Origin of the sequence: Rothia endophytica (assembly GCF_928381505.1) — a bacterium.
Lineage (GTDB): Bacteria > Actinomycetota > Actinomycetes > Actinomycetales > Micrococcaceae > Rothia > Rothia endophytica_A.
The window spans coordinates 1-57,671 of record NZ_CAKMSJ010000008.1; the positions used below are offsets into that span (position 1 = coordinate 1).

55 protein-coding genes and 1 tRNA gene (1 of these 56 running past the window's edge) are annotated in these 57,671 nt (G+C 57.4%); 41 read left to right on the top strand and 15 right to left on the bottom strand.

All coding sequences use genetic code 11. The features are described 5' to 3' along the window. Both L6990_RS09305 and L6990_RS09310 read right to left on the bottom strand, forming a co-directional pair. A partial coding sequence (locus tag L6990_RS09305) for a hypothetical protein (RefSeq protein ID WP_237203847.1) occupies nt 1–1,323 on the bottom strand: 1,323 nt, incomplete at its 3' end. A 95-nt stretch (nt 1,324–1,418) separates the two neighbouring features. Next, complete coding sequence (locus L6990_RS09310; protein ID WP_237203848.1) at nt 1,419–2,528, bottom strand: mannose-1-phosphate guanylyltransferase; 1,110 nt, start codon at nt 2,526–2,528, stop codon at nt 1,419–1,421. Nucleotides 2,529–2,841: 313 nt separating this feature from the next. Between L6990_RS09310 and sdhC the strand changes: the two genes are divergently transcribed. The 27 genes from sdhC to ilvA all read left to right on the top strand — a co-directional run bounded on the left by sdhC (nt 2,842) and on the right by ilvA (nt 31,983). Beyond that, nucleotides 2,842–3,222: a succinate dehydrogenase, cytochrome b556 subunit gene (sdhC, locus tag L6990_RS09315; RefSeq protein WP_237203849.1), complete on the top strand. Its 381-nt coding sequence runs from the start codon at nt 2,842–2,844 to the stop codon at nt 3,220–3,222. A gap of 3 nt (nt 3,223–3,225) precedes the next feature. Then, nucleotides 3,226–3,711: a succinate dehydrogenase, hydrophobic membrane anchor protein gene (gene sdhD, locus L6990_RS09320; protein WP_237203850.1), complete on the top strand. Its 486-nt coding sequence runs from the start codon at nt 3,226–3,228 to the stop codon at nt 3,709–3,711. Between the two features lie 41 nt (nt 3,712–3,752). After that, nucleotides 3,753–5,516: a succinate dehydrogenase flavoprotein subunit gene (gene sdhA / locus L6990_RS09325; protein ID WP_237203851.1), complete on the top strand. Its 1,764-nt coding sequence runs from the start codon at nt 3,753–3,755 to the stop codon at nt 5,514–5,516. Nucleotide 5,517: 1 nt separating this feature from the next. Continuing rightward, nucleotides 5,518–6,303, top strand: a complete 786-nt coding sequence (locus L6990_RS09330; protein ID WP_237203852.1) for a succinate dehydrogenase iron-sulfur subunit — start codon at nt 5,518–5,520, stop codon at nt 6,301–6,303. 170 nt (nt 6,304–6,473) lie between these two features. Continuing rightward, nucleotides 6,474–7,688, top strand: coding sequence for an amidohydrolase (locus L6990_RS09335; protein ID WP_237203853.1), 1,215 nt, complete (start codon nt 6,474–6,476; stop codon nt 7,686–7,688). 309 nt (nt 7,689–7,997) lie between these two features. Then, entirely contained in the window at nt 7,998–9,095 is a 1,098-nt protein-coding gene (locus L6990_RS09340) for a BMP family lipoprotein (protein ID WP_237203854.1), read from the top strand. A gap of 189 nt (nt 9,096–9,284) precedes the next feature. Continuing rightward, nucleotides 9,285–10,892 carry an ABC transporter ATP-binding protein gene (locus L6990_RS09345; RefSeq protein WP_237203855.1) on the top strand — a complete coding sequence of 536 codons (1,608 nt, stop codon included), beginning with the start codon at nt 9,285–9,287 and terminating at the stop codon, nt 10,890–10,892. Further along, nucleotides 10,882–12,189, top strand: coding sequence for an ABC transporter permease (locus tag L6990_RS09350; protein WP_237203856.1), 1,308 nt, complete (start codon nt 10,882–10,884; stop codon nt 12,187–12,189). The genes L6990_RS09345 and L6990_RS09350 overlap by 11 nt, the downstream gene beginning before the upstream one ends. Next, the gene (locus tag L6990_RS09355; protein WP_237203857.1) at nt 12,186–13,478 is read left to right on the top strand and encodes an ABC transporter permease; all 1,293 of its coding nucleotides are present in this window, start codon (nt 12,186–12,188) and stop codon (nt 13,476–13,478) included. Before L6990_RS09350 ends, L6990_RS09355 begins: the two co-directional genes overlap by 4 nt. Nucleotides 13,479–13,540: 62 nt before the next feature. Next, nucleotides 13,541–13,927, top strand: a complete 387-nt coding sequence (locus L6990_RS09360) for a cytidine deaminase (RefSeq protein WP_237203953.1) — start codon at nt 13,541–13,543, stop codon at nt 13,925–13,927. A gap of 111 nt (nt 13,928–14,038) precedes the next feature. Then, nucleotides 14,039–15,337 (top strand): thymidine phosphorylase, encoded by a 1,299-nt coding sequence (locus L6990_RS09365; RefSeq protein ID WP_237203858.1) that lies wholly within the window; start codon nt 14,039–14,041, stop codon nt 15,335–15,337. A 36-nt stretch (nt 15,338–15,373) separates the two neighbouring features. Next, nucleotides 15,374–17,116 carry a hypothetical protein gene (locus L6990_RS09370; RefSeq protein ID WP_237203860.1) on the top strand — a complete coding sequence of 581 codons (1,743 nt, stop codon included), beginning with the start codon at nt 15,374–15,376 and terminating at the stop codon, nt 17,114–17,116. 125 nt (nt 17,117–17,241) lie between these two features. Further along, a complete protein-coding gene (locus tag L6990_RS09375; RefSeq protein ID WP_237203861.1) occupies nt 17,242–18,456 on the top strand; it encodes an adenosine deaminase in 1,215 nt (404 codons plus the stop codon). Nucleotide 18,457: 1 nt separating this feature from the next. Further along, a complete protein-coding gene (gene mazG, locus L6990_RS09380; RefSeq protein WP_237203862.1) occupies nt 18,458–19,120 on the top strand; it encodes a nucleoside triphosphate pyrophosphohydrolase in 663 nt (220 codons plus the stop codon). 357 nt (nt 19,121–19,477) lie between these two features. Further along, on the top strand, nt 19,478–20,758 hold the full coding sequence (gene eno / locus L6990_RS09385) for a phosphopyruvate hydratase (protein WP_237203863.1): 1,281 nt from the start codon (nt 19,478–19,480) through the stop codon (nt 20,756–20,758). Nucleotides 20,759–21,068: 310 nt separating this feature from the next. Beyond that, nucleotides 21,069–21,236 (top strand): hypothetical protein, encoded by a 168-nt coding sequence (locus L6990_RS09390; RefSeq protein WP_237203864.1) that lies wholly within the window; start codon nt 21,069–21,071, stop codon nt 21,234–21,236. Nucleotides 21,237–21,275: 39 nt separating this feature from the next. Further along, nucleotides 21,276–21,554, top strand: coding sequence for a hypothetical protein (locus L6990_RS09395; RefSeq protein ID WP_237203865.1), 279 nt, complete (start codon nt 21,276–21,278; stop codon nt 21,552–21,554). A 253-nt stretch (nt 21,555–21,807) separates the two neighbouring features. Next, a complete protein-coding gene (locus tag L6990_RS09400) occupies nt 21,808–22,518 on the top strand; it encodes an FtsB family cell division protein (protein WP_237203866.1) in 711 nt (236 codons plus the stop codon). 78 nt (nt 22,519–22,596) lie between these two features. Beyond that, nucleotides 22,597–23,181 (top strand): DUF501 domain-containing protein, encoded by a 585-nt coding sequence (locus L6990_RS09405; RefSeq protein ID WP_237203867.1) that lies wholly within the window; start codon nt 22,597–22,599, stop codon nt 23,179–23,181. A 10-nt stretch (nt 23,182–23,191) separates the two neighbouring features. Beyond that, nucleotides 23,192–24,139, top strand: coding sequence for a Ppx/GppA phosphatase family protein (locus L6990_RS09410; protein ID WP_237203868.1), 948 nt, complete (start codon nt 23,192–23,194; stop codon nt 24,137–24,139). Nucleotides 24,140–24,198: 59 nt separating this feature from the next. Continuing rightward, a complete protein-coding gene (locus tag L6990_RS09415) occupies nt 24,199–25,593 on the top strand; it encodes a S8 family serine peptidase (RefSeq protein ID WP_237203869.1) in 1,395 nt (464 codons plus the stop codon). A 215-nt stretch (nt 25,594–25,808) separates the two neighbouring features. Beyond that, on the top strand, nt 25,809–27,194 hold the full coding sequence (locus tag L6990_RS09420; RefSeq protein WP_237203870.1) for an NAD(P)/FAD-dependent oxidoreductase: 1,386 nt from the start codon (nt 25,809–25,811) through the stop codon (nt 27,192–27,194). 54 nt (nt 27,195–27,248) lie between these two features. Further along, nucleotides 27,249–27,325, top strand: a tRNA-Leu gene (locus L6990_RS09425). An 82-nt stretch (nt 27,326–27,407) separates the two neighbouring features. Further along, complete coding sequence (locus L6990_RS09430) at nt 27,408–28,289, top strand: HAD hydrolase family protein (RefSeq protein ID WP_237203871.1); 882 nt, start codon at nt 27,408–27,410, stop codon at nt 28,287–28,289. Nucleotides 28,290–28,403: 114 nt separating this feature from the next. Continuing rightward, entirely contained in the window at nt 28,404–29,300 is an 897-nt protein-coding gene (locus tag L6990_RS09435) for a Bax inhibitor-1/YccA family protein (RefSeq protein ID WP_237203872.1), read from the top strand. A gap of 132 nt (nt 29,301–29,432) precedes the next feature. Beyond that, entirely contained in the window at nt 29,433–30,710 is a 1,278-nt protein-coding gene (locus L6990_RS09440; RefSeq protein WP_237203873.1) for an AI-2E family transporter, read from the top strand. Nucleotides 30,711–30,741: 31 nt separating this feature from the next. Further along, entirely contained in the window at nt 30,742–31,983 is a 1,242-nt protein-coding gene (gene ilvA, locus L6990_RS09445) for a threonine ammonia-lyase (RefSeq protein ID WP_237203874.1), read from the top strand. An 89-nt stretch (nt 31,984–32,072) separates the two neighbouring features. On the opposite strand, the gene greA is transcribed toward ilvA, so the two are convergent. Both greA and L6990_RS09455 read right to left on the bottom strand, forming a co-directional pair. Beyond that, nucleotides 32,073–32,573: a transcription elongation factor GreA gene (greA, locus tag L6990_RS09450; protein ID WP_237203875.1), complete on the bottom strand. Its 501-nt coding sequence runs from the start codon at nt 32,571–32,573 to the stop codon at nt 32,073–32,075. A gap of 155 nt (nt 32,574–32,728) precedes the next feature. Beyond that, nucleotides 32,729–33,154 carry a DUF4307 domain-containing protein gene (locus L6990_RS09455; protein ID WP_237203876.1) on the bottom strand — a complete coding sequence of 142 codons (426 nt, stop codon included), beginning with the start codon at nt 33,152–33,154 and terminating at the stop codon, nt 32,729–32,731. Between the two features lie 134 nt (nt 33,155–33,288). Between L6990_RS09455 and mca the strand changes: the two genes are divergently transcribed. After that, the gene (mca, locus tag L6990_RS09460) at nt 33,289–34,248 is read left to right on the top strand and encodes a mycothiol conjugate amidase Mca (protein WP_237203954.1); all 960 of its coding nucleotides are present in this window, start codon (nt 33,289–33,291) and stop codon (nt 34,246–34,248) included. A gap of 86 nt (nt 34,249–34,334) precedes the next feature. Beyond that, nucleotides 34,335–34,676, top strand: coding sequence for a hypothetical protein (locus L6990_RS09465; RefSeq protein WP_237203877.1), 342 nt, complete (start codon nt 34,335–34,337; stop codon nt 34,674–34,676). Between the two features lie 77 nt (nt 34,677–34,753). On the opposite strand, the gene trhA is transcribed toward L6990_RS09465, so the two are convergent. After that, entirely contained in the window at nt 34,754–35,503 is a 750-nt protein-coding gene (trhA, locus tag L6990_RS09470) for a PAQR family membrane homeostasis protein TrhA (RefSeq protein ID WP_237203878.1), read from the bottom strand. A 152-nt stretch (nt 35,504–35,655) separates the two neighbouring features. Between trhA and L6990_RS09475 the strand changes: the two genes are divergently transcribed. The 3 genes from L6990_RS09475 to L6990_RS09485 are packed head-to-tail and all read left to right on the top strand — an operon-like array spanning nt 35,656 to nt 37,463. Further along, nucleotides 35,656–36,417 carry an isoprenyl transferase gene (locus L6990_RS09475; RefSeq protein ID WP_237203879.1) on the top strand — a complete coding sequence of 254 codons (762 nt, stop codon included), beginning with the start codon at nt 35,656–35,658 and terminating at the stop codon, nt 36,415–36,417. 6 nt (nt 36,418–36,423) lie between these two features. After that, a complete protein-coding gene (locus L6990_RS09480; RefSeq protein WP_237203880.1) occupies nt 36,424–36,954 on the top strand; it encodes a prepilin peptidase in 531 nt (176 codons plus the stop codon). A gap of 26 nt (nt 36,955–36,980) precedes the next feature. After that, nucleotides 36,981–37,463, top strand: coding sequence for an NUDIX hydrolase (locus L6990_RS09485; RefSeq protein WP_237203881.1), 483 nt, complete (start codon nt 36,981–36,983; stop codon nt 37,461–37,463). A 176-nt stretch (nt 37,464–37,639) separates the two neighbouring features. Here L6990_RS09485 and L6990_RS09490 read toward each other — a convergent pair whose 3' ends face one another. From L6990_RS09490 to L6990_RS09500, 3 genes are all read right to left on the bottom strand, one after another. Further along, a complete protein-coding gene (locus L6990_RS09490; RefSeq protein ID WP_237203882.1) occupies nt 37,640–39,046 on the bottom strand; it encodes a class II fumarate hydratase in 1,407 nt (468 codons plus the stop codon). Nucleotides 39,047–39,123: 77 nt separating this feature from the next. Further along, on the bottom strand, nt 39,124–39,747 hold the full coding sequence (locus L6990_RS09495) for a carbonic anhydrase (protein WP_237203883.1): 624 nt from the start codon (nt 39,745–39,747) through the stop codon (nt 39,124–39,126). A gap of 83 nt (nt 39,748–39,830) precedes the next feature. Next, nucleotides 39,831–40,532 (bottom strand): DUF4245 domain-containing protein, encoded by a 702-nt coding sequence (locus L6990_RS09500; protein WP_237203884.1) that lies wholly within the window; start codon nt 40,530–40,532, stop codon nt 39,831–39,833. Nucleotides 40,533–40,733: 201 nt separating this feature from the next. Between L6990_RS09500 and glpX the strand changes: the two genes are divergently transcribed. Then, the gene (gene glpX, locus L6990_RS09505; RefSeq protein WP_237203885.1) at nt 40,734–41,729 is read left to right on the top strand and encodes a class II fructose-bisphosphatase; all 996 of its coding nucleotides are present in this window, start codon (nt 40,734–40,736) and stop codon (nt 41,727–41,729) included. Nucleotides 41,730–41,785: 56 nt separating this feature from the next. On the opposite strand, the gene L6990_RS09510 is transcribed toward glpX, so the two are convergent. From L6990_RS09510 to L6990_RS09525, 4 genes are all read right to left on the bottom strand, one after another. Continuing rightward, nucleotides 41,786–42,805, bottom strand: coding sequence for a lipid II:glycine glycyltransferase FemX (locus L6990_RS09510; protein WP_237203886.1), 1,020 nt, complete (start codon nt 42,803–42,805; stop codon nt 41,786–41,788). Nucleotides 42,806–42,822: 17 nt separating this feature from the next. After that, entirely contained in the window at nt 42,823–44,397 is a 1,575-nt protein-coding gene (locus tag L6990_RS09515; RefSeq protein WP_237203887.1) for an LCP family protein, read from the bottom strand. Between the two features lie 155 nt (nt 44,398–44,552). Continuing rightward, entirely contained in the window at nt 44,553–45,182 is a 630-nt protein-coding gene (gene purE / locus L6990_RS09520; RefSeq protein WP_237203888.1) for a 5-(carboxyamino)imidazole ribonucleotide mutase, read from the bottom strand. A gap of 22 nt (nt 45,183–45,204) precedes the next feature. Further along, nucleotides 45,205–46,323, bottom strand: a complete 1,119-nt coding sequence (locus L6990_RS09525) for a 5-(carboxyamino)imidazole ribonucleotide synthase (protein WP_440480499.1) — start codon at nt 46,321–46,323, stop codon at nt 45,205–45,207. 277 nt (nt 46,324–46,600) lie between these two features. Here L6990_RS09525 and L6990_RS09530 point away from each other — a divergent pair, with 277 nt between their 5' ends. Then, nucleotides 46,601–47,185 carry a GtrA family protein gene (locus L6990_RS09530; protein ID WP_237203890.1) on the top strand — a complete coding sequence of 195 codons (585 nt, stop codon included), beginning with the start codon at nt 46,601–46,603 and terminating at the stop codon, nt 47,183–47,185. Here the strand turns inward: L6990_RS09530 and L6990_RS09535 are convergent. Then, nucleotides 47,182–47,928, bottom strand: a complete 747-nt coding sequence (locus tag L6990_RS09535; protein WP_237203891.1) for a TIGR03089 family protein — start codon at nt 47,926–47,928, stop codon at nt 47,182–47,184. The genes L6990_RS09530 and L6990_RS09535 overlap by 4 nt on opposite strands. Nucleotides 47,929–48,275: 347 nt before the next feature. On the opposite strand from L6990_RS09535, the gene L6990_RS11935 reads away from it, so the two are divergent. The 4 genes from L6990_RS11935 to L6990_RS09555 all read left to right on the top strand — a co-directional run bounded on the left by L6990_RS11935 (nt 48,276) and on the right by L6990_RS09555 (nt 51,717). Next, entirely contained in the window at nt 48,276–48,749 is a 474-nt protein-coding gene (locus L6990_RS11935; RefSeq protein ID WP_272879282.1) for a WhiB family transcriptional regulator, read from the top strand. 18 nt (nt 48,750–48,767) lie between these two features. After that, nucleotides 48,768–49,034 carry a DUF3499 family protein gene (locus tag L6990_RS09545; RefSeq protein WP_237203892.1) on the top strand — a complete coding sequence of 89 codons (267 nt, stop codon included), beginning with the start codon at nt 48,768–48,770 and terminating at the stop codon, nt 49,032–49,034. Between the two features lie 227 nt (nt 49,035–49,261). Continuing rightward, nucleotides 49,262–50,512, top strand: coding sequence for a L,D-transpeptidase (locus L6990_RS09550; RefSeq protein WP_237203893.1), 1,251 nt, complete (start codon nt 49,262–49,264; stop codon nt 50,510–50,512). A 107-nt stretch (nt 50,513–50,619) separates the two neighbouring features. Then, nucleotides 50,620–51,717: a TIGR01906 family membrane protein gene (locus L6990_RS09555; RefSeq protein WP_237203894.1), complete on the top strand. Its 1,098-nt coding sequence runs from the start codon at nt 50,620–50,622 to the stop codon at nt 51,715–51,717. Nucleotides 51,718–51,807: 90 nt separating this feature from the next. Here the strand turns inward: L6990_RS09555 and L6990_RS09560 are convergent, their stop codons facing one another. Next, complete coding sequence (locus tag L6990_RS09560; protein WP_237203895.1) at nt 51,808–53,424, bottom strand: dolichyl-phosphate-mannose--protein mannosyltransferase; 1,617 nt, start codon at nt 53,422–53,424, stop codon at nt 51,808–51,810. 175 nt (nt 53,425–53,599) lie between these two features. Here L6990_RS09560 and L6990_RS09565 point away from each other — a divergent pair, with 175 nt between their 5' ends. From L6990_RS09565 to L6990_RS09575, 3 genes are all read left to right on the top strand, one after another. Further along, on the top strand, nt 53,600–54,574 hold the full coding sequence (locus L6990_RS09565) for a DUF368 domain-containing protein (protein ID WP_237203896.1): 975 nt from the start codon (nt 53,600–53,602) through the stop codon (nt 54,572–54,574). A gap of 69 nt (nt 54,575–54,643) precedes the next feature. Continuing rightward, nucleotides 54,644–55,534, top strand: a complete 891-nt coding sequence (rsmI, locus tag L6990_RS09570) for a 16S rRNA (cytidine(1402)-2'-O)-methyltransferase (RefSeq protein ID WP_237203897.1) — start codon at nt 54,644–54,646, stop codon at nt 55,532–55,534. Nucleotides 55,535–55,618: 84 nt separating this feature from the next. Beyond that, on the top strand, nt 55,619–56,698 hold the full coding sequence (locus tag L6990_RS09575; RefSeq protein WP_440480500.1) for a TatD family hydrolase: 1,080 nt from the start codon (nt 55,619–55,621) through the stop codon (nt 56,696–56,698). Here the strand turns inward: L6990_RS09575 and L6990_RS09580 are convergent. After that, nucleotides 56,668–57,671, bottom strand: partial view of a glycosyltransferase 87 family protein gene (locus L6990_RS09580; RefSeq protein WP_237203899.1) — the 3' portion only. It continues 247 nt past the right edge of the window; the window shows 1,004 of its 1,251 coding nt (coding positions 248–1,251); the start codon falls outside the window, past its right edge; the stop codon is at nt 56,668–56,670. The two genes, L6990_RS09575 and L6990_RS09580, sit on opposite strands and share 31 nt — an antisense overlap.

The following is a 57,671-nucleotide window of genomic DNA, read 5'->3' on the forward strand; positions in this document are numbered from 1 at the left end:
CTCTACCTCTGCTGAGGTTTCTGACCTTGCGCTGCGGGAGATGCCGTTAATTTCGTTGGGCACCTCAGGCAGGTCAACTGATTCAAAGACTTCAGCTTCGCCCTGACCAATTTTTGCTAGCGAAATGACATGTAGCTTCTTGCTGGCAGGGTCGGTGACATAGGCGGTTTGGCCGTCCACCCAGATGGCGGGGCGGGGGTCCTGCCACACGGTGGATTCCTCCCAGGAGTCCATAACATCAACAGAGCCCAGCTCAGCGCCGTCCTCAGCGTAGAAGCGCAACTTGCCGTCGGTGGTGAGCAGCAAATGTTCGCCCTGCTCACCGCGGGCTAGAGAACGGAAGGTGTAAGAAACGCCCTCAGGTAGCGCTACCTTGGTGCGGGTTTCAGCCTCGGTGTCAATGACAGAGAACTGCTCGGGGCGTTCAAGCTCGGCCTCTTTATCGGTCTTGTAGTCAGCCAAAACAAAGTGGGAGGCCTTAGAGCCTGCCTGGTTTCCTGAACGGGAGTAGGGGTCCTCTGGGTTGCTGACCTTGGTGAAAGCGCCATCTTTATAAATGAGGGCGCCGTCCTGGCACCCCACGGTGATGACATCATCCGCAGCCACTGCCTCGCCGTGAATGCCTGGGCATTCTTTGTTTTCTACGATGGTCTTGCCTTCAGCATCGACCACAGCTGCACCGCTGCGCTCTTCTTCGTTGCCCACGGCTACCAGGTAGCGGTCATTGTCCAGGGGAATCGCTAGGCCGTGGTGGGGCTCAGGGAGGGTCACCGTGGTTGTTTCGAGCGTGGAGGCAGTGCGCTGGTCTTCGCCGGTCAGGTCAGCTGGGTTATAGACATCGAAGGTGCCGGTTTTATCGGCAAACATCGCGCTTTTGCCGTGATCTACGATGACGTGGCCGGTACCCTCGGCTGCAAAGCTCAGTGATGTGAGGGTGGGAGCGGTGGTGTAGTAGTGGTCGTGGTCCCCGTGCTCCTGCGTCCAGGCGCCCATGTCCAGCATGGTGTAGGAGTTGCCATCTGCGACCACCATATGGCGGTTGTCCCCGGCAGGGTTGAGCCTCAAGAAACCTTCTTTTTCAATGGTTTCGAGCACCTCAAAGGTCTTGCCATCCAGGACCATGACCCCGCCATCATAGGTGAGTGCTAAGCGGGATGAGGGGGCTGATGCTTCTTTGATATCAGCCTGGGTTGCGGTGCTAGAGGTTGCTGGTGAGCTGGTAGCTGGGGCGCTGGAGGGGGAGGCCGAACTGCAGCCTGCCAGCGCAAGAGCGGCAATGCAGGTGACGGCAGATAGGGTTAATCGGTGTTTCGGTGTAAGCATGAAAACAGCATAACTTAAATGAGAACTATTTGCATAAGAGGGTCAAAAAGAACGGGAGCCCACCGAGGTGGCTCCCGTTCCAGTGTTGTTTTAGCCTAAAGCAGGTTGTTCAGACCCTGTTCCTTGAGCTTAGCAACGGTGTTTTTCACGCTCTGCGCGTCATCCCTCACGGTGACCAAGAGCGCATCTGCGGTATCAACAATCACCACGTCAGAAATACCAATGACCGAAATTTTACGGTGGGTGTTATTGACGATAATTCCGGTGGAATCCTCGGTAATGACATTGTTTTTATCGCCCAGAACAAAGAGATCATCGCCGGTTTTCTTGATGTTCAGGCGGGCAACCGCGTCAAAGTCACCAACATCGTCCCAGCTAAAGGAGCCGGGAACCATGGCGACATCACCTGCTGCTGCGGCGGGTTCAGCCACAGCATAGTCAATGGCGGTCTTAGGTAGGGTGTCCCAAAGTCTATTCATGGTGGCGTCGCGTTCTGGGGTGTCCCAGGCGCGAGCAATCTGCATGATCCCTTCATAAAGCTCCGGCTCATTAGCTTCGATATGCTTCAACATGAGCTGGGCTGGGGCTACGAACATGCCTGCATTCCAGGTGTAATCACCGGTTGCAAGATAAGCGCTTGCGGTCTGGGCGTCCGGCTTTTCTACGAACTCCTCGACGGCGAGAGCGTTGGGGGCATCCTTGACACCCAAGCTCTTGCTGGCCTTGATATAACCAAAAGCGGTGGAGGGTTCGGTTGGTGCGATACCGATGGTGACCACCTTGCCGGTGGCAGCGGCAGCAACAGCTTCACGAACTACCGCCTGGAAGTCTTCAACCGGATCAATCACATGGTCTGCAGCAAAGGAGCCGATAATTGCTTCAGGGTCCCGCTGGTAGAGAATTGCGCTGGCAAGGCCAATAGCTGCGGCAGAATCCCTGGGTGATGGTTCGAGGACGAGGTCTGAGCCCCGGAGTTCACGCAGCTGCTGGGTGACAGCATTAGCGTGAGCCTCGCCGGTAATTACCATGACTCCGTCGGCTGCAAGATCAACCAGTCGATCATAGGTAGCACGGAGCAGGGAAGAGCCTGTTCCGGTCAGGTCAAGAAGGAATTTAGGTTCTACCGCACGAGATAGGGGCCAGAGGCGTGAGCCCACTCCGCCGGCCGGAATGAGGGGGTAGAACCGTTCAAGTGGTGTTCTCATCGTGTCTAAGTGTACCGATAAAGAACGTCATATTGCTGAAATGTTAGAGAGGTGTACGCCCACCCTTGCCGGGCGTGTAGCCATGAACCCCGTGGGATACCCTGCGGTATCGCGCAGAAAAAGGCAATAAAGTCATTAAAAATTGCCCTAATTTCCGGTCAATGAGCTAAGAATCTGACTGACACAATGTCATTATCACTCCTAAAAACCTGCTAACCTAACTGTTGAGTAGAACACACACTAGGTTGTTGTGCGGGTAGCTCGCGCAGGCAGATTAGAGCTGCTTCAACCGCATTACACAGGAGGTTATTCAGTGCCGAATACATCCAAGGGCACGCTGTACCGTGGCCGCGAAGGTATGTGGTCATGGGTTGCCCACCGCATTACCGGTATTGCTATTTTCTTTTTCTTGCTGGTCCACGTCCTTGATACCGCGGTAGTCCGTGTATCTCCGGAGGCCTACAACGCCGTTATGAGCGTCTACAAGAACCCCATTATGGGTGCCGGTGAAGCTGTATTAGTTGCAGCTATCGTTTATCACGCTTTTAACGGTATCCGTATCATCCTCATTGACTTCTGGAAGAACGGTGCCCGCAACCAGAAGGGCTTGCTGTGGGGAGTGCTCGTTCTCTGGGCAGTCGTCATGATTCCTTTCATTATCCGTCACGCAATGCTCGTACTTGGGGGTCACTAGGCCATGGCAACACCGCTGAAAACTAAGATTTCTGTTCCCCGTAGCCGTGATAACAGCATTTCGGGCGTTAAGTACAACCGTTCATCCTCCAAGCGCAACAATTTTGAGATGGCAGCCTGGCTCTACATGCGTATCTCCGGTGTGCTACTGGTCGTACTGATTTTCGGTCACCTCTTTGTCAACCTCATGATGGGCGAAGGCGTACACCGCATTGACTTCGGCTTCGTGGGCGGTAAGCTCGCCAACCCCTTCTGGCAGGTTTGGGATCTGCTGTTGCTCTGGCTAGCTATGCTTCACGGCACCAACGGTATGCGCGTCATCATCGATGACTATGCAGAGAAGGACGGCGTACGTTTCGTTCTTAAGGTTGCGCTCTTCCTCGCCTCAGCCTTCGTCATTCTTCTGGGCACCCTGGTCATCTTTACCTTAGACCCCTGCCCCGCTGGTGCTGATCCCGAGCTTCTTGCGTCCTTCTGCACCGCCCCCTAAGTTTTCTAAGAACGAGACACTGAAGAAAGAAGCATTGACTAATGCAGGTACATAAGTACGATGTCGTGATTATTGGTGCCGGTGGCGCCGGCATGCGCGCAGCAATTGAAGCTGGTCAGCGCGTCCGCACCGCTGTTCTCACCAAGCTTTACCCCACCCGCTCCCACACCGGTGCAGCCCAGGGCGGCATGTGTGCAGCCCTTGCCAACGTCGAAGAAGACAACTGGGAATGGCACACCTTTGACACCATCAAGGGCGGGGACTACCTCGTTGACCAGGATTCAGCAGAGGTTATGGCTAAGGAAGCCATCGAAGCTGTGCTGGATCTTGAAAAGATGGGTCTGCCCTTCAACCGAACCCCTGAAGGCCGCATCGACCAGCGACGCTTTGGCGGTCACACCCGTGACCACGGTAAAGCGCCCGTGCGCCGCGCCTGCTACGCAGCAGACCGCACCGGCCACATGATTCTGCAGACCCTGTACCAGAACTGCGTTAAGCACAACGTTGAGTTCTACAACGAGTACTATGTGCTTGATCTGGTCATGGTTGAAGATGAGGACGGCGTCCGCCGCCCTGCAGGCGTGGTCTCTTATGACCTGGCAACCGGTGACGTCCACGTTTTCCAGGCCAAGTCCATCATCTTTGCCTCAGGTGGCTGTGGCAAGATCTTCAAGACCACTTCCAACGCCCACACCCTCACCGGTGACGGCATGGCGATTGCTCTGCGCAACGGCATTCCCCTGGAAGATATGGAGTTCGTGCAGTTCCACCCGACCGGTTTGGCTGGTCTGGGCATCCTGGTCTCTGAGGCAGCCCGCGGTGAAGGTGGCATTCTGCGTAACTCAGACGGTGAACGCTTTATGGAACGCTACGCGCCGACCATTAAAGACCTGGCACCCCGCGATATCGTTGCCCGCTCTATGGCGAACGAAGTGCGTGAAGGCCGCGGCTGTGGCCCCAACAAGGACTACGTCCTGCTGGACCTCACCCACCTGGAACCCTCACACATCGATGAGAAGCTACCGGACATCACCGAGTTCGCACGCACCTACCTGGGCGTTGAACCCTACACCGAGCCCGTGCCCGTGTTCCCCACCGCTCACTACGCAATGGGTGGTATCCCCACCAACATCAAGGCTGAAGTTCACGCTAACTCAGAGGACATCATCCCCGGTCTCTACGCTGCCGGTGAGGTAGCTTGTGTGTCTGTACACGGTTCAAACCGCCTGGGCACCAACTCCCTGCTGGACATCAACGTTTTCGGTAAGCGCGCCGGTATGTACGCTGCTGAATACGCCGCAAGCGCCGACTTCCTGCCCGTCCCCGACGATGCAGCCGACGAAACCCTGGCATTGCTCAACCAGATCCGCAACGGTGAAGGCACCGAAAAGGTAGGCCAGCTCCGTAAGGAACTGCAGGACGTTATGGACGCCGACATGCAGGTATTCCGCACCGAAGAGACCATCCACAACGCCGTCAACAAGATTGTTGAACTCGAAGAGCGCTACAAGAACATCCAGATCCAGGACAAGGGCAAGCGCTTCAACCTGGACCTGCTTGAAGGCGTTGAACTGGGCTTCCTCCTGGAACTTGCCAAGGTCATGTCGGTCGCTGCCCTGCACCGTAAGGAATCCCGCGGCGGTCACTTCCGCGAGGATTACCCCGACCGCGACGATGCTAACTTCATGAAGCACTCAATGGTCTACCGCGATGAGACCACCGAGATGGAAGGCATCAAGGGTCTGCGTTTCGACACCAAGCCCGTGACCTTCACCCGCTACGAACCGATGGAGCGTAAGTACTAAAATGGCTGATTTTGAAGCACGTGAACCAGAATCAAAGGTTCAGCTAGCATCTGAAACCGGTGGCGCGGACGCAATCCCCACCTTTGACATCACCGTTCAGGTACGCCGCTACGACCCGGAACTGTCGGCAGAAGCGCACTGGGACGAATTCCAGCTCACCATGTACGGCACCGACCGTGTACTGGATGCCCTGCACAAGATTAAGTGGGAGATTGACGGTTCGCTGTCTTTCCGCCGCTCCTGTGCACACGGTATCTGTGGCTCGGACGCCATGCGCATCAACGGCCGCAACCGCCTAGCCTGCAAGACCCTGCTCAAGGACCTTGACCTGGCTAAGCCGATTACCGTTGAGCCCATCAAAGGTCTGCCCTGCGAGAAGGACCTCATTGTCGATATGGAGCCCTTCTTCCAGGCCTACCGTGAGGTCATGCCCTTCTTGGTCAATGACACCCACGAGCCTGAGCGTGAGCGCTACCAGTCCCAGGAAGACCGCGCTCGCTTTGATGACACCACCAAGTGCATCCTCTGCGCAGCCTGCACCTCCTCCTGCCCCGTCTTCTGGACCGACGGCCAGTACTTCGGCCCGGCAGCTATCGTCAACGCCCACCGCTTCATCTTCGATTCACGCGATGACGCCGGCGATATGCGACTGGAAATCCTCAACGACAAAGAAGGCGTCTGGCGCTGCCGTACCACCTTCAACTGCACCGAGGCTTGCCCCCGCGGTATTGAAATCACCAAGGCTATCGCCGAGGTCAAGCAGGCAATTCTTGCCCGCTCACTCTAGCCTCTAGAGAACCTACAGGACGCCGCCGCGCCCCACCTGCCACCAGGGCAGGGGAGCGCGGCGGCGTCCTGCGTCTGGTGGAGAAGTGTCACAGAAGCGTCATAGAGCGGGCGGGGCTTCACGAGCGGTCTCACTTCGCAGGATCGCGGGGCAGCGGTTATCTTAGATGTATGTCTTCTTCAGCAGCGACCACCCTTGATGTGAACTCCCCAATCTTTGGGCAGCGCCTTCGCACGCTCACCCCGGAGCTCATCCGCTTCCGCCGTGAGGTACATGCCAACCCCGAGTTGTCCTACCTGGAGAAGAAAACCACCGAGCGCATCTTTAGCGCTCTGACTGAGGCCGGGTTGAAGCCTAAGCACCTCAAGGGCACGGGTTGCTACGTTGATGTGGGGGAGGGACCTTTTGCGGCGGCCTTCCGCGCCGACATCGACGCGCTGCCCATTCAAGAAGAAACCGATTTACCCTACGCCTCCACGGTCAACGGGGTCATGCACGCCTGCGGGCACGACATCCACCAGACCGTCATGCTGGGCGTTGCCATCGCCCTGCACCGCCTGCACAAGGAAAACCCGCTGGGCGCCAGCATTCGTATTATTTTCCAGCCGGCTGAGGAACAGCTGCCCGGTGGCGCTGTCGATGTGCTGGCTCAGGGCATCCTTGAGGGCATGCCCCGCGCCTTTGCGCTCCACTGTGAGCCCAAGGTGGATGTGGGCAAAATTGGCACCCGTATCGGGGCGATTACCAGTGCGTCTGACACCATCAAAATCAGCCTTAAGGGCAGGGGCGGTCATACCTCACGCCCGCACCTGACCGAAGACATCGTTTATGCTCTGAGTCAGATCGCTATCAATGTGCCAGCTGTGCTCTCTCGTAAGACCGACGTGCGCAGCGGGGTTCTGGTGGTCTGGGGCCAGATTGAAGCGGGGGTTGCCCCCAATGCCATCCCCTCAACCGCCTTTTTGGCAGGTACCATGCGCTGCCTGGATGCGGATGTGTGGAAGCAGGCGGGTTCAATTCTTGACGAAGTGGTTGAACAGATCGCTGCCCCCTACAACGTCGAGGTGGAGCTGGAGCACTTCCGCGGCGTCCCGCCGGCGGTTAATACTGAAGACGAGGTTGCTATGCTCGAAAACGCAGCCCGCGCGGAGCTGGGGGAGGACGCAGTGGTGCTGGTTGAGCAGTCCATGGGCGGCGAAGATTTCGCCTGGATGCTGCAAGAAGTGCCCGGTGCCCTCATTCGTTTGGGTACCCGTGTGCCCGGAGGCTACACCTTTGATCTGCACCGCGGGGACTATGCCCCCGATGAACGTGCCATTGAAGCTGGGGTGCGCGTCATGGCAGCCACAGCCCTCCGCGCTATCCGCGCTGAGCTGGCCCGTTAGAGGGGTACCCTCCCTAGAGAAACGTTGCAGCGCCAAGGAAGAGAATATTTTAAAAAACCTTGAACTGGCTCGTCTCTGTTCCCAAAATCCGGCTGCTCCCGCTGTGATTAGCGTAAATAATAGGGCAGTCACTCAGGAGCACCTAGAAGTGTAGCGTGGTTCACTTATTTGCTGGGCGCCCGGAGATGAATAGAAACTTAAATCACACTAAGATGTGTTGTGTTACGCAAAATATTCTCTGGGGCGGGTTAAAACACCGGCGCAAGGTTGCGCAGGGCACGCTTTCAGGGCCGTACGAAAAGGACCCTCATGGCTTTCTCACGCAAGCATATTGCATCAACCGGTTCACTGCTGGGTATCTCCGCCCTCCTACTTGCAGGTTGTGGAGCAGCTCCCGAAGAATCATCATCAGCATCCGGTGAGTCCACCGACTACCTTGGCTGCATCGTTTCAGACTTCGGTGGTTTCCAGGACAAGTCCTTCAACCAGAACTCCTACGCTGGCGTAAAGCACGCTAAGACCGAGTTCGGTATCAACATGAAGGAAGCTCAGTCCACCGCTGAGACCGACTACGCACCCAACCTCAACGAGATGGTTCAGGCCGGTTGTAACCTCACCGTTACCGTAGGCTTCGGTCTGGCTGATACCACCAAGGAAATCGCAGAAGCTAACCCCGATCTGCACTTCACCATCGTGGATGATAACTCCATCGAGCTGGATAACGTGCGCCCCATTGTCTTTGACACCGCTCAGGCTGCTTTCCAGGCTGGTTACGTTGCTGCAGCACAGTCAAAGACCGGCAAGGTAGCTACCTACGGTGGTATGGAATTCCCCACCGTTACTATCTTCATGGATGGTTTCGCGCAGGGTGTTGAGTACTACAACGAGCAGAAGAACGCAGACGTTGAGGTTCTTGGCTGGAACAGCGACAGCCAGAGCGGTACCTTCACCGGTGACTTCGAGGATGCTACCAAGGGTAAGACCAACACTCAGAACTTCCTCGACCAGGGCGCTGACGTCATCATGCCCGTTGCTGGCCCCGTAGGTTCTGGCACCCTTGAAGCTGTCAAGGAATACAACGCATCAAACCCCGATTCACCGGCATCTGTTGTATGGGTTGACGCTGATGGCTTCGAGACCAACGCTGACTACCAGGACATCATCCTGACCTCTGTCATGAAGAAGATGGATGACGCTATCACCGAGACTATCAAGGCTGACATGGACGGTAACTTCACCTCCGAGGCTTACATCGGTACCTTGGAGAATGATGGCGTGGGCCTGGCTCCCTTCCACAACTTTGATTCTGAGGTAACTGACGAAACCAAGGCTGAACTGAACCAGATCAAGGAAGATATTATCTCCGGTACTATCAAGGTTGAAACCGCTGGCTCACCCACCGCATAACTCCTAGCGGCTGAGCCATAGTAAAGGCGGCTCACACTTCCCCTAGGGTAGTGTGAGCCGCTTGTTTGCCACCCTGGTTCTTTCCTCGGCAAGAGACCAGTTAGACTAAAGCACGACGTATACGCGAAGCCACTCCAGTTTGCCGCTGGGTCAGGGGCTGTCGCCGGTTCTTACACAGAAAGCCACTCGATGAAACTCGAACTGCGCAAGGTCACCAAACGGTTTGGTGATTTTACCGCTAACGACAGCATTGACCTGACCGTCACCCCTGGCACGGTTCACTGTCTCCTGGGGGAAAACGGGGCGGGTAAATCTACTCTGATGAACGTCATCTATGGTCTCTACCGCCCTACTGAGGGTCAGATGTTCATTGATGATCAGCCGGTGGAATTCTCCGGGCCTTCGGATGCAATGGCAGCCGGTATCGGTATGGTGCACCAGCACTTTATGCTGGTTCCCGTGTTCACGGTGGCAGAGAATGTAGCCCTGGGCGCTGAATCGATCAAGGGCGCCACCCTTGATCTTGAGTCAACCCGCAAGAAAATCCGTGAAATCTCTGACCGCTACGGCTTCCAGGTAGACCCGGACGCCGTGGTTGAGAATTTGCCGGTGGGTGTTCAGCAGCGCGTTGAGATCATCAAGGCGCTGGTGCGCGATGCTGAAATCCTCATTCTGGACGAGCCCACCGCCGTCCTTACCCCTGCTGAAACTGATCAGCTGTTGGGCATCATGGATCAGCTGCGCAAGGACGGTAAATCCCTGCTCTTCATCTCGCACAAGCTGCGTGAGGTGCGCGAAATTTCTGATGATATTACCGTGATTCGCCGCGGTAAGGTGGTTGGTCACGCCCAGCCCACCATGTCAACCACTGAGCTGGCTTCCATGATGGTGGGCAAGAACGTTCAGCTAACCGTTGATAAGGACGCGGCCCAGCTCAGCGACAAGGTCTTTGAGGTTAAAAACCTGACCCTGATGGCTGATAACGGTGTGCCCCTGCTCAAAGACGTCAGCTTTGAGGTGCGCGGCGGTGAGATTCTTGCCGTGGCCGGTGTGCAGGGTAACGGGCAGACTGAACTGGCAGAAAGCATTATTGGCCTTCACCCCAAGGCAACAGGCTCTCTGAGCCTCAACGGCACCGAGCTGCTGGGGATGAGCACCAAGCAGGTGTTGCGCTCCGGTGTTGGCTTTGTGCCTGAAGACCGGAGCAAGGACGGTCTTATCGGCTCCTTCTCGATTTCTGAGAACCTCGTGCTCGACCTGTTCGACACTCCTGAGTTTTCTTCAGCCGGTACTCTCAACCGTTCAAAGATTTCAGCGAACGCTGATCGCGCTGGCACCGAATTCGACATCAGAATGGGCTCTAAGGAGCACACAGCATCCACCCTCTCCGGCGGCAACCAGCAGAAAATTGTTGTAGCGCGCGAGCTGAGCCGGGATTTGCAACTCTTTGTGGGCTCCCAGCTCACCCGCGGTGTGGATGTTGGTTCAATTGAGTTTATTCACAAACGCATTGTGCAAGAACGCGATAAGGGCGTGCCCGTCCTCATCGTTTCTACCGAACTGGATGAGGTCTACGGCCTTGCCGACCGCATCGCCGTCTTCTTCCACGGTGAGCTGATGGGCATCGTCCCACCGACCACCCCGAGATCTGTGCTGGGTCAGATGATGGCAGGTGCCACCTACGAGGAGGCGCTGGCAGCTGATACCGAGCACTCAGAGGCATCGAGTGTCTCTGCGGCTAAAACCCAGGTAACCGAGTCTGCTCCGTGGGCAGAAGGAGAAGAGAATGAGCGATAAGCAGCCCGCTGCCCAGCAGGTAGACCCTGCTCTGGCAGCCGACATCAACGCACCGACTCCTCCTCAGGACGTCCCCTCGCAGCTGGTGGAAACCCAGAAGCCCTCCCTCTTCGCCCGGATTGCGGGCGGCAACATCGGCCTCTCTATCGGTGCAGCGCTGGCTGCCTTCATTGTGGGCGGCCTGCTGATTGCTGTAACAGACCCAGCGACCCAGACAGCATCAAAGTACTTCTTTGCGCGCCCGCTGGACACCCTTGCCGCCGGGTGGAGCGCTGCGTATGACTCCTACGTAGCACTCTTGCAGGGTTCAATCTTCAACCCCAACGGCAGAAACTTCACCCAGCAGATTCGCCCGCTGACAGAAACCCTGACCGTTGCAACACCGCTCATCTTTGCTGGTCTGGCCGTAGCGCTGTCCTTCCGGGCAGGTCTCTTTAACATCGGTGCCCAGGGCCAGATTATTCTAGGTGCCATCATCTCAGGGTGGGTAGCCCTGAACGCGGGCCTCCCCGTCATCGTCATGGTTCCCCTCATTCTGCTGGGCGGTATCGTCGGTGGTGCTATCTGGGGTGGCATCATTGGTGTCCTCAAGGCTCGCACTGGCGCGCACGAGGTCATCCTCTCCATCATGATGAACTACATCGCTGCCAACCTTTTGGTCTACCTACTCAAAACTCCGTTGCTGCAGCGCGAAGGTAGTTCTAACCCCATCTCAGAGAAGCTGGGCGAGAACGCCCTGTTCCCGCTTCTGCTGGGCCCGCAGTTCCGTCTGCACGCAGGTTTCTTGGCGGCGCTCCTTGCAGTAGCTTTTGTCTGGTGGTTGCTGAATCGCTCCACCGTCGGCTTCCGTCTGCGCGCGGTGGGCGCTAACCCCAACGCCGCCCGCACCGCCGGTATCTCAGTGGCATCAGGCTACATCGTGGTGATGGCTCTATCGGGTGCGCTGGCAGGTCTCGCTGGCGCAGCCCAGGTAGCTGGAACCGAAAAGGTGCTCTCCACCGGTATCGCGGCGTCCCTCGGCTTTGATGCCATTACCGTGGCGCTGCTGGGCCGCTCCAAGCCTGTGGGCACATTCTTCGCCGCCCTTCTCTACGGAGCCTTCCGCGCCGGTGGTGTGTCAATGCAGGTCAGCACCGGCACCGACATTGACATCGTCTTGGTGCTCCAGGCTCTGATCGTTCTCTTTATCGCCGCACCTCCGCTGGTGCGTGCAATCTTCCGTCTGCCCGACCCCACCGGGGCACCGCGCACCAAAAAGAAGAAGTCCGCATCTAAGGCAGTGGAGGCAGCAGCATGAGCGTCGTAGCTACTCAAAACACTAAGGTCTCAGCTGAGACCGAAACCGGTGTTGTGAAGAACTGGAAAAACCCGGTTATTTACACGATCCTGGCTCTGCTTTCGGTCTTCTTGATCGGAGTCCGTGCCCCTGAGAAGACCATTAGCCTCGGTATTTCTGACGGCGTACGCTGGTTCCAGGCCGAACCTCTGCAGATTAACCCCCAGGTTTACGGCTGGGTTGCTGTAGCGGTCATGCTGGCCCTAGCCGCCTACGCTCTGGTAACAACCAACGCTGGTAAGCTACTAGGCCGCTGGGTAGCCCCCCTCTTCTGGCTTACTTTTGTCACCGGTCTGCTGGTTTGGGCCATTGGTTCAACGACTAAGCCCTCCCTGTCACTGGTCTCACTGCTGACCGGTGCGGTAGCACTGTCGATCCCCATGATTTTTGGTTCCATGGGTGGTCTGCTCTGCGAGCGCTCAGGTATCGTCAACATTGCTATCGAGGGGCAGTTGCTCTTCGGCGCTTTTTCGGCGGTGCTGGTAGGCTCCATCACCGGTAGCCCCTGGGCAGGTTTGCTGGCTGCTATGGCAGGTGGCGTGCTGGTTTCGGCTATCCTGGCCCTCTTCTCCATCAAGTACCTGGTGGATCAGGTCATCGTGGGTGTGGTGGTCAACGTGCTGGTCTCGGGTCTCACCGGCTTCCTTTTTGCACGCGTCCTGCAGCCCAACGCACCCACCCTTAACTCTGCGCCCAAGCTGCCCGGCTTCGAAATCCCCGTCCTGTCACAGATCCCTGTCATCGGACCGGTCCTGTTCAACCAGAATGTTCTGGTCTACCTCATGTACTTCGTTGTAGGGCTGATTTGGTTCGCGCTCAACAAGACCAAGTGGGGTCTGCGTACCCGCGCGGTAGGTGAACACCCCAAGGCAGCTGACACTCTGGGCGTTAACGTCAACCGCCTGCGTCTGATGAACGTACTGCTGGCCGGTGCTGTAGCCGGTATGGGTGGAGCCTTCTTCACCCTGGTTTCGGTGTCAGCCTTCAACTCTGACATGACAGCGGGTCAGGGCTACATCGCGCTGGCCGCACTCATCTTTGGACGCTGGACTCCGGTGGGTGCCCTCAGTGCAGCCCTGCTCTTTGGTTTCTCACTCAACCTGCAGTTCGTGCTCTCCATTTTGGGTACCCAGGTACCCACCGAGCTGCTGGCTATGCTGCCCTACCTAGTCACCATCTTTGCGGTGGCAGGTCTGGTGGGCCGTTCACGTGGCCCGGCAGCTGTGGGCACGCCCTACGTCAAGGAATAGCGACCAGCTAATGGCTACTGCACGATAGAGTGCGGTAGCCATTGCTGTCTAAGGAAGGCATGATGACTTCAATTAACTGGGATGAACTAACAGAGGTGGCACGCCGCGCCTTGGCAACCTCCTACGCTCCCTACTCCAACTACCCGGTGGGTGCTGCTGCACTGACCGAGGACGGCCGCATCGTCTCTGGCGCCAATATCGAGAACGCCTCCTTGGGCATAACCCTCTGTGCCGAGTGTTCGCTGATCTCTGATTTATTTCGCACCGGCGGCGGTAAGCTGATTGCCTTTGCCTGCGTGGACGGGGCAGGGGAGCCACTCATGCCCTGCGGGCGTTGCCGTCAGCTGCTCTATGAACACAGCGCCGCGGGAATGATGATTAAGTCTGCCGGTGGAATCATGACCATCGAGCAGATGCTCCCCGATGCTTTTGGCCCCGAACGGCTCTAAAACAGTAGACGGCTGCTTTAAACGGGCAGGCACTAGCTTCAACTGGCATACTGGAAGATAGACAAGACACAAAGAGGTGGGGCGAATGGCCCTGTTAACGAGAGGACGCGCGTGAGTAACGAGGCTTTTGACGCTGTAGATGTCATCCGTACCAAGAGGGACGGCGGGCAGCTATCCAATGATCAGATTGACTGGGTCATTGATGCCTACACCCGAGGTGTAGTAGCTGATGAGCAGATGAGTGCCCTTGCTATGGCGATTTTCCTCAACGGCATGAGCCGGGCTGAAATTGCTCGCTGGACTGATGCCATGATTCGTTCGGGTGAGCGCATGGATTTCTCGTCCATCATTGGCTTGGGCAAGAAGATTGCTACCGCTGATAAGCACTCCACCGGTGGTGTGGGAGATAAAATTACCCTTCCTTTGGCACCCTTGGTGGCGGTCTACGGGGTTGCGGTGCCGCAGCTATCTGGCCGCGGGCTGGGCCATACCGGCGGCACCCTCGATAAGCTAGAGGCCATCCCCGGCTGGCAGGCTAATATCTCTAACGAGCGAACCATCGATATTCTGGGTTCTGTCGGTGCAATCATTTCTGCCGCCGGCTCGGGGCTAGCGCCGGCTGATAAGAAGCTCTACGCGCTGAGGGACACCACCAGCACCGTTGAAACTATCCCGCTCATCGCCTCCTCCATCATGAGCAAGAAAATTGCTGAAGGCACCGGGTCTCTGGTGCTCGACGTCAAGGTCGGCTCGGGCGCTTTCATGAAGGACATTAAGCAGGCCCGCGAACTCGCTGAAGTTATGGTGGGGCTGGGGCAGGACGCCGGCGTCACCACCAGCGCGCTGCTCACCAACATGGACACCCCCCTGGGCCTGACCGTTGGTAACGCCTGCGAGGTTGAAGAGTCAGTTGAGGTTCTCGCCGGTGGCGGCCCAGCGGACGTCGTTGAACTGACCCTGGAACTAGCGCGGGTCATGCTGAAGAATTCCGGTGTAGATGCCGACCCCGCAGAAGCTCTCAAAGACGGGCGCGCCATGGACAAGTGGCGTCAGATGATTTCAGCCCAGGGTGGTGACCCTGACGCTGCTCTGCCGGTTGCTCGTGAAAGCCACACTGTACTTGCTCCGCAGAGCGGCACCCTGACCCGCTTGGACGCGCTCTCGGTGGGTGTGGCGTCCTGGCGTCTTGGCGCTGGCCGAGCCCGCAAAGAGGACGCCGTGCAGCTAGCTGCGGGCATCAAGCTACATGCAAAACCCGGGGATACTGTGACTGAGGGGCAGCCCTTGATGACCCTCATGACCGACACCCCTGAACGGTTTGACCGTGCCCTGCAGTCTCTTGAGAATGCCTGGGATATTAACGGCCAACCGTCAGAAACCTCCATCATCCTCGATCGTATTAACGCCTAGCGCGCAACTCCCTAGCCAGAAAAGAGAAAACAAGCCATGGGTCTCTTCAGCCGTAAAAAAGATCAGCAGCGGGCAGCTGTGACCGCGCCCCGCGATGTTCTAGCCCCCGCCCTCATTACCCCTTCGGAAGAACCTGCCCAGGCAGCCGACCAACAGGCAGAAATGGGCAGTGCCTTGCGCACTCTGGCCCAGAAGATGCGAGCCATAGCTGATGGACAGGTTACCCTCAACCTGGTTCAGCAGGGTAATGATATGAGCTACACCTTCTATCAGCGTGGAAACGAGCTAGAAAAAGGTAGCGTGCTACCCGGTGGCGACTGGTTTACTGAGGTCGCCGATCTTTACGTTGAAGAGGAAAAGGGCGAGCGCGGAGCCTTCACGCGTGCCCTCATTATGGTGAGCCCCGCTGCTGCCGGGGAGGAGCAGGTGCAGGCCTCTTTCATCAATGCTGAAAAGGGTAGCAGCCACAACCTGAACTACGCCCTAACCGCTGATAAGCCTGTAGCGCCCTCTGAGCAGGCTAAGGCTGAGCCGGTTGAGGCTGAACAGGAGTCAACCGAAGCCAAACACCTCGAGACAGCAATCGCGGCGTCCCAACCTGACCCTGAGGACGGTCTGATTGCAAGCAACCCGGTGGAGCGTGTATCAGCTCGCCTTGCAGCATCGACCGAGGCCGATGAGAGCGAAGATGGGCAGGCGAGCACTCATAAGGCTCAGTTCCTGGCTCCCTCAGCTACTTCTGAAGATACTTCTGATGCCACCGTCGAGAGCGTAACTTCTGAAGACCCTAACGAGGGCACCGCAGCTGAGGTTGGGGGTGCACTTTCGAGCCAAGAGACCGAGGTTGCCGCTGAGCTCACTGAAACTCCTGTCTCAGCCGAAACTGAAACTGTGAATGATGGGAGCTATCAAGAGCAGAACCTTGAGCAGGATGCACAGCCTACTGAAACAGAGGGGGCTGAAGAGTTCACCGCTGCCTCTGAAACCGCGGTAGATCGTGCCGATAGGGACGAGACCCTAGAGAACACCGAGAATCATGAGCCTGCTGCGGAAGCTTCTGCAGACTCCCTCGATGAGGAAGAGAACGCAGCGGCAGCTCCCGTTCTACCCCTGGGCGGTCCCAGCGACCTGCCCATCCACCTCGATGATGACGCTTTTGATACCCACGATGAGCAGACCGTGGCAGCTCCGGCAGCTGTCTCCCGCCCTGCCCTGGCATCGGCACCGCTTGATGCACCCAGCGCGGGCGCTAATGTGGACGTCGCTCCCTCCTTTGCCGCCCAGAGCTACACCAAGCCCTCAGAAACCACCTTGGCTGAGGGCAACCTGGTGCTGACCGAAGCAGAGGTCGTCTCCCGCTTCGCACCTGCCTACGATGCACTCTTCGGTGAGAACGGCACAGCGCTAGATGTCTCCACCGTGCTGATCCGGGTGCGCTCTCTGGGCTCCTACTACGACGCTCTGACCCACGTGCGCCGCAACGGCTTCTGGGAACAGGTACGCACCTTTGACCTGGTGCCCGAGGAAACCTTGGCTATCTTGCAGCTCAAGGCTGACTCCTACAAGGAAGGAAGCGGCTCGCCCCTGGCCATCAATATCCGCTTCACCCCCGGAGTGCCCGCAGCGGTCAGCTTCGACTACACCGACGAGGAAGCCTTCATCAGCTACCCTGAGCGCCTGCCCGCCCAGCAGTACGTTGAAGAGCTGCGCATGTTCCCCCGTACCGGCGCTAACATCCCGGCACATATGAACGACGCGCTGGCGTCCTGGACCTTCTAAACCCACTGTAGGTCACCGCCCGGTCACTGCCTGCTAGCTAGTATCCGCAAGCTAGTCATGCAGAGACCGGGCGGTTTCTGTACACTGGCACCAAACCTACGACACCGAGGACAAAAGAGAAAACCGTGACGCAAGCACCTACCTGGATCCAAAAACTGCCCAAGATTAGCCTGCACGATCACCTGGACGGTGGGGTGCAGACAGAAACGCTGATTAAGCACGCTGCGGAGGTCGGTCACGAACTACCTGCTACAGACCCCAAAGAGCTAGCCGCCTGGTTCCGCGAAGCAGCTGACTCACGCTCACTAGAACGCTACTTGGAAACCTTCGAACACACGGTGGCGGCCATGCAGACTGCCGAGCACCTGCGTAAGGTTGCCCGCGAGCACGTGGTGACCCTGGCAGCAGACGGCGTTATCTACGGGGAAGTTCGCTGGGCACCGGAGCTCCACACCGGCCGCGGGCTGAGCCTACAAGAAGCGGTAGAAGCTGTTGCAGACGGGCTCATGGACGGCATGGAGTACATTGGCACCCTGGGCGGCCGTATCCTGGTTAACCAGATTCTCTGCGCCATGCGCCAGAACGACCGGGCTCTAGAAATTGCCCAGCTCGCCGTAGCCAACCGCCAGATGGGTATTGTCGGCTTTGACCTGGCAGGCCCAGAAGCCGGTCACCCCGCCAGCCTCTTCACCGAAGCCCTGGACTACGCCGCCGCCCACTTCATGCCCGTGACCCTGCACGCCGGTGAAGCCGATGGCCTAGAATCTATCCGCTCAGCCCTCGTAGATGGCCGCGCCCGCCGCCTGGGCCACGGCGTCCGCATCACCGAAGACATCACCGCACGCACCGTTGCCGAGATTGACCCCGAGGGCACGCTCATGCCCGGCGCTGACCGCGACGCCACCGTGCTGCAACTGGGCCCCGTGGCTGAATGGGTGAAGAACCAGCGCATCGTCCTAGAATGCTGCCCCTGCTCCAACCTACAAACCGATGCAGCTCAGAAAATTGACCTGGTGGGCACCGGCGCCGCGTTTGACCCGGCACGCACCCACGAAGAGCACCCGCTGGCCCTGCTCTTCTCAGCCGGCTTCGCCGTCACCGTCAACCCGGATAACCGCCTGATGAGCTCCACCAGCATCACCCGAGAATTCGTTGAACTCTCCCGCAGCGCTGGCTTTGGCATCCCCGAATTCTTCGAAATGACGCTCAACGCCATCAACGGGGCTTTCTGCACCTTCGACGAAAAGCAGGCCCTTATGCAAAGCGTCCAGAGTGCCTACGCCCAAATCTCCCAGGAACTCCAGCAGGCAGAGCAATCCCCAGCAGAGCAGGAGGGCTAGAATGACCCAGCTTGAGAACGCAGGCAGCCAATTCCAACGCCTGGTCACCATCATGGACACCCTTCGCAGCCCCGGCGGCTGCCCCTGGGACGGCGAACAAACCCACGAATCCCTGCTACGCTACCTGGTAGAAGAAGCCTACGAAGTGGTAGAAGCAATCGAGGCTCCCAAGGGAATCGACCGCGCTCTGCTGAAAGAAGAGCTGGGGGACGTCCTCCTGCAGGTGGTCTTCCACTCCCGCGTAGCCCAGGAAACCCCGGCAGAACAGGGCGGCTTTGACATCGTGCAGGTACTCACCGCCCTCAACGACAAGCTAGAACGCCGCCACCCCCACGTCTTCGGCGATGAAGAAGCGGTAACAGGCGATGACGTGCTGACCCGCTGGGACGAACTCAAAAAGAAGGAAAAGCCCGAACGCACCGGCCCCCTGGACGGAATCCCGCCCCACTTACCTGCACTAGCCCTTGCAGAAAAAACTCTGTCCAAAGCCTCCAAAGCTGGCCTGCTCGACCTTGAAGAAACAGCAAGCGATAGCAGTTTCACCACCGAAGATGAACTGGGGGAGCACCTGCTGTCCTTAGTCGCCGCCGCCAAAAGCCGGGGGCTGGACGCCGAACGCGCCCTGCGCACGGCGACCCGCCACCTCATCACCCAACACAGCTAGAGGCAGGGGGGGAAAAAAGCCGGCGCACCGATACAGGACGCAGGCAGGCGCGCGTTCACCGACTGACCCTCTTGAGCTCGCGCCGGGGCGCTCGCTCAATTCACGCCAGCCCCGAGCCAGTCGGCTGCTGGCGCGCCTACCTTCATCCCCTCGTACAATGTGGGTAAGCGTGGGTAAAGAGCCACTAAACCCTCTGCAGACCGCCGAAATATTAGTGGGAATTAGTGAATTTCTGTTTGCTTATGTGGGTTTTTTGGTAGACTGAGGGTATAACCGTGCTTCGGAGCTCACCGCCCGCCGGTGGGGCTCGAAGCGCAGATTAGCCATTTTCATTTCTATCCTTCAAGGAGCATATTCATGGCTTTGATTACCGCAGTTCACGCTCGTCAGATTCTAGACTCACGCGGCAACCCCACCGTTGAGGTTGAGGTTCTGCTCGAAGACGGCGCTTTTGGCCGCGCAGCAGTCCCCTCAGGTGCATCCACCGGTGAGTGGGAAGCAGTAGAGCGTCGCGATGACGATAAGGCTGTTTACCTGGGCAAGGGCGTTCTCGGTGCTGTTTCTGCAGTAATCGACGAAATCTCTGAAGAAGTTATCGGTATCGACGCTTCAGATCAGCGCGCTGTTGATGCAGCCATGATTGCTCTTGACGGCACCGACAACAAGGGCAAGCTGGGCGCTAACGCTATCTTGGGTCTGTCTATGGCAGTTGCTAAGGCAGCTGCTGAGTCAGCTGACCTGCCCCTCTACAAGTACCTGGGCGGCCCCAACGCTCACGTCCTGCCCGTTCCCATGATGAACATCCTCAACGGTGGCTCACACGCTGACTCCAACGTTGACATCCAGGAGTTCATGATTGCTCCCATCGGTTTTGACACCTTCTCAGCTGCTCTGCAGGCTGGCGTTGAGGTCTACCACGCACTGAAGAGCGTTCTGCACTCACGCGAACTCTCCACCGGTCTGGGCGACGAGGGTGGCTTCGCGCCCAACCTGGACTCCAACGCAGCTGCGCTTGACCTGATTATCGAGGCTATCGAGAAGGCTGGCTACAAGCCCGGCGAGGAAATCGCACTGGCTCTGGACGTCGCTTCCTCCGAGTTCTACAACGACGGCGCATACGACTTTGAGGGTCAGAAGCGTTCAGCTGATGAGATGTCAAAGTACTACGCTGACCTGGTCGCTAAGTACCCCCTCGTTTCCATCGAGGATCCCCTGGACGAGAACGACTGGGACGGCTACAAGACCCTGACCGCCGAAATCGGCGACAAGGTTCAGATTGTTGGTGACGACCTCTTCGTGACCAACCCCGAGCGTCTGGGCAAGGGCATCGCTGAAGGCGCTGCTAACGCTCTGCTGGTCAAGGTAAACCAGATTGGTTCACTGACCGAGACCTTTGACGCTATGAGCCTGGCTCAGCGCAATGAGTACCGTTGCATGGTTTCACACCGTTCAGGTGAGACCGAGGACGTCACCATCGCTGACCTGGCTGTTGCTACCAACGCTGGCCAGATCAAGACCGGTGCTCCTGCCCGCTCCGAGCGCGTTGCTAAGTACAACCAGCTTCTGCGCATCGAAGAGGAACTGGGCGAGCAGGCTGTATACGCGGGTAAGGGTGCTTTCCCCCGCTTCGCACGCTAGGGCCCCTCTAGAGTTGATTTCAGAGCCGGTGGACGGTAGCCCCGTCCACCGGCTCTTGCTATGCTGTGATTTTTGAATACACCTCATTGAGGTTGAGGTGCGCCTTGCCGCCCGCTGCGCGTCTGCCTAACGTACAGCAGGAGGCAAGGCGCACAACATGGGGAGCACATCAAGGGGCTTGTAAAGAACCCTGCTGAAGAAGCCTCTATAGGTCACCTGAAGAAATATGAGGACGGAGCAAAAAATACCCTTGACCTGCTCGTTTGTTTCACGTATTTTGTTTTGTAGGTCACACAACAAGGAGGGTCCGGTGAAGAACAAGGGTAGTCTGGTGGGTCTTTGCATCGCCTTAGGTATAGGCATCGGCGTTGCGATTGGCGTTGCCATGAAAAATATTGGTGCGGGAATCGCTATTGGGGCGTCCATCGGCGTCATTCTTGCTATAGCCTTTGGGTTTGTTAAAAAAGAGCCCAAGTAAATTCGGTAACAATAATCTTATGAAAGATGGTGCAGAACTATGTCACTCCTCAAGTTAGATGAAAATATTCGCGTTGCGGGCAAATGGCTCAAGGTATCCAGTGAAGCCCAAATCCTGCGACACATCGTAAAAATCCATCTGGATGATGAACTTGTCTACGAGGAGAAAAAGGGGTTCCCGTTTGAACTAGAAGAGAACCTCTCAGGCCTCCAAGGGGTCACCGTCAGAATGAAAGCGGGGGCCTGGGGTGACTTTGAGCTCGAAATTCTAGAAAACGACCAGAGCGTTTACCGGTCCAAGGGCTACATGCTCCCGTAAAAAGTGGCACATTCGCTGTGTGCAGGGTTCTTAGTTCATGTGCAGGGAAAACTCTGCACACAGACCAAGAACCCTGCACGGGCAGAAGGTGGTTTCCTCCCCTGCGGTGCCCTCGCTCCAGCGTAGACTCAGACCGTTTACGAGACCGCTACCAGGGCTCAGTAAGGAACTTCAAAGACCCACAGTGGGTAAGCCTCTATAGCTGCCGTTATAGACTAGGGGGAGAGCACAACAGGTAGACCACGGGGAGACTATGACGCCGAGCACTCCAGGCAAACAGCAGAGCACTCCAGGCAAACAGCAGAGCACTCCGGGCCAGCACAAGCCCAACCCCATTGCCGCTTACTTCGGCTTTGGGGCGAGTAAGCCGAAGCCCGCCCCCGTCCGCCAGCTCAAGAAAACTACCGGGCGCAAAAAAACAAAAGTAGCCGCCCGCTCAGCGAAGAGCCCCAACAAGCCCACTCCAGCCGAACAGCAACTTAATCAGCCGGTAGCGGCTCACTCTTTCTCTGGGCACTTCATTACCGTTGCGCTCATCGTCGCTATCATTGCCGTCTCTATTTACGGCCCTCTGAGTTCCTTCCTTAAGCAACGGGATGAGATTAACGACGCCAAAGAAACTATCGCCGCACTTGAAGCTGAGCAGGACGCTTTAGAGGCACAGGTCAGCTGGTGGGAGGACGATAACTACGTCAAACAGCAGGCACGCAGCCGCCTCTTTTACGTTGAGCCCGGTCAGACACCCTACCTGGTGGTAGGCCTTGACGGCACCTCAGCGTTAGTTGATGACACCAGCGCCGCAGCGAAAACGGCGCCGGAAGACCCCTGGACCACCAAGTTGTGGGGCTCCTTCCAGCTAGCTTCTGGGCAGGACGCCCCAGCGGCGGACGCCGGCTCTGACTCGGAAGAAACTGAGTCTTCTGACGCGCCTAGCCCTGACGCTAGTGTTACCCCTAGCGAGTAATCCCTGCTTAGGGCCGGTGGGTGTCACCGCGTACACTTATAGCTAATCCACCGTTCAACCATGATGATAAAGGATCCCATGACCACTCACCTACCTCACGGCTTCGGCGTCACCGCTGAAACCCTTGCCCCCACTGAGCTCGATATTCAGGTTCTCTCGGCACAGCTGGGGAGAAAAGTTCGTGACGTGGCCGAGATTCCTGCCCGTTGCGTCTGCGGTAACCCGCTGGTGGCTGCTACCGCCCCGCGTCTGTCGAACGGTACTCCTTTCCCCACCGTTTTTTACCTGGCGCACCCTGTTATTACCGCTGCTGCGTCCCGTCTTGAGGCAGAGGGCGCAATGTACGCTATGACTGACGAGATCTCCGCTGATGAAGCAATGGCGGAAGCCTACCGTGCTGCCCACGAGAACTACCTGGCTGAGCGTGAGCGCATTCGCGTGGCAACTAACACCGGTGAGGTACCCGAAATTGAGGGCATCTCAGCTGGCGGCATGCCTACCCGCGTTAAGTGCCTGCACGCGGTGCTGGGTCATACCCTGTCGGTAGGGCGCGGCATCAACCCTTACGGGGATCGCACCCTGGATATGATTTCTGAGTGGTGGACTCCTGAGGTTTGCCACTGCGATCCTTCCTGGCGTGCTGACGCCGCTACCGAGGCTTAAGGGGTAGAAGATGCGCGTAGGTGCTATCGACTGCGGGACCAACTCAATCCGCCTGCTCATTGCTGACCTGGAAGAGGGCGCAGACGGTGCTGTCCACCTGTCAGAGGTGGTGCGCCGCATGAAGATTGTGCGCCTGGGCAAAGGCGTGGATGCTACCGGGTGGCTGGCTAAAGAATCTTTGGAGCGCACTTTTGAGGCAGCCCGTGAGTACGCCGTTTTGCTCAAGGAACACGGTGCGCAGAAGGTTCGCTTTGTGGCTACCAGTGCCACCCGCGATGCCGGTAACCGCCACATTTTTATGAACGGTATCCAAGAGATTCTGGGGGTTGAACCCGAGATTATTTCTGGCACCGAAGAGGCTGCGCTGTCCTTTGCTGGCGCCCTATCATCGGTTGGTAATACCGAGCAGATGACGCTGGTCATTGACCTAGGTGGCGGCTCTACCGAGTTCGTCCTTGGCAACAAGGACGGGGTGGTGGCCTCCCAGTCGGTCAATATCGGCTGTGTGCGCATGACCGAGCGTCATGTTAGTTCTAACCCTCCGAGCGTGGATCAGATTGCCCGCGTCATTGCTGATACTGACCGGGCTATCGGGGGTGCATCTGCTGAGGTTGACTTTTCTGCTGCTGAACGTCTGGTGGGGGTCGCTGGTACCGTCACCACAGTCACCGCGCATGCGCTGGGTCTAGATTCCTATGACCCGCAAGCTATTGACCGCACCGAACTGTCCATCAACGATATTTCGAAGGCGGCGGCTGATTTGGTGGCTATGACCACCGAAGAACGCGCTGAACTGGGCTTTATGCACGAGGGGCGCGTTGACGTCATTGGTGCCGGTTCAATTGTCTGGGCTCGTATTATCGAGCGTATTTCGAAGATGACCGAGGGGCGGGTTTCTACCGCTATTGCATCTGAAAAAGATATTCTGGACGGCATTGCCCTCTCATTAGCTCGGTAGGGCTTTTACTCACAACACCGATTACCTCTTCCGCAAACTACGGTAAGGAGTGTGCTTCCATGGCTCGGTTTAGCCTTCGCCAGGTTCTAGCGCTTGCTGCTAGTGCTCTGCTGATGACCACCGGCTTTAGTGCTGCCCATGCCACTGAACCCAGCGCGTCCTCAAGCGGGGGCGTCAGCTCTGCTAGCCCCAGCCCATCGCACCTGCCCTCCGTTCCCACCATTGATACCCCGCGCGGTGACTCCATTCGGGCGAGGCAGTACTGGCTGATGCAGTATGGGTTCGCGGATCTCTGGAAGGAAGCCACCGGTAAAGGGGTAACCGTCGCGGTCATTGATACCGGAGTCGACGGCAACCATCAGGACCTCAAGGGCAATGTCATTGACGGCTTTGATGCTTCGGGTAATGGCTCCGGTAGGGGCTGGAAGGGCCTGGGCGTCGAGCCGGAGCACGGCACCCTGGTTGCTTCTGTCATTGCCGGGCATGGACATTCTGATGGAGGCACTCCGGCTAACCCAGGAGAACCCGGGGATGGCCCTGCAGGCATGATAGGTGTAGCGCCAGAAGCTACTATCTTGCCGATTTCCTTAGAGCTGGGCACCGTAGGTAGCTCTACTAAGTCCGTGGATGAGCAGATTCCCACTGCCGTCCGCTATGCTGTGGACGCTGGCGCGGACATCATCAACCTCTCGGTAGGCTCAGACAGCACCTCTTGGCCCGAGAGCTGGGATTCTGCCTTCACCTATGCCGAAGAAAAAGATGTCATTATCATCGCCTCAGCCGGCAATAGGGGAGCTGGGCTTACCCAGGTGGGTGCTCCCGCTACCATGCCCGGTGTTCTCACAGTAGGTGGGGTAGACAAGAGTAAGAAGGATTCCTGGTCCTCGTCCTCTCAGGGTATTTCTATCGCTGTCTCAGCCCCGAGTGAGTCCATGGTGGGCGCGATTCCCAATAACAAGTACGCTACCTGGAGCGGCACTAGCGCGGCTGCACCTACGGTTTCTGGCCTAGCCGCTCTCATCATGGAAAAGTACCCCGACCTCACCGGTAACCAGGTCATTGAGCGTATTATCTCCAGCACTGATGACGCGGGAGAGAGCGGGCGCGACGCTTTCTACGGTTTCGGGGTGATCAACCCGCAACGGGCGCTAGATCCCGATACACCCGATTCAGCTGAGTCTAATCCCCTGGGATCGATGAAAGAGTGGGTTTCGGTGCACCGTAAACACACCGGCACAGCAAGCCCCACTTCCAGTCCCACTGCTGCCCCAGTGCATGAAGAGGGAGAAACCATCGAGGCAGTTGCTGCCCCTCAGCCCGTGCGTCCAGCTGAAGATTCGGGCATCCTGCCCTTCATCGTGCTGACGGCCTTCGGTTTTTGGATTGTGGTGATTACATCCGGTAGCCTGCGCCGTCTGGACTCACTGACCCGCCGCGCAAGCCGCCGCCGATAAAACCAGTCAATCAGACTCTCACCCGGCACTTTGCCCCCACCTTTCTGGTGACTCTGGTCTAGCCGCCTAGAAATTGAAAAACGTGAGAAAATAGACCCGCACCAAACCTAAGACCTTTCCCTCAAACCGTGCTTAAAGGCGCCAAAAGTGGCAAGATAAGCATGGAGACTTTTTGCCGTACACCGGCAAACAACCAACAGGAAGTAGCAAACTCAATGGCTTTCAATAAGATTGCACAGGACCGCCCTCGCGTTCTCATCGTCGGTGGCGGCTACGTCGGTTTCACCGTCGCTCAGAAGATTCAGAAGGTTATCAAGGAGTCCGGTGGCGTTGTCACCGTTGTAGACCCCAACCCCTACATGACCTACCAGCCCTTCCTCCCTGAAGTTGCTGCTGGTTCCATGGAAGGCCGTAACGCAACCGTTCCCTTGCGTCAGCACCTGCGCGACTCCGAAATCATTGGCGGCCGCGTTGTAGCTATCAACCACGCCACCAAGACCGCCACCATTGAACCCATCAACGCTGGCGAGAACTTTGAACTGACCTACGATGAAATCGTTATCGGTGCTGGTTCAGTAACCCGTGCCTTCCCCATCCCCGGCCTGGCAGAAGTTGCCATCGGTATGAAGACCGTTGAAGAAGCTGTTTCTGTTCGCAACTGGGTACTGGAACGCATCGAAGTTGCTTCCCTCGAACTCGATGAGGACGCCCGCCGTCGCGCCCTGACCTTCGTGATCGTTGGTGGTGGTTTCGCCGGTGTTGAGACCATCTCAGAACTCGAAGACATGGCCCGCGAAGCTGTTAACCGTAATGAGCGCCTGCGCGTTTCTGACATCCGCTTCGTCATGGTTGAAGCTGCCCCCCGCATCATGCCCGAGGTCCCCGCAGATCGTGCTGAGAAGGTTGTTGCTGAACTGCGCGGCCGCGGCATCGAAGTTCTGCTCAACACCTCACTGTCAGATGCAACCGACGGTCATCTGCAGCTCATCAACATGGGCGACAAGTCACCTGCCGGTGAACTGGATACCGACACCCTCATCTGGACTGCAGGTGTCGCAGCCTCTCCCATGCTCAAGAACACCGATTTCCCCATCGATGAGCGCGGTCGTGTGCGTGTAGGTGCTGACCTTCGCATCACCGGTGACGAGGGCGTCATCGAAGGCGCTTGGGCTGCAGGCGATAACGCTGCTGTTCCCGACCTCACCGGTGGCGGCGTGGGTGGCTTCTGCGTACCTAACGCTCAGCACGCCTCACGTCAGGCAGTTAAGCTGGCTGAAAACCTGCTGGCTAACCGCCGCGGTGAGTCACTGACTGACTACTACCACGAGACCATCGGCGTTGTTGCTGGTCTGGGTCTGTGGAAGGGCGTTGCTAACTTCAAGGGCAAGACCATCGGCGGTCCCCTGGCTTGGATTATGCACCGCGGCTACCACGGTACCGCAATCCCCACTACCGAGCGCACCGCACGCGTCATGGCAACTTGGGCTCTCAACCAGATCTTCGGTCGAGACACCTCCTCCATCCGCCACCAGCGTTCACCCCGCCGCGCTTTCCAGGAAGCAACCGGCACCGCACCTGAAAAAGAGAAGGCACGTCTCTAACCTTTTTCTGGTATAAAATGATGGGTGCCCTCACTTAGTGTGCGGGCACCGTGCGCCCCTATAGCCCAATTGGCAGAGGCAGAGGACTTAAAATCCTTGTGTTCTGGGTTCGAGTCCCAGTAGGGGCACCACATCAAGGCCCGGTGCTAGTAGCACCGGGCCTTTTGCATAGTAAGAACCCACACCCTTTTAGTATGTAACCGAAAGCCCCGCATGACTACTCCACGCCTCTTTGCCGTTGACCTCGATGGAACCCTTCTCACCGACACCAAAACCTATAACCATGAGCAACTGGACCGCGTTCTTGAGCTGATGGCTGCGGAGGGGTCGCACTTGGCGATAGCTACCGGAAACCAGATGCCCAAGGTGGACGAATATTTGGCGGGGCACGAACACCACGCTAACCTGCACTACATCGCAGAAAACGGTGCCATCATTCACAATCAGGGCAGAGACCTGGCGCTTTGGGGTTTTAGCCCCCAGCTGGTCCATGGCACACTAGAGGCCCTGCACCAGCACCCGGAGATAGGCATCATTGTTTCCTGCCGACATCACTCCTACATTCCGGCTGACCGCCTTGACATCATTTCAGCAATCGTTCACTCGCATCTCTCTGCCACCGGTATGGAAATACCGGGTTGCGATCCTGCTGATCCTCTAAGCGTGGTTCGTCCTTTCTACCCCAACGTTGAGACAATTGACGATGTAGAAGCTATTACGGATACGGTGGTCAAGATTGCTCTGAACACCGATTCCTCCGCCGATGTTTACAAGACCATGAGCATGCTGGAGGAGACTCTGCCCAAGGGGATTACCCCCACCTCATCTGGTTTTGGGGCGATTGATCTCATTCTTACCGGCAATCACAAGGGGCACGGTCTGTCATGGTTGGCTGACTATTTGGGTATCCCGCAGAGCCAGACCATAGCCTATGGGGATTCCGGGAACGATCTTGAAATGTTCCAGTACGCAGCCATAGCTATCGCTATGGAAGAAAGTGACCCACGCCTGCTGGCTGAAGCGAACTTTAGCATTGGCAGCAACAGGGACGGCGCCGTGCTGGACCACATCGAAAAGACCCTTACTGATTCTTAGTCTGAAAGTTGCCTGGGGAGCTTATAGCCCAGAGAAAAATACCCAGCAAAGAAGCATACTTTTCGGTAGGCTAACAAGTAACGTTTCCACGACTACCATTAGGAGAACACAGCCGTGGCAGGTAACCCACTTCTCAACAGCATGACCAAGCCAAAGGGCGATTCCCGCTTTGGTCAGTTCGGTGCTGGCGGCACCACAACCGCTCACCCCTACGGTCAGCAGACCTACGGTAACTACCAGCAGCCCCAGTATGGGCAGAACCCCTACGGTCAGCAGCAGTACGCTCAGCCGACTGCAGAAGAGCTGAACCAGATGTACGGTGCGGGCACCGCAGGCCCTGCTGATACTAACCGTCTGACCATCAACGACGTCATCGTCAAGACCGGTCTAAACCTCGGCATTGTCGTCTTTGCAGCCGTGATCGGCTGGGCTTTCCCTGCTCTGATGTTTGTTGGCATGATCGCCGGCCTGGCACTGGGCATCACCAACGCAGTGAAGAAAAAGGTTTCACCTGCCTTGGTCATGGCTTACTCTTTCGCACAGGGTCTGCTGGTGGGCGGTATTTCTGGTGTTTTCGAGACGATGTACCCCGGCATTGTGGTGCAGGCTGTCCTTGCCACACTGATTGTCTTTGCCACTGTGCTGACTCTCTACTCATCAGGCAAGATTCGCGCTACCGCTAAGATGACCCGTTTCTTCATGATTGCGACCATCTCCTACGCCGTCTTTGCTCTCATCAACCTGGGCTCAGCAATCTTCTTCAGCTACAACATGCGCAGTGATATCACCATCATGGGCATTCCGCTGGGGCTCATTATCGGTCTTTTCGCCGTGCTACTGGCGACCTACTCGCTGCTGCTTGACTTCACCAACGTCAGTGAAGCAGTGAAGATGGGTCAGCCTGAGCGCGAATCCTGGCGTCTTGCCTTCGGTCTGATCGTCACCCTCGTGTGGCTCTACATCGAGATTCTGCGCGTCATTTACTTCGTGCGATCCATGGCAGATAACTAAACCATAATCCAGTACCAGAAGGGGGAGGGAGAAGCGTTGAGCATCCCTCCCCCTTCTCGCGTACAAGTTCCTTTATCGCCGGTATATGAGATACCTAGAACAAGCACGAGATAATCATGGGAAGATAAAAATATGAGTGTACAAGTCCCCGACACCAGAAGCAGAGATACCCAAGAGCCCTCTGCCCACTATGTTTCACCCGCGCTTCAGATAGCGGCTGGCTGGTCGTGGCGCCTGCTGGTCGTGGGTATTGCCGCGGCTGCGCTCTACTGGATGTTCTCCAAGATCTCGCTGATCGTCATTTCTATCATGATTGCCGCGCTTTTGGCAGGGCTCGTGTCCCCTGTCGTTTACTTCCTGCGGAAAAACAAAATTCATGCAGGTATCGCAACAGCTATCACCGAAATCGGTCTTATCGCTGGCGTTATCGGCCTGCTAACGCTCGTTGGCCAGCAACTGACCGCTGGGTTCTCATCACTGTCTGACCAGGTGGCAGAGGGCTGGAATCAGTTGGTTGCCCTGCTCAACAACCTCCCCATTGACCTGGGTGCCGATCGCATTGATGGCTACATTAGCCAGCTTACCGAGGCGATCCAAAACAACACATCCAGCATCATCAGTGGTGTTGCCAGCGTGGGCTCAACCGCCGCTGATATCGGCACTGGCACCGTTATCGTGCTCTTCACTCTCATCTTCTTCCTCATGGAGGGTGAGCGTATCTGGCTCTTCATCGTTAAGCTTTTCCCACGCCGCTCACGCCTTGCCGTCAACGGGGCTGGCCGTCGTGGTTGGAAGTCACTGGTCAGCTACGTGCGCGTACAGGTCTTCGTAGCAGCGGTGGACGCCGTGGGTATTGGTCTCTCGGCCTTCTTCTTGGGCGTGCCGCTAGCTTTCCCCCTGGGTGTCCTGGTTTTCCTGGGTTCCTTTATTCCCGTGGTTGGTGCACTTCTGACCGGCGCCATCGCGGTACTGCTCGCTCTGGTAGCTAACGGACCTATCAACGCCCTTATCATGCTGATCATGGTGCTGATCGTGCAGCAGGTTGAATCAAACATTCTTCAGCCCCTGGTCATGGGTAAGGCGGTCTCTCTGCACCCGCTTGCCGTCGTCATCGTGGTCATCGCCGGTTCAACCCTTTACGGTATTATCGGCGCTCTCTTTGCTGTGCCTGTGCTTGCAATCGTCAACACGGTGGTGAGATACCTGACCGGACGAGAGTGGGAGAGGGACCCAGATATTAGGCAGAGTGAGTTCCTCTATCCGCACGAAATAAAGCGCCGCAACAAAAAAGCGATTGCTGAAAAAGTTAAGGAACGCTTAGAACGCAAGAAGGAAATAGAAAAGAAGCAGGAAGCTACCGCAGAAGCGGTTGAGACCTCTGCCGCTCCTGATTCTTCAGCAGCCCGTTAGCAACCAGCCCACAATACAAAGGTAGACATCAGTGGAAGCACTGCCCGTTCAGCTTGCAGATATCCAAAACGCCTCCAACCTGCTTGAAGGCGTTATTGAGCGCACCCCTGTGGCTCACTCCCGCGCGCTCAGTGAGATTCTGGGGGCCGAGGTCTTTCTCAAGTGTGAGAATCTGCAACGATCCGGTTCTTTCAAGGTACGCGGTGCCTACGTCCGTATGGCGCAGCTCAGTGACGCTGAGAAAGCGCTGGGTGTCGTGGCAGCATCAGCGGGTAACCATGCCCAGGGTGTAGCCCTCGCGGCCTCGCGCCTGGGGATTGCAGCCCGAATTTATATGCCGCGCGGTGCAGCCCTGCCTAAAATTGCTGCAACCCGCAGCCACGGTGCTGAGGTGATCTTACACGGCAACACCGTGGACGATGCTCTCGCAGAAGCCAAGCAGTATGCCCAGCAGACCGGTGCGATTTTTGTGCACCCCTTCGACAACGAAGACATCATCGCTGGCCAAGGAACCCTGGGCCTTGAGATTCTCGATCAGGTCCCTGATGTAGATACCATCCTGGTTGGCGTGGGTGGTGGCGGGCTACTGGCCGGCCTTTCTGTGGCGGTACGTGCCAAGGAGAAAGAGCTGGGCAAAAAAATCCGCATCATCGGTGTGCAAGCAGAACACGCTGCTGCCTACCCGCCCTCACTGGCAGCGGATGCCTTAGTACCCCTGAAAAAGGTTTCGACCATCGCTGACGGTATTGCGGTGGGCCGCCCTGGTCAGTTGCCTTTTACCATCATCAAATCCCTGGTGGACGATGTTCATACCGTCTCTGAAGACGATATCGCCCGTGCGCTCATCTTCCTTCTTGAGCGCAACAAGCTGGTGGTTGAACCTGCAGGTTCTGTATCGGTTGCTGCGCTCATGAGCGGTTCATTGACCGAGAAGTATGGCGACTTGGGCACCACTGTCTGCCTGCTCTCTGGCGGCAACATTGACCCCATGCTGATGCTCAAGGTTATCCAACGCGGTCTATCAGCTGCGGGTAGGTTCATGACTATCAAACTGATGTTGACCGACCGCCCCGGTGAGCTCACCTCAATTTCACGCATTATCTCTGAGCACGACGCCAACGTGACCGGCGTGGACCACACCCGCTTAGGCGGTGCTCTGTCCATGGGCGATGTTTCAATTACCATCGATATGGAAACTAAGGGCGCCGAGCACTGTAAAGAGGTCATCGCTGCCCTAGAGGCTGAGGGTTACCAGCCCATCGTCGTGCAGTAAACCTGGCTTTTCTGACTGACATACAATAAGGCCCCGGCATTCTCACCATCACGGGTGAGGACGCCGGGGCCTTAGTCTATCGCGAGCTTTTAGCCGGTAAAGGGCTTAGCTGAGATGATCTTGACGGGAATCTGCTTGCCATTGGGTGCTTCGTAGGAAAGCTCGTCGCCAACCTTGTGACCGTTGATGGCGGAACCCATAGGTGACTTTTCGCTGAAAACCTGCAGTTCGCTGTCACCCACCAGGGAGTCAGCAACTTCGCGGGAGCCCAGCAAGAAGCTCAGCGCTTTACCGCCAATTTCTGCCTTAATAACCATGCCGGGCTCAACAATGCCGTCGTCTGCAACGGGCTTATCCGAGACCTGGGCATTTTCTAGCAGGTGCTTGAGCTGGGCAATGCGGCCCTCGTTCTTGCCCTGCTCTTCGCGGGCTGCGTGGTAGCCGCCGTTTTCTTTCAGATCACCTTCGTCGCGAGCAGCCGAGATGCGCTCCACGATTTCCTGGCGGTAAGGGCCAGAAAGATGATCGAGTTCAGCCTGCAGACGGTCGTATGCTTCCTGGGTGAGCCAGGCGCCTTCGTTTTCAGCCATTTTTCCTCCTTGGACGCGAGCTTCCCGATACGCTGGGTAAGATCCGCTACTAACGAGAGAGGCACCCGCTAACTGGGTGCCGCCCTGAGATATATGTGACCCAGTTTACCCATAGAGGCTGGTCTTAGACCAATGTTCTCCCCTGAGCTAAAGAACTACTTATTTTCAGGGATCCAACAGGTATCAATGGTTACGGTATGCGCAGCACCGAGTGTGCGAAAGGCTACGGTTTGTACTGAGATGCCGTTGCCGTTTTCATCGGCGTAGGGGCCAATAGCGACTTCTTTCCAGCCCACCGGCGCCCCTGAAGGGTTAAGAGCCTTGAGCGCGCACACTGCGGTATCTTCGGGGTTTTTGCTCACCTCAAAGGTGACATCAACTTCGTTATCGCTGGTCAGCGTGAATCCGATGTCCCGGGCTGTGGGATTACCCTGCGAAGAGACCTGCACCCAAAGGACAAACGCCACACCTAGGGCAACGCCCAGCGCTGCTAGGACGTACCAGAACGATGCGGGTAGTTTTCTACGCTGGGTGGGCTGGCCATAGCGGTGTGAAAGGGTGGGTGCGGTCATTGTGCTCATTCATCTGGGGTAATACTGAGGTTTATGGTGCTCTGCTCTTTCGCTAGAATTGAGCACAGCAAAACATCGGGTTACCACTCCCACGATACCGTTTCTCACTCACCGATTCACCTCCTAGCGCCGAAAGCATCATGATGAATACACCTCAGTCACAACCTCTCTTTGATCGTGCGCACCTTGCTCCGCTTGAGGAGGACTACACCGGTTTGCGCATCTTAGCAGTGCATGCCCACCCCGATGACGAGTCCTCTAAGGGCGCCGCTTCCATGGCAGCTTACGTTCAGCGCGGAGCGCGCGTGATGGTTGCATCCATGACAGGCGGTGAACGCGGCGATATTTTAAACGCTGAGGTTGATAGCAACCCGGCAGCTCACCGTGACCTACCGGGAGTTCGGCGGTCCGAGATGAAAAAAGCAGCTGAAATTCTGGGTGTAGAACACCGTTGGGTGGGTTTTGTCGATTCCGGTCTTCCTGAAGGTGACCCCCTGCCGCCTTTGCCCTTTGGCTCCTTCGCAACGCTACCCCTTGAACAGGCTGCCGCGCCTCTCATTCGGCTGGTGCGAGACTTCAAGCCCCACGTGATTCTCGCTTACGACGAGATCGGCGGCTACCCCCACCCCGATCATATTATGAGCCATCGGGTAGCTATGGAGGCTTACGAGAAAGCTGGGGACGCCACCGCCTACCCGGGCATCGGTGCCCCCTGGGAAGTCTCCAAGATTTACTACGACCGTGCCTTCAGCCCAGATCGTATGACAACTTTCCACACCTACCTGGTGGAGCAGGGGCACGAATCACCCTTTGCTCGCTGGGTAGCTGAGGCAATGGAAGGTGACGGCAAGGGGCACACCCCACCGGTTTCCCGCCACAAAACCACCACCCGCATCCTTGCAGCAGACCACTTTGACCAGCGAGATGCAGCTCTACTGGCCCATCAGTCACAGGTTGCACCCGACTCCCTCTTCTTTGCTATCAGCCCCCAGGAGCAAAGCCAGATCTGGCCCTTTGAAGACTACGTACTAGCTTTCAGCAGAGTCAGCTCCCAACTGCCAGAAACCTGCTTCGCAGCAGGTATTGATTACGCAGCGCGCTAAGAAGGGTAAGCTATCTTCCCCACCACCTATAATGGGAGACAGGCCTAAGCGCTTTTTACGTTCCACGACCCTAAGGATGCCCAACCGTGTCATCTCTGACCCTTGCAGCCCTCACCGTTGCAGCAGAAGCGACCCCCACCGTCATCACCACGGTTAACCCTGATGGCACCTTCCGCGGGTCTCCCGGAATCGTCGGTTTCGGAGTGACCTTCGTTCTGGCCGTGGTCATCGTGATGCTGGGTCTTGACCTAACCCGCCGCGCTCGCCGTCTGCGCTATCGGAGCGAATATGCCATTGCCCGTGAAGCTGAGGAGCTAGCGAAGGCTGAGGCCGCGGCGTCCGCTGCCCAAGCTGCTACCCCTGAAGTGCACCCCACTGTCAAAGATGAAGCGGTGGTAGCGCAGGATCACTTGCGCCGCCCGCACTAGGTACCGTGCCCTAAGACCATAAAAGAAACCTGGCAGCCCCACAGGGGGGGGTGCCAGGTTTTTCTTATGCTCCTGTGCTATACCGCGAAAATTGCCAGCATGACCGCAATGTAGTGCAGAATAAAACCGATCACGGTGCAGGCATGGAAAAGTTCGTGGAAACCAAAGATGGAGGGGGACATGCGCGGCCACTTGCTGGCGTAAAAGATAGCGCCAACGATGTAGAAGGCGCCGCCTGTGGCAATCAGAATCATGGCGGTAGGTGATACCTGCCAGAAATCACCGAGGAAGAAGACCGCTAAGAGACCCATCATCATGTAAATCGGGGTGTAGAGCCAGCGGGGAGCACCCGTCCAGAGTACGCGGAAGAGCACCACCGATAGTGCACACCCCCAGATCGTCCAGAGCAGGACTGCCTGCTTGGTTCCGCTCAGCAGAGTGAGTGCGATGGGGGTATAGGTGCCGGCAATGAGCAGGGCAATGTTAGCGTGATCCAGCCGCTTGAGCAGCATACGCGCTTTAGCCGGCCAGAAGCCACGGTGGTACATGCCCGAGACACCAAAGAGCAGCACACCGGTCAGGGCGAAAACGGCGCAGGCAAGAGCAAGGGTTCCGCCCCCTGAAAGGGCAATGAGGACGATGCCAGCAATAAAGGCTACGGGTGCGAAGGCCGCATGAATCCAGCCGCGCATTTTAGGTTTACCGTTGAGACGGTAGAACTCCATGATTTCGTGCTGGGTTTCACTAAGACGCTCCATGACCCCGTGGGAACGGTCATGAGGTGCTACCTGCTGGCCGGAGGACGGTGAGTTGGTGGTCTTTTCCATACATTTAGTATGACTGGTATAAATTCTGGTGAGAAGTAGATGCTTGGACGCGCAGTGATCTTGAGCTGTGGGCTGATGAGACAGCGCCCGGCACCAGGGCAAAGGGCTAGAATAGGGGAGTGAAAAACCTCTCTGATCGGTCAGGAGCCAGCATGAAACTACCTCAACCCCTCTACACGGTGTATGAGCGGTCGCTGGCGGCCTCCTTGCCCGTTGAAAAGTTGCCCCAGCACATCGGTGTTCTGGTGGACGGTAACCGCCGTTGGGCGGCTTTGTTGGGTCAGAGCACCAAGCACGGGCACCAGGCCGGTGCTGCGCGCATTATCGAATTTTTGGGGTGGTGCACTGAGCTTAAAATTCCCATGGTCACTCTCTACATGCTTTCAACCGAGAACCTCAAACGAAGCAGCGAAGAGCTCACCGACTTGGTAGAGGTCATTGAAGGGTTTATTGGTCAGCTGGCTGAGTCTGGGCTGGCCCGCGTCCGAGCGGTGGGTCAGCTGGAGTCCTTGCCAGATAGCCTGAGATCTGCCTTTGAATGTGCAACTGCCCAGACCGAAAACGTGCAGGACCTGCAGGTTAATGTGGCGGTGGGCTACGGCGGCCGCCAGGAAATCGCGGACGCCGTGCGCGGCCTACTGCGAGAGGCCGCTGAGGGAGGGGCGTCCTTAGCAGAGCTGGCTGAGAGCATCACCATCGACGATATTTCCCGCCATCTCTACACCAGCGGTATGCCGGACCCCGACCTGCTGATTCGTACCTCCGGTGAGCAGCGTCTTTCTGGCTTTATGACTTGGCAGTCTGCCTACTCTGAATTCTACTTCTGCGAGGCGCTCTGGCCGGACTTCCGCCGCGTTGACTTTCTGCGGGCCCTCCGTGACTACGCCCAGCGGCAGCGTCGCTTCGGTTCTTAGGGCTCGATGCTGACACTTATTGCGGATTTTGCCGCTCGGGGGCTGAGCGGGGACTGGCGTACCGGCGCTTCAGCCCTTTTACTGGTGTGGACGCTGGGCTACTTTCTGGTTACTGCCTGGAAGCTCTGGGCTATCGATGTGCGGGAACACCGCCTACCTGACCGACTGGTTCTGCCCCTGTACGCAGGAGTTGGGATTCCCCTTTTTGCCGTTGCTTTTCTGGGGTCAAACACCTTTCATGATGCTCGCGAGATTGCCTACAGCGGGGTGCTCATGATGGGTTTCTACTGGGTGATGCGCCTAGCCTCCCGCCGCGCTTTGGGCTTCGGCGACGTCAAACTTGCCGGCGTGCTGGGCATGCTCTTGGGCTTCTTCTCACCCACTAACCTGCTGTGGGGCAACCTGCTCATCTTCCTCTTCGGTGGGCTCTGGGCACTAGCCCTGGTACTCACCCGCCGCGCCAGCACCAAGACCCACATCGCTTTTGGTCCTTTCATGCTGCTGGGCACGGCACTAGCAGTCATCTTCCCCGCCTGATTCCTACCTCCTAGAAAGGTATGCTCATGCCCACCCCAGAATTTATTACCTCCCTGCGAAAGAAAATCGGCAGTGAACTGCTCTGGCTCTCCGGTGCCACCGCCGTCATCCAGCGCGATAACGGGGATATTCTGCTGGTGCGACGCTCCGATAACGGCAATTGGACGCCGGTTACCGGCATCGTGGACCCCGGCGAAAACCCCGCGCTAACCTGTCTGCGAGAGGCGCAAGAAGAAGCCAACGTAGAAATCGAGGTGGTTGCCTTCGCCCAGCTCAAGGCTGATCCTCCTCAGCAGTTCACCAATGGCGACCGCTGCCAGTTCTTAGATCACACCTTCTACTGCCGCTACATCTCGGGTGAAGCGCGCGTCAACGATGAAGAATCCAGCCAGGTGCGCTGGGTGCCGGTAGAACAGCTCGCTGACTATTGCGGTGAACGCATGCTAGACCGTATTGACGCTGCCCTCAACTACCGGGACGGCGCACGGTTTGGTTTCGAAGCTGTCTAAGAAGATTGGGTTGAGCTTTGGGCGGGTGCACTCTAAGCCAGCTGGCTTAAAGCGCTGCACCGGAGCCCCAATGGTAGGTCCCAGCCTAAAAGAAAGCACGGTGCTCGTCTGCCGTGGTTTGGCAGGCGCACACCGTGCTTTCGTCTGGGGGCTCTTGGCTTAGAGCTCGGCTGGGTCTAGAAATTGCCCAGCATCTTGGTGACGTCCAGAGCCTCGTCTAGCTGAGCCTCGGTCACTTCGCCGCGCTCCACGTAGCCCAGGGCAATGACAGCCTCGCGCACGGTGGTCTTGTTAGCCACCGAGTACTTAGCGATCTTGGCTGCTGCCTCGTAGCCGATCAGCTTGTTCATGGGGGTGACGGTGGAGGGGGACGCCTCTGCCAGGAAGCGGGCGCGCTCCACGTTGGCTTCCAAGCCGTCAATCATCTTCTCAGCCATCACGCGGGAGGTGTTGGCCAGCAGACGGATGGACTGCAGCAGGTTAGCCGCCATGACGGGGATGCCCACGTTGAGCTCAAAAGCACCGTTGGTGGAGGACAGGGCGATGGTGGTGTCGTTACCAATGACCTGGGCGGCCACCATGATGGCGGCTTCGCAGATCACGGGGTTGACCTTGCCGGGCATGATGGAGGAGCCGGGCTGCAGGTCGGGGATGTGCAGTTCGCCCAGACCGGTGTTAGGCCCTGAACCCATCCAGCGAATATCATTGTTGATCTTCATGAAGGAGTAGGCGATGTTGCGCAACTGGCCGGATGCCTCAATCAGGCCGTCACGGTTTGCCTGAGCCTCAAAGTGGTTGCGTGCCTCGGTTAGGGGCAGGCCGGTTTCTTCAGCCAGCAATTCAATGACGCGGGCGCTAAAGCCGTCAGGGGTGTTGATGCCGGTTCCCACAGCGGTACCACCCAGGGGCACCTCGGCGATGCGGGGCAGTGAGGCATGGATGCGCTCAACGCCGTAGCGTACCTGTGCTGCGTAGCCACCGAACTCCTGGCCCAGGGTCACGGGGGTGGCGTCCATCAGGTGGGTGCGGCCGGACTTAACGACGTCCTTGAACTCCACAGCCTTGCGCTCAAGTGATTCAGCAAGGTATTCAAGAGCGGGCACCAGGTCTTTAATGAGAGCCTCGGTGGCTGCCACGTGCACTGAGGTGGGGAAGACATCGTTGGAGGACTGGGATGCGTTGACGTGATCGTTGGGGTGTACCTCAGCCTCGGAGCCTTCAAGCTCACGGTTGGCAAGGGTTGCCAGCACCTCGTTGGTGTTCATGTTGGACGAAGTGCCAGAGCCGGTCTGGAAGACATCGATGGGGAAGTGGGCATCGTACTCGCCGGCGGCGACCAGGTCTGCAGCCTTCTGGATAGCGGTGGAGCGCTCAGCATCGAGCACACCCAGCTCTTCGTTGGCCTTTGCAGCTGCCTTCTTGATGAGGGCGAGGGCGCGGATGTGGGCAGACTCCAGTGTCTGACCTGAGATGGGGAAGTTTTCAACGGCACGCTGGGTCTGCGCGCGGTAGAGGGCGTCTACCGGTACGCGGACTTCGCCCATGGTGTCGTGTTCAATGCGGTATTCAGTGTTTTCAGCCATACCCACGATTTTAGTACGAAGCAGTGACGCCTGTCGCATTGGGGCGCAACATGACGGCAGAAAACCCTGCCGCAGGACTAATCGGTGACACTGGGGGAGCTGGAGTAGACCAGTTCAGCCTTGCCGTCGGCGAGGTGATAGAAAACGCCAATGACAGCCACGGTTCCAGCCTCGATTGCCTCACGAATGATGGCTGACTGCTCGGCGATACGGGCAGCGGTCTGGCGGGTGTGTTCAATGACCATCTCGTTGATGGTGGCATCATCGGGCAGATCGGGTGAGATGACCGAGGGCAAGATGCCTTCGACGAGATTGCGGATGAACCCTGGAGGCATGGCGCCAGAAATCAGTGAATTGCGGGTGGCGGTGACTGCACCGCAGGAGTCGTGCCCCAGCACCATAATGAGGGGAGTGTTGAGCTCAGCAGCTGAGTACTCCAAGGAGCCAAGTACCGCATCGTCCAATACCTGGCCGGCAGTACGTACCACAAATGCGTCTCCCAGACCCAGGTCAAAAATAATTTCAGCGGCAAGACGCGAATCGCCGCACCCCAGAATAGCGGCAAAGGGATGCTGGCCTCTGACTAGTTCAGCGCGCCGGGCGGCGTCCTGGCGGGGGTGAGAGCTGGTGTTGGCCACGAAGCGCTCGTTGCCTTCTACCAGTCGTTCCCATGCTTGCTGCGGTGTTGCGATCAGGCTCACAATGTTCTCTTCTCTACGAAGCAGTATTTCTAGGCTCTAAGCTAGCAAGCTGGCTCACTAGAAATAGTGTGACACGCATAACTTTATTGAATGCCGCTGGAAGGAGTGGGGGAGGCTGTAGAGGACGGTGCCTTCAAGTAAGCAGCCGTTGCTTCTGCCAAGGACTCAAATTCGGAAGTTTCTGCTTCACCCATCATGACGACTGTGGTGCCCTCCAGCTCCCCGATATAGGAGGTGGTGATTTTCTTTTTATCATCAGGGTCAACCTGGGAGCGTACCTCCCACTCGGTCCCCGCCATCTGAACCTGCGCTTCGGGCACTGCATTGCCTACCTGCTGCGCAACCCAGGTGGGGTTGGCGTCCTGAGCCTGGACCAGCTCGATGAAATGATTGCTGGGGGTCACCTGACCGCTTGACCAGAAGTTAATGCCGTCTGCAGCGCCGGTGTTCCAGCGAGCGTAGTTGTAGTGCCAGCCCTCCTGCTCGGCTGCAGCCACGTGGTAGCCAGCCTCACGGCTTGCCTCATAGGCAACCACCGGCACATCCACGGTGGGCCGGTAGGGGTTCTTGTTGGGTTGCGGCATCAGCCAGAGCACGGGGATGATGAGTAGCATCATCACCACCATCGAAATAACCATGTTTCTCGCCGGAGCGTTAATACGCCTTGCTTGTTTTTCAGTAATCTGAGGCAGCACCTGCTCACCCCCTTGCGCATCAGAGGACGCCGGAGCGTCGGCAGGCTGCGCTGAGGGCTGGAAACCGGGACTATTATTCGATGAAGTCACGCTTTCTAGTATGACCTACCAGAGCACAGAAATCGAAGACACACCTTACCGCCTTTTGTTCATGACCTACCTCACCCTCATCGGGTGTTCCGTAAATGTCCCTCAACAAAGCCTGGAAGAGAGTAGGCTGAATAGAGGTACATAGCCACACCGGGACCAGCACGCCGAGGTGCCCCGGAGCAACAACTCAAAGGTGAGAAGATGACCGAACCCTACACATCAGACCGTAACCTAGCCCTAGAACTAGTGCGTGCTACCGAAGCCGCAGCGATCGCCTCCGGCCCGCTCGTAGGTGCTGGAGACAAAAACATGGCAGACGGAGCCGCGGTAGATGCCATGCGCGCCCGCCTCAAGACGGTTCACTTCAACGGCACCGTGGTGATTGGTGAAGGCGAAAAAGACGAAGCCCCTATGCTCTTCAACGGTGAGCAGGTCGGTGATGGTAGCGGCGCTAAGTTTGACGTTGCTGTAGACCCAATCGACGGCACCCGCCTCACCGCCCTGGGCATGGATAACGCCCTCTCGGTCATCGCGGTTGCTGAAGGCGGCACCATGTTTGACCCCTCAGCCGTCTTTTACATGGAAAAACTGGTGACCGGCCCCGAAGCCGCCGATATGGTGGATCTGCGCCTACCGGTCAAACAAAACCTACACCTGGTGGCTAAAGCTAAGGGCACACACATCAACCAGCTCACGGTCTGTGTGCTCGACCGCCCACGCCACGCCAAGCTGGTTGAAGATATTCGCACCACCGGCGCTCGCACCCGCATGATTCTGGACGGCGACGTGGCTGGTGCCATCGCAGCCTGCCGCGAAGGCACCGGTGTTGATCTCATGATGGGCACCGGCGGTACCCCCGAAGGTATTGTCGCTGCCTGCGCTATCAAGGCAACCGGAGGCGTCATTCAAGGGCGCCTGGCGCCCGTAGACGATGCTGAACGCCAAAAAGCTCTCGATGCTGGTCACGACCTGGACGCCGTGCTGAATACCGATGACCTGGTGACTACCGATAACTGCTTCTTCGCAGCTACAGGTATCACCGACGGCAAACTGCTCCGCGGTGTGCGCTATGGTCGGGACACCGTCACCACCCAGTCGCTGGTTATGCGCTCGCTCTCAGGCACCGTGCGACTCATCGAAGCTGAGCATAAGCTCTCACGCTACCTCACCAGCGTAGCCGGTACCATGCCCCGCTAATGACAAAAACGCCCCAGCCATGTGGCTGGGGCGTTTTTTGTGGGTCAACCTAAGTTCTACTTGCCGACCTTGGTACGAACGGTGGCGACCGTCTTCTTGGCGGCCGGTAGCACCTTGGTCTGGACCAGCTTCTTAGCCTGAGCTACGCCCTCGCGAGCGGCTCGGATACCCTGGTAAGCGCGGTAACCCTTAGCTGATACCGGCAGGTCCCAGGTTCCGGGGAAAGCCACTGACTCGCCGCCAAAAGACTTCTTGAACTGCGTAAAACCTGCCCACTCATGGTTAGGGTCATCATTGGGAGCAATGCCGAAGAGATCCATGTATTTCAGGCCCTTCTCCTTAGCGTCCATAATGATGGTGGAGAGCAGCGGGTTACCCGCTTTGAGCTTGCGGTGCTCAAAGCTAACTGCAGTATGGGCGTAGACGCGGGTATCGTCTGAGTCGTAGCAAAGGGAGGCACCGATAGGTTCGCCGTCGACCTTAACGATAAAGAGAGTGGCGGCGTCCTCAGGCATCAAAATCTTAGCCACGTTCATCAGGTAGTCGTCCTGTTGGCGATTAAAACCAAGGCGCTCTGCAGTCTCATTGAGGTAGTGCAGAAGAATTTTGACGTCCTCAGGGTTCTGCGACTTCTCAAACGTCACACCCTTTTTATGGATATTGCGGTGCAGGTTTCGGTTAGAGGAAATCATGCCCTTCAGAAGTTCACCCTCAGAGAGTGTCAGGTCAATAATTTGGGTATGACCGGGCTGAATCTGACGGGGGGAGAGCTTGAACCCTCGCGCTGCCAAGAAAGCCTCACCGCTCTGCTGGCCCCAAATGCTGTCGTTAGTTGGCTCCACACGAATGAACCAGCACTTGTGCTCGGCAGCAACTCTCTTCATATCGGCTATGGCCGCATCAAAGGCTGCAGCGTTTTCTGCCTCAGGGCCGTAGGGAGCATAAAGGTAACGCCCTGTGGAGCCACCTTCAACGGTTGCCATGTAGTTCCAGCCTTCGCCCGAACCCCGCACTACCGTGTGCCCATTATGTTCCTGAAGTTTAGCCCAAATATCTGACTGCAGAATGTTACTCATGGCGTTCAGTCTACCGGTTAGGGCACGGAGCAGGTGCCATTGGGGGAGAGCTCACTAGCTAGTTGCGCGCGGAAGGCAACAGTTTCGACCGTTACGGTGCCCGAGACGGCGGCCCTACTAGAGCCAGCAATTTCAGAGGCAGAAGACCCACCCTGGGCAGTAGTCGCAGTGGGTGCGATGCCCTGAGCCGACTCAGAAATCATCTTTTCAACCGCTGCATGGAGCTGGTCAAAGTCAGGGTAGGTGGGGAAATCTTCGCTGAAGTAGGGTGGCCCAGCGGCGAACTGAATCAGATCGTAGTCCTTGGACTCCAGCGCCACATCACCCAGCTGGGACAAACCGCTCTGAGGAATATTGGTTTCCACCACCTGCTCACCTGCAGCCGTGATATCGGCGAACTTGGTCAGCACATTGGCAGGGTCAAGCTGCTTGAGCATAGCAGCCTGGACGCACCGCTGGCGTGCCTGACGGTCGTAATCCGAGGCGCCCTCGCGGGAACGGGCATACCAGAGAGCATGGAAACCATCTAACTTCTGCACACCTGGCTCAATGTAGCCGTCAATGGGGTTGGGCTCACCGGTGAGCTCGTTGGTACCGCCGCCAATGGGAACGTAACCTCCCACGTCAATGGTGATTCCGCCCAGGGCGTCCACCAGCTGCTCAAAACCGCTCATATCGATTAGCAGATAGTTCTCGACCGTAATCCCCAAAACCCCCGAGACCGTGTCCATAGTGGCCTCAGCGCCTGGATCCTCTGCCTGCGGGTAAAGATCGGAATAGTTAGCGGTGACATCCGGGTAAAGAGCGTTGAGGATGCACTCGTCCCCGCAGTTGAAGCCCTCTGGGTAAACAGACCAGAGAGGGGAGCCCTGCTCAAAGATAGCATTCTGCAGGTTGCGCGGCACCGAGATGGTGATGGCCTGCCCGGTTGAAGCATCAATACTGACCACCGTCATAGAATCCGGGCGGCGACCCACACGGTCTTCGCCGGCGTCCCCTCCCATCAGCAGGATGTTGTAGCGGCCATCCTGTTCTTCCAGCTCGCCGTCAGCGAAGATAGAACCGAGAGCGCCCCTACCGACCCAGGTGATGTAGGCGCCGTAGCCCAAACCACCACCGGTGACAAAAATTGCTGCAATCAGGCCAAGGGTTACCAGGGTGCGGTGCTTACCGGCCAGAAGACCTGGGCGGATAGCGCGCAGAGTATCAAGGAAGAGATACACCCAGCCTGCAGCTAGAGCCAGCAGGAGCAGCGCGAAAGCCGAGAGAAACCAGGTATTGGTAAACAGCGAAAGCACCATGGTGCGGCGCATCAGCCAAAGCCCCAGCATAAGAATAATGAGAGCCCACACCGTGAGAGTCACGGCCAGTGCCCGCTTTCCTAAGACCTTACGGCCGGTCATCAGCTGAACAGAACCGGGTAAGACCAAGGTGAGCAGCAGAAACATCCACGCCCTTTTAGACCGCAGGGCAGGTGAAGCCGCTTCTGGGTGATGCAACGGATCAGTCAGGTTGGGTTCGCCCAGATGCTGACCACGGCTACGCATCCCGCTAATCGGACGAACGGGTTGAGAATCACGCTGATCTGACACGATGGCCTCCCCTGGGCTGAACAGCACCAATATGCTCTTTGTCTAACAGAGAAAAACTCTGCCTCACCACATTAGCTAAAGAACCTGGGTGTACCACCGGCACAAGGGGGCTAAACCCTGAGAGGAGGCACACTTCACAGGTACAAGGCTATTCTCTAGGGGGCGTAGGGTGCCTTAGCATCACTTTCTGATGCATCGGGAGCTGGGCGTGCGGGGGCAGGGCGCTCGCCGGCTTCTTCAGCGGCGTCCTCGATACGTTCGGTGACTTTAGCGCGCAGGGCTGAGCCCTTGTCCATGGCAGTCTGGCGCAGTGAAGCCGCGAAGTCGATCATGTCTGAACGTACCTGGCGGGCAAAGCTGTCATCTCCGCTTCCCAAGATACGCAGAGCCAGCAGACCGGCATTGCGGGCACCGTTGATGGATACCGTAGCTACCGGCACACCGGCGGGCATTTGCACAATAGACAGCAGAGAATCCATACCCTCTAGGCTCTTGAGCTTGACCGGGACGCCAATGACAGGCAAGGGGGTCACTGAAGCCAGCATCCCGGGCAGATGTGCCGCACCTCCCGCGCCGGCAATAATGACACGGATGCCGCGTTCATGAGCTTTTTTGCCGTAGTCAATCATGTCCTCGGGCATGCGGTGGGCTGAGACCACATCAGCTTCGTAAGGAATCCCGAATTCTTCGAGCACCTGGGCTGCGGCTTCCATGACGGGCCAGTCAGAGTCAGAGCCCATGACAATGCCGACGATGGGGTTGGATGAATCGTAGGGTGAGCTCATGAGCGTCTCCTTGAGGTAGTGGCTAGGCGCCGTGGGTAAGTAGGTGAGCGGCTGCGGTTGCCTGCTGCCGCATAGTGGGCAGGTTGCTACCTGTCATGTTGATGTGACCGATTTTGCGCCCGGGCTTGGGCTCTTTGCCGTAGAAATGTACTTTGGCGGCAGGGTAGGTGCCCAGAACCTGCGGGTAGACACCGAAGATGTCCTGGTTTTCTCCACCCAAGAAATTTTTCATCAGAGCGTACTCGCCCTTGAGGGAGGTATCACCCAAAGGAAGGTTGGCAACTGCGCGCAGGTGCTGTTCAAACTGGCTGGTGACAGAGCCGTCCTGAGTCCAGTGCCCTGAATTGTGGGGGCGCATGGCAAACTCATTGACCATGAAACCGGCAGCAGAGCCGGGCACTTCAAAGAGTTCAGCTGCCATGACACCGGTAACGTCTAGCTCGGTGGCAACCTGAACAGCGGCTGCTGTGGCTGCCTTCACGAGATCGTCAGAGAGACCCGGGGCAGGGGCAATCACCTCATCACAGACCGAGTTCACTTGAATAGATTCAGCTACCGGCCATGCACGTACTTCACCGGAATCTCGGCGGGCTACCAGAGCCGACAGTTCGCGAGTAAAGGGTACCTTTTCTTCAACAAGGAGAGATGAAAAATCGGTGCGTTCGGGCAACTGATCAAACCAGGCTGCTGCCTGCTGGCGTGCCTGTTCAGCGTCATCCAGCACCAACACGCCTTTGCCGTCATAACCGCCGCGCGGTGTCTTAAGGACGACTGGCCAGCCGGTTTCTTTGCCGAAGGCCAGTAGTTCGTTGAGGGTCTTTACCTCAGCCCAGGCGGGATTGGGCAGACCCAGGCGGTCTACCGCCTTGCGCATCTCTAGCTTATCCTGGGCATGCACTAGGGCGCCGGGTCGAGGCTGAACGTTGACGCCATCATCAATGAGCCGCTGCAAGAAATCGGTGGGCACATGTTCGTGATCAAACGTCAGCACATCGACGCCGCGAGCGAACTCGCGCAGGGTATCAAAATCCCTGTAGTCGCCCACCGGGGCGTAGGGAACAGCGCGGGTAGCGCAAACATCGTCAGACTCAGCTAGAACCTGTAGTTCTAGACCGAGATCTGTTGCAGCGGGCGCCATCATGCGGGCAAGCTGCCCGCCTCCGACGACACCGATTTTGGGGCCAGTCACAGGAAAAGTCACTCTTTTAGGGTACCGGTCACATTACCGCTTGTAAAAGCATGTCCTAGGGGCTAAGACAGGTTGGCCTGTGAGCAAATACGTAACGAACTTTCGACGGCTCGCACAGGGGGCCGCTGTATATTTGACTCAATACAGCCCTAACCTGAACTAATGCGGGGTGCTGGGCCCAAGCTTTTCGGTGCTGGGCCCGCTGGGGGTCACCGAAGATAAGGAAACCATGAGCTCTTTTTCTGAGCGGCTAAAACTCATCTGGCAGTCGCACGGCCGTGAAGTCCTACAGTTTTTGTCCGTGGGCGGTGCAGCCTTCGTCATTAACTCGGCAGTGACGTGGACTCTCATGCATTCCATCTTTGAGGACGGGCACGGTAAGGCTAAAGTAGCCGCCGGTATTGTTGCTACCCTCTTTTCCTGGGTAGCTAACCGCCTGTGGACCTTTAAGGAAAAGCGCACCGGTAACAAGTGGCGTGAAGCAGTGGAATTTGCCATCGTGAACGCAATCGGTATCGGTGTTGAGTTAGGTTGCGTGCTCTTTAGTTTCTATGTTCTGCAGTTGACCAGCCCCACGGCATCCTTCATCTCGGGCACTATTATCGGCACCATTTTGGGTACCATCGTGCGCTACTTCCTCTACAAGTTCTGGGTCTTTTCCAAGAGCAAGGGCAAAACTGACTTGACCGAAGAAGAGCGCCGTGCCCAGCTCATTGCCGAGGCTACACAGATTATGACCGGACGCATCCCACAGGTTAAGGCTCAGCAGATTAAGCGCCCTGAGAGCAATGGCTCCATCAGGGTTGATCGCTAGCCTAAATATTCTGGAGCTGCGGCCCTTTCATCGGACATAATGCGATTCTTGCGCTCACCGGTCCACTCTTCTTGCGGGTCAAGAATCAGCACGCTGTAACCAGCCATGAGCGCTCCCAGTACATCAACGGTGGCATCGAGGCTGAGCTTAGAAGTTTCAAGGAGCAGCGAGTGCGTATCTGCTGCAGTGAACTGCGATAGTTGCGCCGCCCGGGCTGCTACCCGCTGCATGAGTTCGCGGTAGGTCAGTCCCTCGAATGCCGCATCGCTCTCGTTGGGCAAAGAAAAACCGCTATAGGCATCAGAGTGAGAACGCACCTCAGCGCAGTAATCAGTGGTATTTGCCGGCACCTGCCCCATAAATCTCATAGAAAGGGGGCCGCGGTCGACCAGCACAGGGTATTCAGCCGCTGATTGTTCTATCTCAGCCGGTGAGAAAGCCGCGTGTACCTGTGAACCTTCGCCAGCACCCTCAAAAGTGAGTCTCGCCCCCACCCTTAGGCCCGCTAAAAGCAACACGAAGCTGCGCCAGTGCACCTGCGGGGTCAGCGTATATTGCTGTGCGGCGTCCAGCTCACATTCATCAACCATGAAATTTGCTGACTTGCTGACCCAGTTATCTAACACGCGCCCTGAGAGCTCGATACGCTCACCAGGCGCTGAGTACCACAGCAGGGCTGGGCTTTGACGCCGGGCTAAAGATGAGATGAAGGCGGTAAAAGTGGGAGCGGAATCTAAAGTCATACTCCCTACTGTAGTAGGGCATCCGATGAGGGCCATAGAGCAGGGGGCCTGCCTGAAAGATAGCGGTTTGCATATACCATAGTGAAACGCAAATCTGAGTGAGAAGTCCGGTCAGAAACACATAATTTTTAATCTCAGCTTGACGAAAGGGGCATTACACACGTGTAATTAGGTGCAGGGAATTTTTTACGAACAGATTTCACGGTGCCTTATCAGCCCCCTTCGGGGAAGAAAAAGACGATGTAGGCCAGGCTGTTCGGGAAGGCCAGAGCGGCAGTCCGGCGCCCAGTCGCCGGTTTTATATCTACCGCGCATTCAGTCCTGACCGGGATATGAAAGGGAAGACAATGGGCTCTTACAGTCACCAGCCTCACGGCGATGCCGGTGGGCGCACTGCAGGGGCCCAGCACCACAATATGCACTCCGCCCAGTACCTTGAACACCAAGCAAGCAACTTTCTTGCCCCCGTTGCCGAACGGGAGCCAGCCCGCGCATCCCAGATGGGTTCTGCAGGATCCCACGAGGCTGTGGCCAGCGACGCTGATAACCTGTCACTCTGGCAGCAGGCAGCCGGTATCTACAGCACAGACGGGGACGAAGGCGAGCTGTCCTGGCAAGCTGATGCCCTGTGCGCACAGACTGATCCTGAGGCTTTTTTCCCCGAAAAAGGCGGATCGACCAGGGACGCCAAGCGCGTGTGCAGTGAATGCCCCGTACGTGAGGCCTGCCTAGAATACGCCATGGAAAATGACGAACGCTTCGGCATCTGGGGCGGTCTTTCAGAGCGCGAGCGCCGCCGCCTGCGCAAACAGGCAATCTAAGAAAGAAGGGCTTGTCGTATGGCAACCACTCGCCAGTGCTCGCGCCAGACCTGCCAGCGTGAAGCTATCTTCACGCTCACCTACGCATATTCCAATTCAACGGCTGTCATTGGCCCTCTCTCGGTGCACCGTGAACCGCATGCCTACGACCTGTGTGAATTTCATGCGGATCGTCTGACTGCTCCCCAGGGCTGGGACGTTGTTCGCGTAGCTTCCCCGGTGAGTGCTACACCTGAGCAAGAAGCTCAAACCCAGGCGTCCTACCCGCCGCTTCGCGGGCTATGAATCATCATCTTGCTGTGGCAGTGGGCCCTTCGTGTAAGCGGAGGGCCAACTTGCTCAATATGACACCGTCACCCAGTGTTTGCTTGACCTTAATCACAGGTATGTGACGTAGTCAGGTCACGTAACCCGCCCTCTAGCTATGTCTTTGGTAGCGCACATCAGATAAAATTTGACGAGCACACCAACACACTCGCATCCCCCCATTACCTTTAAGGAAGTACGTTTTAGTGGAACACCCTCACCCCGGTTTATCTCGCGATGCCTGGACCAGGCGGTCCTTTGTCACCGTTGGCGCCTTGGGTACCGTTACCCTGGCTGCCTGTTCGACATCCTCTGAGAATGCAGCTGAGAGCGAGGCTTCACCCAGCACCACCTCTGCCACCCCTTCACCGACCCCTGATAAGGAGTTTGCCGGCACGGTAGAGGTCTACCCGGCTTTGGGTGAGGTAGAAATCAACCCCGTCGAGAAGGTGACTGTAACCAGCCCTGACTCAACCCTGACTGACGTCACCGTCACCACCCCTGAGGGTGCTGAGCTAGCTGGTGAACTGTCAGAAGACGGGAGCACCTGGAGCTCTACCGACGACATGCTTTTCCACAGCGACTACACCGTGAGTTGGCAAGCAACGGATGCTGAAGGAACGGCGGGTGAAGGTGAAAGCACCTTCTCAACCGTCACCGCTCCCTACGAAGCAGATGTGATTGTCAACGTTACCGATGGCAGCACCTACGGCATTGGGCGAATTCTTCAGTTCAACTTCTCTGAACCCGTGCTCAACAAGGCCGAGGTAGAAAAGCGAATTAAGATTACTGGCGGTGGCGACCAGGAAGGTAAGTTCCGCTGGTATAACGATTACATGGCACGTTACCGCCCCGCTGATAAGTGGGCTACCAACTCAACCATCAACGTTAACATCGATTTGTTTGGGCTGGATATCGGCAACGGCATGATTGGTAATCACAACACTGCCCTGAGTTTCAACACCTGGAATAAGCGTTACGCACTAGCAGATAATCTCACCAAGACCATCAAGATTTACGTTGATGATGTTCTGGTGCGGGAGAACCCCATCACCCTGGGTAATGCTGAGTGGCCCTCGGTGGTAGGTGAGCTGCCCATCATGGAGAAGGCTGAAAGCTACTACTTCAACCCTACTTCTCTTGATCTTGAAGAGGGTGATGAACACTACTACGAGCCCTTCTGGGCCTCCTGGACGGCGCGACTGACCAGCGGCGGTGTCTTTGTGCACCAGGCACTACCCACCGCCTGGTCTTCTGTCGGCCTCTACAATGTGTCACACGGCTGTATCGGCATGCTGCCTGAAGATGCCAAGTTCTTCTACAACACCTTCGATGTAGGCGACATCGTGGAGACCGTGAACACCGGCTACCCCCAGGCTGACCCGGATGACGGCTACGGCGACTGGAACATTCCCTTTGAGCACTACAGCGACTCAAGCTGGGTAGGTAACTGGTAGACCAGCCCTTTAGAGAAGCTCCCGCCCCTCTTATCGGCGGGAGCTTTTCTGTGCCCGGCTGCATACAGTACAGTGAAGCAAGCACACATCAATCACAGGGGAGCGTCATGACCCAGGGACCAGACCAGAACCAGAAGCCAGCACGAGAATGGGGCAAACTCTCGCCCGCCATTTCCTCACCCACAGCGGACTCACTACTGTCTGCTCGCCGTAAGGAAAGCGGAGTGCCCACAGAGGCACCAGCGCCGGGCACGGAAACTCCCTGGACATCGTCCATGCCCGCGGTGGCAAGTCACCGGGCAGACGCCCTAGAAGAGCACGGGCAACCCGCTCAGCAAGAAAAAACCTCAGCGGCTCTGCCGGCTGAAGCCTCAACCACTGAAGCCCCGACCGCTGGGGGCCCTGCCCCTCAGCCCCTAGCAGCCCCCATCGCTGCTACCGAAGAAGCCAGTGTGCGGGCTGAAGCTCGAGAGACTGCCGTAGAAGATCGCCCACGCTGGCTAGCGGCTCGTACCGCACTCATCGCCCTGGCTGTTCCCCTGCTGACCCTCCTAGCAGCTGTACGGCTGGTCGCCACTCACGGCTTCCTCTGGGCCGAGTACCACCGCCCAGGGTTCCCCGCTGATAGCTACGGCTTTGACACCCAAGAGCGTCTGCGCTTGGGCTCCTACGGCCTGGACTACATCCTCAACTTTGCCCCCCACACCTATCTCTCTGAGATTGAAACCGGGGGAGCTACCGCCTTTTTAGCCTCCGAGGTAGAGCACATGACTGACGTAAAACGGGTCATGCTGATAGCACTCACCGCAGGAGCCCTGCTCTTTATCGCCGCTCTATTTGCCAGCCGATCACTGCGCACCCGCGCACCCGGTGCCATCCGAAAGAGCCTTTTCATCGGCTCCTGGCTCACCCTGGGCGTACTTATTGCACTGCTGGTCATCGGGCTCTTGGGTTGGGAACCCCTCTTCACAGCCTTCCACCAGCTCTTCTTCCCCCAGGGCAACTGGCAGTTCCGTATGTCAGATACACTCATTCGTCTGTACCCACCCCAGTTCTGGGTGGACACTGCGCTCGCCATCGCCGGGCTTACCCTGCTCTTCAGCCTGGTGCTCATGATTCTGACCTGGCCCACCAAAGCCCGTAAGCAGCTGGCTTTGGCCCGCCGCGCGCAGCGTCAGGAACTCCAGAGGAAGCTCAGCCAGTAGGGCGGGAGTAACTAGAACCTATAAGTGCCTGTGAGGGACCATCCCAGCTGGGATGGTCCCTCACAGGCACTATTACATAAAAGCGCTGCCCTAGATCCAGGCGCCGAACCACATGCGCTGGCGCCACTGATCATAGGGAACCACCTCAGCGGTCCAAATGGGCCAGAAGTAAATCGAAACGAGGAGCGCGAAGACGGTAAAGAGCCCCACCGTCAGCAGGCCCAGCCGTTTGCGCCGCACACTGTCACCAGGGCGCCCTAATGCTAGCCCCAGCACCCCTGCCAGCATCAGAATAAGGTAGGGCTCAAAGGAGAGTGCGTAGAAGAAGAACATGGTGCGCTCTGGGTAGGCAAACCAGGGTAGGTAGCCCACCGCGAAGACCGCCAGGAGGGCACCGAAACGCCAGTCTCTACGCCACAGCAGAATCAGCAGCGAAAACGCTGAAACGATGATGAAGGACCACCAGATCAGCGGGTTGCCAATGTTCAGTATCGCCTGAGAACAGGATTCGACGGTGCAAGCACCCTCACCCATGCTGGAGGATTCGTAATAGTAGCTGGTGGGGCGCCCCAGAATTAACCACTCTGGTGCTGAGGACTGGTAAGTGTGAGGTGAACTGAGACCCGCGTGGAAGCTGTAGGCAGAGCGGTGATACTCCCAGAGGGATCGTAACGGGGCAGGGAGCCAGAGCAACCCCTCCCCCGGGTGCTCTGCCGCCCAGTTACGGTGATAGGCGGTGGAAGAGAGGAACCAGCCGCTCCAGCTGGCTAGGTAGGTCAGTAGACCTGTACCAATAAGAGCAAAGAACGCCAGCACACCGTCCCGCAGGAAACCCGACATGTACCAGTGCCGCACACCCGCTATACGGCGAGCGTTAGCGTCCCAAAAGACGGTGAGCAAACCAAAAATCGCGATGAAAAAGAGGGCATTCCACTTTACGCCTACCGCCAGACCGGCGCAAACGCCGGCAACCAGGCGCCAGTAGCGCACCCCCAGAGTGGGGCCAAAACGCATGAAAGAGTCAGTGGGCGCTCCACCGTTGGACGCCGCGTGGGCTGCAATCCGGCGTGCCAGCGCCCGGCGCCCCTGATAGCGGTCAAGGAGCAAGGCCACGAAGCAGGCGAGAAGCCAGAACATCAAGAAAATATCGAGCAGGGCAAAACGCGACTGTACAAAGTGCAGACCATCAATACTCAGCAGCAAGCCAGCCAGAGTTGCCACGGTAACAGACCTAAACAGTAACCAGCCCGCAAGCATCACTAGACCGATGGAAAGCGTACCGGTGAGGGCTGCAGCAAATCGCCAGCCGAAGGGGTTATCGTCGCCAAAGAGTAGCATCCCCAAGGCAATCATCCACTTGCCGACCGGTGGGTGCACCACATACTCAGCTGAATCCTGAAGGCCCGACGGCGCACCGGCAACGAAGGAGTCATTAGCTCCCTCAGCCCAGTTACGCTCATATCCGAAATGCAACAGCGAGTACCCGTCTTTGGCGTAGTAAGTTTCATCGAAAACAATAGCGTTGGGGTCAGCCAGATTCACCAACCTCATCAACCCGGCAAGAAACAGAACCAGGGCAGGCGCCACCCAACCCCAGGAGGGCAGCGAAATATACTGCACCGCCAAACGCGCTCGCAGAGCTTTTTCTGTAAAAGCGTCGGTGAGCGTCATAACGGCGGCTGGCCGGGCACTATCATTGGTTTTCACCCGTCCTATGCTAGTTGATAGCGGACTGTTTCTGTGGGCAGACCTGCCCCGTCGTTGGCCTTACCAGCAGATGGAGCGGTGATATTGCACCCCTTTCTGACGCACCCCTGTTGGGCTTTGACCTACCCCTAGTAGGATAGGGCACGTTGAAAATTGCTCCCTAGGAAAGCAGATAATGAGTCAGCCCATCACCGAAGCAACTGCCACCAAACCTACCGCTACAAAGGACACAGCCCCCTCCCAGATTGCTCTGAACCTGGTGCGCGGTGCCCTCATCGGAACGGTAGAAACCGTTCCGGGTGTTTCCGGCGGCACCGTGGCGCTGGTCGTGGGTGTGTACGAGCGCCTGATCGGCGCGGCGTCCTCACTGATGAGCGGGGTCAAAGAAGTAGCGGTGGGCACCGTGCGCAAGGACTCTGCCCAGCGCAGCGCCGGTTTTCAGCGGATCAAAAATCTTCCCTGGGCACTGCTGCTCGCTATCTTCTTAGGTATGGGCGTAGCCGTTGTTTCGATGGCACACATGATGAGCTATCTGGTTGAGGATCAGCCGGTGCTGACCAGTGCCGCTTTCTTTGGCATGGTGCTGGCCTCTCTCTACGTCCCTTATAACTTGGCGGGTAAGTGGAGGGGCAAGGATTGGCTCTACGCTCTGGTCGCAGCAGTCATCATGTACTTTATTGTCTCTATGCCTCCCGCAGGCGATATGTCTAACCCGCCCTGGTTCCTCATCATGGGTGCAGCTGCGGTCGCTATTGCAGCGCTGGTCCTTCCGGGTCTGTCCGGCTCCTTCCTGCTTCTGAGTTTTGGTCTTTATCACAGCACCATGAGCGCCATCAGTACCTTTGATCTCACCTACATCACCCTTTTTGGGTTGGGCGCGGTTCTGGGTCTTGCCACCGTGGTAAAGGGCCTTGAATGGGTGCTAGAACATCACCACCACATCACCCTGGTCGTTCTGACCGGTGTTATGTTGGGTGCCCTTCGAGCCCTCTGGCCCTGGAAAACTGACACCAACGATTTGCTGGCAGTGGGCGATCAGGCCGGTGCTGCGCTCATCTGGTGCCTGGTGGGTTTTGCGCTGGTGGCTCTGGTCATTCTTGCAGATAAGATCTTCAACAAACCCAAGGTAGTGCACCAGGAAACAATCTAGGCTCTCCTACTTTCTGCTCCAGCCCGGTGCACCCTCTAGGGGTACACCGGGCGGTGTAGTCTTAAAACCATGAGTGAGCAGCAGAATACAGGCAACCCCCAGACCATCGCAGAACCCGGCAAGGGCGCGCTGGTGCTTGGTGGTACCCCCATCGGTAACCTGCAGGACGCCTCCCCGCGCCTGCGTCATGCGATGGCTACTGCCGATGTTATTGCGGTAGAAGACACCCGCACCCTGCGACGCCTGGCGTCGGGGCTTGATGTGCAGACCCGCGGGCGAGTTCTGGTGAACCACGACCACAATGAGGCTGCACGAGCCTCCCAGATCGTTGATGCTGTTGCAGCGGGGCAAACAGTTCTGCTGATGTCTGACGCCGGTATGCCCGCGGTCTCTGACCCCGGCTATGTAGCTGCTGCCGCTGTAGCTGATGCCGGGCTCCCCGTTACTGCTGTACCCGGCCCATCGGCTGTTGTCACGGCGCTGGCGGTCTCTGGTCTACCCAGTGGGCGTTTTACCTTTGAGGGCTTTTTGGCACGTAAGGGTTCTGACCGCAGCAGAAGGCTCGCAGCGCTGGCTACAGAAGAGCGCACCATGGTGTTCTACGAGTCGCCCCACCGCCTGGCTGCCACGTTAGCTGATTTCGCCCAGACCTTTGGTGCCCAACGCCGAGCAGCGGTCTGCCGTGAGCTCACCAAACTTCACGAGGAGGTTGCCCGCGGCCCCCTGGCCGAACTGGTTGAGTGGAGCGAATCCAAGCAAATGCGCGGCGAAATTGCCATCGTGGTGGAGGGCGCCGAACCACCTACTGCTCAAGATGCCGAAAGCCTGACGGACCTCGTCCTTGAACTGGTGGACGGCGGGGTGCGGCTCAAAGACGCCTGCGCCCAGGTGGCAGCGGCTCAGGGAGTCTCTAAACGGGATCTCTACGAGGCAACGCTGGCTACCCGAGCTAACCAATAACCTGTAATTCCATATGAGGCGGGGGACAGCTGGGGCATCATGACCGTAACCCTCACCTGCCACCGTGGAACGGAAGAGAAACTTATGTGCACCAACCACCACACCATGACAGCTGAAGATCTAGCAGAACTAGCAGCGCGCTTTGCCAGTACCCTTCCATCTCAGGATGAGCTGACGGCGTCCATCTTTGAAACCCCGTTGCCTGTCTCAGAAGGGCAGGTTCCTCCCGCATATGAGCCTGAGCGCTACGCTCTAGCCGATGAAGAAAGTGGAGAGGGCACGCGCCGCAGGTCGGAGCAGGGGCAGGATGGGAGGCGCCGAAACCTTGCATTCCCACCGGCACCCGCACCGCTGCCCTATGCGATTGTCGATAACCACACCCATATGGACTTGCTGGACGGCGAGGTTGCGGTTACCGCCCGGGATGCCCTAGATACCGGTGAAGCTCTGGGGATTGGGGCAATTGTGCAGGTGGGCTGCGATGTTCCCAGCTCCCTTTATGCGGTTAAAGCTGCTCACGCTGATGCGCGCGCGCTGGCAGCTGTTGCTCTGCACCCCAATGAGGCGCCCAAGCTTGAAGAAGCTGGTCAGCTAGACGCTGCGCTTGACGTGATTGAAACGCTGGCGCAGGACGAGCGGGTGTGCGCGATTGGTGAGACCGGTCTAGACTACTTCCGCACCGGTGAAGAGGGGGTGGAGGCTCAGCAGCGCTCCTTCCGGGAGCATATCCGTATCGCCAAAACCTACGGCAAGGCTCTGCAGATTCACGATAGGGACGCTCATGAGGACGTGGTGCGTATTCTGAGGGAGGAAGGTGCCCCTGAGACCGTTATTTTCCACTGCTATTCGGGGGACCCTGACCTCGCTGAGATTTGTAATGCTCAGGGCTGGTACATGAGCTTTGCGGGTACGGTGACTTTCAAGAATTCTCAGGGAATTCAAGAGTCATTGAAAATCGCCCGCCGTGACCTGATCCTGGCTGAGACCGATGCGCCTTTCTTGACTCCTCACCCCTTCCGCGGGCGTCCTAACGCTTCTTACATGACCAACTACACCGTGCGTTTTATGGCGCAGTATCTCGATGCTGATCTTGAGGAACTCTGCCGGGATATCCGTGCTAACTCTCTGACTGCCTACGGTAGCTGGGGTGTTGAGGGCTTCTGAAGCGCAGGAACCGCTAGATAAGCAACGGCCCAGGCCACGGGGAGGGCGTGCATGAGGCCAAGGGCGAGTGGCCATTCACCGGTACCCCAGTTGTGGCCACCAAACCAGATGGCGAAGGGCAAAGCAAAAATAAGGGCACCGCTGGCTGCCAGGTAGAGGTAGGTTCGGTCAGATGACCGCCAGCCGTAAACGGCAGCAAAGAGCACAAGGGTGACCAGCCAGACCCAGTGATGGGTCCACGAAATGGGGGAGAGCAGAAGCCCTAGCACCGCCACAGTGCTCACAGCACCTACTGTCTGGCCGTGAGCATGTAGTTTCTGGCAGGCTAGGTAGGTAAGCACCAGTACCGCCAGGGCGGACGCCGCGAAGAGAGCAGTTGCTACCGGAGCGGGGAGAATCATGGACCAGCTACCTAGCAGGTTGTAGTTCAGCGCTCCCGTGATACTGCCGACCCTGTCGGACTCAAAGATTTTCTCGGTGAAGAATTCGAGGGCATGGTGGGGCATAACGGCGAAACTTAGCGCGATGCCTGCCAGCCCGGTGCCGATAAAGCGCGCCAGAGACTTCCAATCCTTCGTTGCTAGGAAGTACAGAGCGAAAATTGCGGGGGTTAGCTTAATGCTGGCGGCTAGTGCCATAAGTACGCCGTGCCAGCGGGTGTCGCGCAGATAAATTGCGTCAGTGAGAATGAGCAGCACCAAAAAGAGATTGATTTGCCCCAGTTCCATATTGAAGCTGATCGGGAAAAATTTGAGAAAAAGCGGTGTTAGCCAGAGCCCGCTAGCCAGCGCCACCCGCGGGCTGACGTCCAGCCCGCGCAGGGTGAGGTAACTGACCAGCACCAGGGAAGCGACGTTGAGAACCAGGAAGGCTGGACCAGCAGCCTGAGCGTTAGTGAGCAAGACAAAGGGCGCAAAAACCAGTGCTGCCAGCGGTGGATAGGTGAAACCGTAAATTTCTTCTGGGGGTAGTG

Bases quoted from the DNA above. Each gene is read 5' to 3' on its own strand.
- L6990_RS09405 (WP_237203867.1), top strand. From the start codon at position 22,597: ATGACCACTCACCTACCTCACGGCTTCGGCGTCACCGCTGAAACCCTT.
- L6990_RS09480 (WP_237203880.1), top strand. From the start codon at position 36,424: ATGCTGACACTTATTGCGGATTTTGCCGCTCGGGGGCTGAGCGGGGAC.
- L6990_RS09340 (WP_237203854.1), top strand. From the start codon at position 7,998: ATGGCTTTCTCACGCAAGCATATTGCATCAACCGGTTCACTGCTGGGT.
- L6990_RS09510 (WP_237203886.1), bottom strand. From the start codon at position 42,805: ATGAGTAACATTCTGCAGTCAGATATTTGGGCTAAACTTCAGGAACAT.
- rsmI (WP_237203897.1), top strand. From the start codon at position 54,644: ATGAGTGAGCAGCAGAATACAGGCAACCCCCAGACCATCGCAGAACCC.
- L6990_RS09310 (WP_237203848.1), bottom strand. From the start codon at position 2,528: ATGAGAACACCACTTGAACGGTTCTACCCCCTCATTCCGGCCGGCGGA.
- L6990_RS09535 (WP_237203891.1), bottom strand. From the start codon at position 47,928: ATGACTTTAGATTCCGCTCCCACTTTTACCGCCTTCATCTCATCTTTA.
- L6990_RS11935 (WP_272879282.1), top strand. From the start codon at position 48,276: ATGGGCTCTTACAGTCACCAGCCTCACGGCGATGCCGGTGGGCGCACT.
- purE (WP_237203888.1), bottom strand. From the start codon at position 45,182: ATGAGCTCACCCTACGATTCATCCAACCCCATCGTCGGCATTGTCATG.
- sdhA (WP_237203851.1), top strand. From the start codon at position 3,753: ATGCAGGTACATAAGTACGATGTCGTGATTATTGGTGCCGGTGGCGCC.
- L6990_RS09400 (WP_237203866.1), top strand. From the start codon at position 21,808: ATGACGCCGAGCACTCCAGGCAAACAGCAGAGCACTCCAGGCAAACAG.
- L6990_RS09350 (WP_237203856.1), top strand. From the start codon at position 10,882: ATGAGCGATAAGCAGCCCGCTGCCCAGCAGGTAGACCCTGCTCTGGCA.
- L6990_RS09345 (WP_237203855.1), top strand. From the start codon at position 9,285: ATGAAACTCGAACTGCGCAAGGTCACCAAACGGTTTGGTGATTTTACC.
- greA (WP_237203875.1), bottom strand. From the start codon at position 32,573: ATGGCTGAAAACGAAGGCGCCTGGCTCACCCAGGAAGCATACGACCGT.
- L6990_RS09490 (WP_237203882.1), bottom strand. From the start codon at position 39,046: ATGGCTGAAAACACTGAATACCGCATTGAACACGACACCATGGGCGAA.
- L6990_RS09575 (WP_440480500.1), top strand. From the start codon at position 55,619: ATGTGCACCAACCACCACACCATGACAGCTGAAGATCTAGCAGAACTA.
- L6990_RS09415 (WP_237203869.1), top strand. From the start codon at position 24,199: ATGGCTCGGTTTAGCCTTCGCCAGGTTCTAGCGCTTGCTGCTAGTGCT.
- mazG (WP_237203862.1), top strand. From the start codon at position 18,458: ATGACCCAGCTTGAGAACGCAGGCAGCCAATTCCAACGCCTGGTCACC.
- L6990_RS09430 (WP_237203871.1), top strand. From the start codon at position 27,408: ATGACTACTCCACGCCTCTTTGCCGTTGACCTCGATGGAACCCTTCTC.
- L6990_RS09420 (WP_237203870.1), top strand. From the start codon at position 25,809: ATGGCTTTCAATAAGATTGCACAGGACCGCCCTCGCGTTCTCATCGTC.
- L6990_RS09330 (WP_237203852.1), top strand. From the start codon at position 5,518: ATGGCTGATTTTGAAGCACGTGAACCAGAATCAAAGGTTCAGCTAGCA.
- L6990_RS09355 (WP_237203857.1), top strand. From the start codon at position 12,186: ATGAGCGTCGTAGCTACTCAAAACACTAAGGTCTCAGCTGAGACCGAA.
- L6990_RS09370 (WP_237203860.1), top strand. From the start codon at position 15,374: ATGGGTCTCTTCAGCCGTAAAAAAGATCAGCAGCGGGCAGCTGTGACC.
- sdhD (WP_237203850.1), top strand. From the start codon at position 3,226: ATGGCAACACCGCTGAAAACTAAGATTTCTGTTCCCCGTAGCCGTGAT.
- L6990_RS09395 (WP_237203865.1), top strand. From the start codon at position 21,276: ATGTCACTCCTCAAGTTAGATGAAAATATTCGCGTTGCGGGCAAATGG.
- L6990_RS09530 (WP_237203890.1), top strand. From the start codon at position 46,601: ATGAGCTCTTTTTCTGAGCGGCTAAAACTCATCTGGCAGTCGCACGGC.
- L6990_RS09440 (WP_237203873.1), top strand. From the start codon at position 29,433: ATGAGTGTACAAGTCCCCGACACCAGAAGCAGAGATACCCAAGAGCCC.
- L6990_RS09410 (WP_237203868.1), top strand. From the start codon at position 23,192: ATGCGCGTAGGTGCTATCGACTGCGGGACCAACTCAATCCGCCTGCTC.
- L6990_RS09555 (WP_237203894.1), top strand. From the start codon at position 50,620: ATGACCCAGGGACCAGACCAGAACCAGAAGCCAGCACGAGAATGGGGC.
- mca (WP_237203954.1), top strand. From the start codon at position 33,289: ATGAATACACCTCAGTCACAACCTCTCTTTGATCGTGCGCACCTTGCT.
- L6990_RS09455 (WP_237203876.1), bottom strand. From the start codon at position 33,154: ATGAGCACAATGACCGCACCCACCCTTTCACACCGCTATGGCCAGCCC.
- L6990_RS09335 (WP_237203853.1), top strand. From the start codon at position 6,474: ATGTCTTCTTCAGCAGCGACCACCCTTGATGTGAACTCCCCAATCTTT.
- L6990_RS09485 (WP_237203881.1), top strand. From the start codon at position 36,981: ATGCCCACCCCAGAATTTATTACCTCCCTGCGAAAGAAAATCGGCAGT.
- L6990_RS09565 (WP_237203896.1), top strand. From the start codon at position 53,600: ATGAGTCAGCCCATCACCGAAGCAACTGCCACCAAACCTACCGCTACA.
- L6990_RS09545 (WP_237203892.1), top strand. From the start codon at position 48,768: ATGGCAACCACTCGCCAGTGCTCGCGCCAGACCTGCCAGCGTGAAGCT.
- L6990_RS09360 (WP_237203953.1), top strand. From the start codon at position 13,541: ATGACTTCAATTAACTGGGATGAACTAACAGAGGTGGCACGCCGCGCC.
- L6990_RS09525 (WP_440480499.1), bottom strand. From the start codon at position 46,323: ATGATGGCGCCCGCTGCAACAGATCTCGGTCTAGAACTACAGGTTCTA.
- eno (WP_237203863.1), top strand. From the start codon at position 19,478: ATGGCTTTGATTACCGCAGTTCACGCTCGTCAGATTCTAGACTCACGC.
- trhA (WP_237203878.1), bottom strand. From the start codon at position 35,503: ATGGAAAAGACCACCAACTCACCGTCCTCCGGCCAGCAGGTAGCACCT.
- L6990_RS09475 (WP_237203879.1), top strand. From the start codon at position 35,656: ATGAAACTACCTCAACCCCTCTACACGGTGTATGAGCGGTCGCTGGCG.
- glpX (WP_237203885.1), top strand. From the start codon at position 40,734: ATGACCGAACCCTACACATCAGACCGTAACCTAGCCCTAGAACTAGTG.